Source organism: uncultured Bacteroides sp., assembly GCF_910578895.1.
Taxonomy (GTDB): Bacteria; Bacteroidota; Bacteroidia; order Bacteroidales; family Bacteroidaceae; genus Bacteroides.
This window is the reverse complement of sequence record NZ_CAJTSC010000001.1, coordinates 166,787-224,457: the sequence shown is the minus strand read 5'-3', so window position 1 is coordinate 224,457 and position 57,671 is coordinate 166,787. Positions and strand designations below refer to the sequence as shown.

29 protein-coding genes (2 of these 29 running past the window's edge) are annotated in these 57,671 nt (G+C 46.8%); 17 read left to right on the top strand and 12 right to left on the bottom strand.

Translation table 11 applies throughout. The annotated features are described in order from the left end of the window. The 8 genes from QZ327_RS00725 to QZ327_RS00690 form a co-directional block, all read left to right on the top strand. Window positions 1-644 carry the end of a SusC/RagA family TonB-linked outer membrane protein gene (locus QZ327_RS00725; RefSeq protein ID WP_294616266.1) on the top strand. The gene continues 2,221 nt to the left of window position 1, outside the view, so 644 of the gene's 2,865 nt are visible here — the last part of the coding sequence; its start codon lies beyond the left edge, outside the window; the stop codon is at window positions 642-644. An 18-nt stretch (window positions 645-662) separates the two neighbouring features. Continuing rightward, complete coding sequence (locus tag QZ327_RS00720; protein ID WP_294616264.1) at window positions 663-2,465, top strand: RagB/SusD family nutrient uptake outer membrane protein; 1,803 nt, start codon at window positions 663-665, stop codon at window positions 2,463-2,465. Window positions 2,466-2,494: 29 nt separating this feature from the next. After that, complete coding sequence (locus QZ327_RS00715; protein ID WP_294616263.1) at window positions 2,495-3,541, top strand: DUF5627 domain-containing protein; 1,047 nt, start codon at window positions 2,495-2,497, stop codon at window positions 3,539-3,541. Window positions 3,542-3,601: 60 nt separating this feature from the next. After that, window positions 3,602-4,009 (top strand): hypothetical protein, encoded by a 408-nt coding sequence (locus QZ327_RS00710; protein ID WP_294616262.1) that lies wholly within the window; start codon window positions 3,602-3,604, stop codon window positions 4,007-4,009. A gap of 49 nt (window positions 4,010-4,058) precedes the next feature. After that, the gene (locus QZ327_RS00705) at window positions 4,059-6,263 is read left to right on the top strand and encodes an endo-1,4-beta-xylanase (protein WP_294616261.1); all 2,205 of its coding nucleotides are present in this window, start codon (window positions 4,059-4,061) and stop codon (window positions 6,261-6,263) included. 77 nt (window positions 6,264-6,340) lie between these two features. Beyond that, a complete protein-coding gene (locus QZ327_RS00700) occupies window positions 6,341-7,090 on the top strand; it encodes a hypothetical protein (RefSeq protein ID WP_294616259.1) in 750 nt (249 codons plus the stop codon). 326 nt (window positions 7,091-7,416) lie between these two features. After that, complete coding sequence (locus QZ327_RS00695; RefSeq protein WP_294616258.1) at window positions 7,417-9,390, top strand: cellulase family glycosylhydrolase; 1,974 nt, start codon at window positions 7,417-7,419, stop codon at window positions 9,388-9,390. Between the two features lie 309 nt (window positions 9,391-9,699). Then, window positions 9,700-11,781 (top strand): hypothetical protein, encoded by a 2,082-nt coding sequence (locus QZ327_RS00690; RefSeq protein ID WP_294616257.1) that lies wholly within the window; start codon window positions 9,700-9,702, stop codon window positions 11,779-11,781. A 140-nt stretch (window positions 11,782-11,921) separates the two neighbouring features. Here the strand turns inward: QZ327_RS00690 and QZ327_RS00685 are convergent, their stop codons facing one another. The 4 genes from QZ327_RS00685 to QZ327_RS00670 form a co-directional block, all read right to left on the bottom strand. Further along, complete coding sequence (locus QZ327_RS00685; RefSeq protein WP_294616256.1) at window positions 11,922-14,375, bottom strand: TIM-barrel domain-containing protein; 2,454 nt, start codon at window positions 14,373-14,375, stop codon at window positions 11,922-11,924. 43 nt (window positions 14,376-14,418) lie between these two features. Further along, window positions 14,419-15,789, bottom strand: coding sequence for a glycoside hydrolase family 43 protein (locus tag QZ327_RS00680; protein WP_294616255.1), 1,371 nt, complete (start codon window positions 15,787-15,789; stop codon window positions 14,419-14,421). 107 nt (window positions 15,790-15,896) lie between these two features. After that, window positions 15,897-19,007, bottom strand: a complete 3,111-nt coding sequence (locus QZ327_RS00675) for a two-component regulator propeller domain-containing protein (protein WP_294616252.1) — start codon at window positions 19,005-19,007, stop codon at window positions 15,897-15,899. A 42-nt stretch (window positions 19,008-19,049) separates the two neighbouring features. Continuing rightward, the gene (locus QZ327_RS00670; protein WP_294616250.1) at window positions 19,050-19,268 is read right to left on the bottom strand and encodes a hypothetical protein; all 219 of its coding nucleotides are present in this window, start codon (window positions 19,266-19,268) and stop codon (window positions 19,050-19,052) included. Window positions 19,269-19,820: 552 nt separating this feature from the next. On the opposite strand from QZ327_RS00670, the gene QZ327_RS00665 reads away from it, so the two are divergent. From QZ327_RS00665 to QZ327_RS00640, 6 genes are read left to right on the top strand one after another with little or no spacing between them, the layout of a single operon-like run. Further along, window positions 19,821-21,779: a glycoside hydrolase family 97 protein gene (locus QZ327_RS00665; protein WP_294616249.1), complete on the top strand. Its 1,959-nt coding sequence runs from the start codon at window positions 19,821-19,823 to the stop codon at window positions 21,777-21,779. A 22-nt stretch (window positions 21,780-21,801) separates the two neighbouring features. Continuing rightward, a complete protein-coding gene (locus QZ327_RS00660) occupies window positions 21,802-24,297 on the top strand; it encodes a family 43 glycosylhydrolase (RefSeq protein WP_294616247.1) in 2,496 nt (831 codons plus the stop codon). Window positions 24,298-24,331: 34 nt separating this feature from the next. After that, window positions 24,332-25,609 carry a glycosyl hydrolase family 8 gene (locus QZ327_RS00655; protein WP_294616245.1) on the top strand — a complete coding sequence of 426 codons (1,278 nt, stop codon included), beginning with the start codon at window positions 24,332-24,334 and terminating at the stop codon, window positions 25,607-25,609. Between the two features lie 23 nt (window positions 25,610-25,632). Continuing rightward, window positions 25,633-28,884, top strand: a complete 3,252-nt coding sequence (locus QZ327_RS00650; protein ID WP_294616244.1) for a glycoside hydrolase N-terminal domain-containing protein — start codon at window positions 25,633-25,635, stop codon at window positions 28,882-28,884. 54 nt (window positions 28,885-28,938) lie between these two features. Further along, a complete protein-coding gene (locus tag QZ327_RS00645) occupies window positions 28,939-30,528 on the top strand; it encodes a glycoside hydrolase 43 family protein (protein ID WP_294616243.1) in 1,590 nt (529 codons plus the stop codon). Window positions 30,529-30,539: 11 nt separating this feature from the next. Further along, window positions 30,540-33,122, top strand: a complete 2,583-nt coding sequence (locus tag QZ327_RS00640; RefSeq protein WP_294616242.1) for a glycosyl hydrolase 115 family protein — start codon at window positions 30,540-30,542, stop codon at window positions 33,120-33,122. Between the two features lie 186 nt (window positions 33,123-33,308). Here QZ327_RS00640 and QZ327_RS00635 read toward each other — a convergent pair whose 3' ends face one another. From QZ327_RS00635 to QZ327_RS00615, 5 genes are all read right to left on the bottom strand, one after another. Then, a complete protein-coding gene (locus QZ327_RS00635; protein WP_294616241.1) occupies window positions 33,309-37,382 on the bottom strand; it encodes a two-component regulator propeller domain-containing protein in 4,074 nt (1,357 codons plus the stop codon). 482 nt (window positions 37,383-37,864) lie between these two features. After that, window positions 37,865-39,883: an alpha-glucuronidase gene (locus QZ327_RS00630; RefSeq protein WP_294616240.1), complete on the bottom strand. Its 2,019-nt coding sequence runs from the start codon at window positions 39,881-39,883 to the stop codon at window positions 37,865-37,867. Between the two features lie 11 nt (window positions 39,884-39,894). Next, window positions 39,895-40,866: a glycoside hydrolase family 43 protein gene (locus tag QZ327_RS00625; RefSeq protein ID WP_294616238.1), complete on the bottom strand. Its 972-nt coding sequence runs from the start codon at window positions 40,864-40,866 to the stop codon at window positions 39,895-39,897. A 51-nt stretch (window positions 40,867-40,917) separates the two neighbouring features. Further along, window positions 40,918-42,414: an MFS transporter gene (locus QZ327_RS00620; RefSeq protein WP_294616236.1), complete on the bottom strand. Its 1,497-nt coding sequence runs from the start codon at window positions 42,412-42,414 to the stop codon at window positions 40,918-40,920. Window positions 42,415-42,464: 50 nt separating this feature from the next. Then, window positions 42,465-44,093, bottom strand: coding sequence for a sialate O-acetylesterase (locus QZ327_RS00615; RefSeq protein ID WP_294616234.1), 1,629 nt, complete (start codon window positions 44,091-44,093; stop codon window positions 42,465-42,467). Window positions 44,094-44,556: 463 nt separating this feature from the next. Here QZ327_RS00615 and QZ327_RS00610 point away from each other — a divergent pair, with 463 nt between their 5' ends. Together QZ327_RS00610 and QZ327_RS00605 are read left to right on the top strand one after the other, a co-directional pair. Then, a complete protein-coding gene (locus QZ327_RS00610) occupies window positions 44,557-46,434 on the top strand; it encodes a sialate O-acetylesterase (RefSeq protein ID WP_294616232.1) in 1,878 nt (625 codons plus the stop codon). Between the two features lie 66 nt (window positions 46,435-46,500). Further along, window positions 46,501-47,610 carry an endo-1,4-beta-xylanase gene (locus tag QZ327_RS00605; protein WP_294616230.1) on the top strand — a complete coding sequence of 370 codons (1,110 nt, stop codon included), beginning with the start codon at window positions 46,501-46,503 and terminating at the stop codon, window positions 47,608-47,610. A gap of 188 nt (window positions 47,611-47,798) precedes the next feature. Here QZ327_RS00605 and QZ327_RS00600 read toward each other — a convergent pair whose 3' ends face one another. The 3 genes from QZ327_RS00600 to QZ327_RS00590 all read right to left on the bottom strand — a co-directional run bounded on the left by QZ327_RS00600 (window position 47,799) and on the right by QZ327_RS00590 (window position 54,997). Continuing rightward, the gene (locus QZ327_RS00600) at window positions 47,799-49,808 is read right to left on the bottom strand and encodes an alpha-glucuronidase (protein ID WP_294616228.1); all 2,010 of its coding nucleotides are present in this window, start codon (window positions 49,806-49,808) and stop codon (window positions 47,799-47,801) included. A gap of 153 nt (window positions 49,809-49,961) precedes the next feature. Then, window positions 49,962-51,917, bottom strand: coding sequence for a RagB/SusD family nutrient uptake outer membrane protein (locus QZ327_RS00595; RefSeq protein ID WP_294616226.1), 1,956 nt, complete (start codon window positions 51,915-51,917; stop codon window positions 49,962-49,964). 17 nt (window positions 51,918-51,934) lie between these two features. Further along, entirely contained in the window at window positions 51,935-54,997 is a 3,063-nt protein-coding gene (locus tag QZ327_RS00590) for a TonB-dependent receptor (protein WP_294616224.1), read from the bottom strand. A gap of 436 nt (window positions 54,998-55,433) precedes the next feature. On the opposite strand from QZ327_RS00590, the gene QZ327_RS00585 reads away from it, so the two are divergent. Further along, window positions 55,434-57,671 carry the 5' portion of a two-component regulator propeller domain-containing protein gene (locus QZ327_RS00585; RefSeq protein ID WP_294616223.1) on the top strand. Its footprint extends 1,848 nt past the window's final position, so only the first 2,238 of its 4,086 coding nucleotides appear in the window; its start codon is at window positions 55,434-55,436; its stop codon lies beyond the right edge, outside the window.

Below are 57,671 nucleotides of genomic sequence, written 5' to 3'. Positions count from 1 at the left end.
TTGATGGCGTTTGGGGACTTCAAAGTGCAGGACTTTTCCAGAGTGAAGAGGAGATAAAAGACAGTCCTGAACAAAAATTGGGCAGCACTGTTCGTCCCGGCGACATTAAATATGTAGACCAGAACAATGATGGTGTTATTGATGAGAAAGATGAAATCTATTTGGGTAAAGGAGGATGGTATGGTGCGCCTTTCACACTCGGCATTAATCTGACTGCTAAGTGGAGAAACTTTACATTCTTTGCTTTGGGTACAGGTGGTTTCGGTTCTTATGGCATGAAGAACAGTTCTTACTATTGGATAGATGGAGATGATAAGTATTCTGCCATAGTCCGCAATCGTTGGACGGAAGCAACTGCCGCTACTGCAACATATCCGCGTCTGTCTGCTACAAGCTCAAGCAATAACTTCCGCTCTTCAGACTACTGGCTGTATAAGGCAAACCGTTTCGATTTGGCGAAAGTACAGATTACTTACGATTTGCCCAAACGAGTATTACGCAATACCTTTATCAACGAGTTTTCTGCTTATGTAAGCGGGGCAAATCTGCTTACTATCTCGAAAGAGCGTAAACACATGGAAATGAACGTGGGCAGCGCACCGCAGACCCGGTTCTACAATATTGGTGTAAAAGCAGTATTTTAATTAAAAAAACTGGAACAAATGAAACTAAGAAATATCATATTATCTACAGTTCTGTTAGCCACTCTCTCCGCTTGTGAGGATCTTTTCGAACCTGCCAAGGAGAATAATCGTGGTGTTGAGGAGATGCTTACCGATCCCAATTATGCCGTCGGCTTGTTGGGATATGGTTATGCCATGTTGCCTTACGAAAACGTCAGTGTATCCGATGTTGCCACTGACGATGCTGTGACTAATGACAAGGAAAGCAGCTATTCCAAAATGGCTCTCGGTTCATGGGCTTCAAATAATAATCCTATGGAACAATGGCAAGCCCGCAAAGCTGCTATACAATACCTCAATACCTTTTTAGGCATTGTTGACCAGGTGAGTTGGGCAAATAACGAGGTTACGAATAAAATGTTTATAGACAAGCTCAGCGGAGAGGCTTATGCGCTTCGTGCCCTAAACTATTACTATTTGCTGATGGCTCATGGCGGTTGGACGGAAGACGGACAACTGTTGGGTGTGCCGATGCTTTTCGAGCCGGAAGGCAGTTCTTCCGATTTTAATCAGGCACGTGCTCCTTTCAGCGAGTGTGTAAAATCGATTTTTAAGGATTTGGAACTGGCATCCGAACTCTTGCCGTTGGAGTATGAAAATATCGGTAGTGACGCTGAGGTGCCTGCCAAGTATAAAGAAATCGGTGCTAAATTAGGAAACTATAACTTGGTTTTCGGTACCTACCAGCGCGGTCGTGTCACTGCCAAAATAGCTGAAGCTATCAAGGCACAAGTGGCATTACTTGCTGCCAGTCCTGCGTATAGAGACGGCTCGGAAGTTACTTCGGAAACTGCTGCGAAGTATGCGGCGACGGTATTGAACCGTATCGGTGGAACAGCAGGTCTTGACCAAAGAGGCAATACCTGGTACATGAATACGGACGAACTGGATAACTTAGGTTCGGGTGCGGTTACTGCCGAAATACTTTGGAGAGGTAACAAGAGCATCGGAACAGAAGACTGGGATATAGGTATCAAGCAGGAGAAAGATAATTTCCCGCCTACACTTTATGGTAGCGGACGTATTAATCCTACTCAGAATTTGGTGGATGCCTTCCCTATGGCAAATGGTTATCCTATTACCGATAAGGCTAATAGCGGTTATTCGGAAAACGATCCTTATACCGGACGCGATCCTCGTTTGGCTAAGTATATTCTGTTCAACGAAGCCAAATTCAAGGATAAAGTTATTGTTACCGGTCTCTATCCCGATGCGGATAAAAAGCAAGACAATGGTTTGAACCAATTGAATACTTCCACACGTACGGGTTATTATATGCGTAAATTGTTACGTGAGGATTGTAGCGTTAATCCCAATTCATTGAATGCCAAGTACCATATTCCGGTTCGTATCCGTTATACTGAGATATTCCTTGCTTATGCCGAAGCGGCAAATGATGCTTGGGGACCGACGAAGAAGGGCGGCAATGCTTACAGCGCTTATGATGTAATCAAGGCAATCCGTGTTCGTGGCGGAGTAGACCAAAACGATGCATACCTGGAGAGCATCAAGGAAGATAAGGATAAGATGGCACAACTTATTCGTAACGAGCGCCGTATAGAACTCTGTTTTGAGAACAAACGCTTCTGGGATATCCGCCGTTGGAAAATGCCTCTGGAAGAGAAAGCTAAGGGCATGCAGATAGAAAAAGTAGGTGACGACCTGAGTTACAAGGTAATTGATGTAGAAGATAGAAACTATAAAGATTATATGTATTATGGTCCTATTCCTTACGGTGAAATGTTGAAGTGGAGTAATCTGCAACAAAATAAGGGATGGTAATCTCATTATTATAAAATGCAAAAAAGAATATGGAAATGAAACTGAATAAATTAGTATCTATAATTGCCTTAGGTGGCTTGGCGTTTGCTTTTTCTTCATGTGAGAATGCGGATAAATCTTTTCCCGATTACGAAGGGGGTACTTCCGTGTACTTTGCCTACCAGTATCCGATACGTACGATAGTGCTTGGCAATGATGAGGTTGTGGACAATACTCCCGACCGTCAGCACAAATGTGCCATCTATTCCACTATGGGAGGGGCATACAGCGGTAAAAATATTACCGTAGATATTGCCGTAGACAATACGCTTTGCGACAACCTCTTTTTTGAGGACGGAACGCCTGTATTGCCTATGCCATCCGATTATTACACGTTGGGCGGCGATAAAATCAATTACAATGGCGCGCTTTGGGGAAATGTGGAGGTACAGCTCACCGATGCTTTCTTTGCTGATGAAAAGGCGTTGGGATGTAATTATGTCATTCCGGTGGTAATGAAAGGACAAACCGGTGCAAACCGCATCCTCACGGGTACTCCTTTGATTGAGGGTGATACACCTGTACGTACCAATTCCGATTATTGGAGCGTATTGCCTAAAGACTACGTCCTCTATTGTGTAAAATACATGAATCCGTGGCATGCTTTTTATCTGCGTCGCGGCGTAGACAAGATTACGGAAAACGGAACGGTTACAACTTCCGTACGCCATGCGCAGACTGTAGAAAAGGATGAAGTTTGCGGCATTACTACCCGTTCGCTGAATACGGCGGTTTTCCCTGTCAGCACAAATACTGCTGATGGTACAACCATGAAGTGCGATTTGTTGCTGACTTTCAATGACGACAACGAATGTACCATCACTTCGGGCACAACAGGAATTACCGCAACTGGTTCCGGTAAGTTTGTAGAAGACGGAGAGAAAAAAGCTTGGGGAAATAAAGATCGTGATGCTATTTATCTCGAATATAATGTAAATTTCGGAATCAAGGAAGTCGCAACGAAAGATACATTGGTACTGCAGACACGCGGAACTAATAAGATGGAGGTATTTACTCCTAAGTATAAAGCTAATTAAATGGAAACGTTTAAACGACCAATTGACATAATGTTAGATAATAACTAAAAACATTCAATCATGAAAAGATTTTTAATATTTATATTTTTATGTCTTCCTCTTCTGCTTTGTGCACAAAGCGGACCGACTGTCAATATCACGGGAAGTTATACCGCAGTGTTATACGACCCTTATACGCCTCCTATAACGGCTGAGTTGGATAACCGGATGTCACTGAATGCCTTGTCCGGATTCATCCATATTGTAATGGACGTGCCGGATAGTTCATTACATTACGAATGGGAAGCTTATTCTTCGGATGGTTCGGAGGTTTCTTTGCAATATTCCGGATTGCATAATGAGCGTTATCTGAACTTGAACGGTACGCCCAGAAGTGTAACCATACGTGTGTTGTTGAAGAAGGATACAGATCCGAATTATGTGGTGAATTATAGGAGTTTTACATTTACCACTTATCGTTACCCTTAATTGCATATTGATGAAAAGAATAAGAAATATGTTAATAAATGATTATACAATGAAAACAATTAAATACTCATTATCCTTGGGCTTATTGCTGTCGCTTGCCTCTTGTGCCGATGACCAAATCGTTGACTTCAAGACTGAGAAGCCGGAAAGTATAGCCCAATATGAATATCTCAATGCTTACGATGCATTGAAAACATATATAGACAGAAGTGCAAGTCCCGACTTTAAGTTGGGAATTGCACTGTCGGCGAGTGATTTTCTGAAAGGAGAAATGGTACATGCTATGGCCATCTCCAATTTCGATGAGATGACGGCAGGTAATGCCATGAAATACGCTTCGTGTGTAAACGATAAAGGTGATATGGATTTTGCGACTGTGGAAAAATTTGTTTCTGCAGCTCAAGCAGCCGGAATGACCATTTATGGACATACATTGGCTTGGCACGCACAGCAGAATAATAAGTATCTGAATTCATTGATTCAACCGATTATTATTCCTGGAGTACCTGATGTATCGGGGAATAAATATCTGCATATTGTTAATCCAACAGCGGCAAATAATTGGGATGGTCAGCTATATTGTAAACTGTTAAGTAATTTGCAGCAAGGTCAAAAATACAATTTATCTTTTCGTGCTAAAGCAGAAAATCCATTTAAGCTGAATCTTTGGGTGATGACTGCTGGCTCGGAAGACAAATATGGAATTCCTGAAGTAGGTATTTCTGATGAATGGGATGATTATTCTGTCTCTTTTACTCCCGATTATGAAAATGGTCAAAACCTTAAACTTGTTTTTGGACATTATGCCGGGTGGTGGGATATAGACAACATGGTTTTGACAGCCGATGGAGACACTGAAAATCTGATAGATAATGGTGACTTTGAGACTGGAGAAACTACAAATTGGGAAAAATATGCGTGGCATGCTTTTACCTATTCTGTTGAAACCGAAAGTTCGGGTGGTGGCAGTGGTGGTTATTGTTTGAAGATAACAAATACTGTGAAACAAACGGATAATTGGAGAGCTCAAGCATGGTATAAGTTGAGTGAACCTTTATCGGCGGGGGTTGAATACACTTTAACTGCTATGGGCAAGGCTTCTGATCCTTATTCTTCTGCTGTCTTTTTACAATGTGAGGCTACAGGTGCTCAAGAGTATAAGCCATCTTTGGTTTTTGGGCAAACATGGGAAGAGGTCAAGATTTCATTTACTTTAGACGGTAGTGATAAAGACAAAGTAACATTGAATTTTGGGGATTTTGTTGGAACATTATTTTTGGATAATGTTAAACTTGTAGAGTCAGGAAGTAATAAAAACCTGATTGATAATAGCGACTTTGAAGCTGGTAACGCAAATGGATGGAATAGTAACGGTTATCATTCTTTGTCTAGCGAGGGAGAAGGGTATGTTTCCGGTGGAACTCCTGATCAGATTATAGAGAAGACTCCCGAGGAAAAGAAAGAATATCTTACAGAGGCTATGAACAGTTGGGTAGAGGGTATGATGAAAGCTACAGCTGGTTATGTAACTACTTGGGATGTAGTGAACGAAGCTATTTCCGGTGCCGGTAAAGAAGAATTCTATCCTTTGCAGTCTGCCAGCAACGTTTCTGCTGAGGATGCTAAGAACAATTTCTATTGGCAAGACTACTTGGGTAGCGAAGATTACGTTCGTATTGTAGTGGCTGCTGCCCGTAAGTATTATGCAGAAAATGGCGGTACTGCTCCTTTGAAGCTCTTTGTCAATGACTACAATTTGGAATCATGGTGGGACGGTAACAAGAAAGCACAGAGCTTGGTACATTGGATTAAGACATGGGAAGCTGATGGTGTAACTAAGATTGATGGTATCGGTACACAGATGCACGTCAGCTATATATTGAAAGAAGAAGACCAAAAAGCTCAAGAAGATGCCATTGTCAAGATGTTTCAAATATTGGCAGAAAGTGGCAAGTTGATTAAGATTTCTGAACTGGATATGGGTGTTGTGGATAAAGCTTTCGGTACAGCTTTGAAGACGGAGGATGTTACTTTTGAGCAATACCTCAAAATGGCGGAATTCTATCGCTTCATTATTTCCAAGTACTTCGAGATTATTCCTGTTGCCCAGCAGTATGGTATCACGCAATGGTGTGCCACCGATAGCCCTACCGATTCTGGTTGGAGAGGTGGTGAACCTGTGGGACTTTGGGATCTGGATTATAATCGCAAGCCGACTTATGCAGGTTTTGCTGATGGTTTGGCTGGAAAATAATAGAGTTTTATAAGAAAAGGCAGCGGGGCATAATATGAAACCGCTGCCTTTATTGTTTCAATAAAAATCAGATAGCGATGAAAAACATATTATTTATTTTGAGTTTGGTCATAGGGTGTGGTTGTAGTAATGAAATACCTTTTGATACTAATAGGGCAGAAGATATGGTTGCTACAAGGGTTGCAAATTTAGATGAATATTCATTTGAAATTTATGGTGGAGCGCTGTCAGCTTACTACCAATATGATTGTAAGGGTAATTTGGAAAAAGTAATGCCTGCCATGGTTTCATTTCATAGGGGTGATAATAACAGTATTGAACCAATTATACCTCAGGTTTTAACTAAACCTGTTTGGATAGATAGTATTGCACATAAAGCTACTATGTATAATGGTATGTTTGCGGTGTATGTATATATGCAAAATAATATTTCTTCAAAAGAAAGAAGTGGGGATATTGTGTGGCAACAACCAGAATCTAATAAAATCTTATCTATCAAAATTGTACAAGAGGCAGGTAATAATCATATAATGATTGCTGTGAGAGAATCTTATAAGAATCATCCTGTCTTTACTGCCACCACAACTTATCCCGTAAAAAAAGATATAAGTTGTAGGATTCCGTACGAAGCATACAATGATGGGGGAAAGTATGACAGTAATGCATCAATCACTATTCCGAAAGGAGAAACGAAAGGAACTTACGAAATGGATTATAATGGTTCCCCGTTAGTTGATTATCATGGTGATATAAAAGGCTATAAACTATATGAAGGAACTACTACAGGAGATGATATTTATACCTATAGTTTTGTTCGCTATTGGTGATATTATAATAAACAGGTCTGTTGGGGCTTTCCATTTAGTATGTAACGTCAGCAGATAATGGTGTAATTTGGAATATTTGTTGTAATTTATCAAAAGGATGAGGGTGCTTCGTAATATCATGAATATCAATGCTTATAGGATATGCTGCATTCAGTATACGACTGAACCCTATTCAGTATACGAGTGAATGGTATTCAGTATACGACTGAATTAAGTTCGATATACGACTGTATCCTTCGTTTGTATTATTTGTAAAGAATGTAGATTGTTATCACTCTTTTGCTTTGGCTTACAACTTTCAAGTCCTTAAAACAATGAAGAACAATATGAGAAAAATAATTTATTTATTGACACTGCTCTTAGGAGTGTCTTTTGCGGCTTGCTCGGACGAGACTATTCCTGAGCAGCCGGAAAAGCAGGAACCGGAACAACCTGTTGAACCGAATCCTGACCCGGAACCCGAGCCTTCTGTCGAAGCCAAATTGCCGGTTCTGAACGTATCAGGGCGTTACCTTAAAAATGAAAAGGGAGAGATTGTCAATCTTCATGGATTTACGCAGACTTACAGCCCTTTCTTCAATAACAATGCCTGGGGTAATTATGACGTGCAGGCATGTCTCAGTTACAACAAGCGCATGGTAGACGGAATTGTGGCGGCGGGGTGGAAGTTCAATTTCGTGCGTATGCACCTCGACCCGTATTGGAGCGATGACCCTGCCATGCAGTCCGTGCGGTATGAAGGACATGAACGGTTCTCCGAAACTCGTTTTCGGAAGTATCTCGACGAACTGTTCGTGCCGATGGCGGAATACTTTATTTCCAAGGGAATGTACGTTGTGATGCGTCCGCCCGGAGTATGTCCGAACGATGAACCGTATCAAGGCATTGAACTGGGCGACTCCTACCAGCAGTTCCTGCTCAAAGTGTGGGACATTGTTTCGCAACATCCTAAACTGAAGAATAATACGGATATCATGTTCGAACTTGCCAATGAGCCGGTCAGGATAAAAGGCACGGACGGCACATACGGCAGCACCGGTGACGGTCATTTCTATAACCTGAAACTCTATTTTCAGGCCATAGTGGATAAGATACGTGCCAACTGCCGTAACATTGTCTGGGTGCCGGGGCTTTCCTACCAGTCCTCTTATGCCGGCTATGCCACTCACCGCATTGAGGGTGAGAATATCGGTTTTGCCGTCCATTGCTATCCGGGCTGGTATGGTAGCGATGCGGAAGAAGACAGTGGTGAGGGCATAGGTTCGTCTACTGGCGGAGGTTATGAAAGTTTCCGGCGCGGCTGGGATGCCCAAGTAGGACCGGTAGCCGCTTTCGCACCTATCATGGTGACCGAAATAGACTGGGCTCCGAAAAAGTATGATGCCACTTGGGGCAAAAGCATAACAGGTGAGGCAGGTGGCAAGGGCTTCGGTGCCAACTTCAAATACATAGCCGACAGTTCGGGCAATGTTTCCTGGCTCTTCTTTACTACGAGGTCGCACGAGTTGGCAGCCTTCGAAGACGTGCCGGGCACGCCCGGCAATTACACTTTCCTGAACGATCCCGAAGCATGTCCGTGGGCAATGTATCATTGGTTCAAGGAGTATGCCGAAGGCGTGACGGTGAACGGTACGCTTGAAAGATTGGAACTGATGGGACAGGAAGGCAACACGTTGGACCTGCCTATGGGCGGAGTAAACTACCTTAAACTGCGGGCGGTCTATTCGGACGGTTCTGTACGTATGGTGACGGCGGATGTGGAAATCACAAGTTCCAATCCGGACGTGGTGGTTGTAGGGCACGACGGCAAACTGACCGGCGCAGTTCCCGGAAATGCGGTTGTCACAATCAGCTATCGGCATCCCGCTACAGGAGTTGAAACGAAGCTGGCACTGGATGTGACGGTAATCCATCCTTTTACCTTGACGGAAGAATCGTTCGACCCCTCCATTTGGGAAAAAGGCAGTTTCGATGAAGCCACCCGTACGCTGATAACCGGAAAATACGGTTTTGGAGGTTGGCAGTTTGCTGCCGGACTGAATCTTTCCGCTTACCGGACCATCACCGTGGAGCTGGGCAATGAAAACACAAGCGGTGTCTCTTTCCGCCTTTTCGACAAGAATAATTATTGGTCGAAACCTGCCGCCTACGATTTCGGTTCTTCGCGCAAAGTGGTTGTGGATTTGCAGAACATGAAAGACGAACAGGGAGCCAAGATCGATCCCTCGCATTTATACATAGTAGGTTTCTGGTCGACGGGCGGTAAACCGATTGTAATAGATAAGATAGACCTGAAGTAATCCGTGGCAAAACGGCATGTCTCTAAAAGCACGCCGGGATGATTAGGACCGTATTTGAGTTAAAAGGCTTTTAATTTTATATTAAAAGCCTTTTCATCATATAATGAAAGCCATTTAGTATGACTTTATCGTAGGTATGAGTCCGACTGATGTCGTGAAAGGGAGTATTTGCGGAAAAACAGGATATTGCTCGGGATAAAAGGGAAAATGTAACGGTAGGAAATAAACATGTAACACGGTTATTAAACCGATGGGGTGGAATGGGGTATATTTGTACTGTAACATTGACACATAAATATTGGTTTAGTAATGAAAAGAAATCTGTTGTTTTTATTTTTGTCTTTTGTCGCTTCGGTGTTTGCCGTGACAAGAGCTACGGTTGTTTCGGACGGAGCAGGCGCTCCCGGTTTTAGCTATCATGGAGGCAATCCGTATTTGCCTTTGTGGGAACATCTGCCGGACGGAGAACCGCGTGTGTTTGAAGACCCGGATAATCCGGGGAAGTATCGTGCATATATCATCGGTTCGCACGATGTCCGTTTTGGCAGTTATTGCGGAGCCGACATAAGGATGTGGTCGGCGCCTGTGGAAAACTTGTCCGAATGGCGTGACGAAGGAGCCATTTTTACTTGGCAGGTAGATGGCAAGTGGGATATCATGTTCGCTCCCGACCTTGTTGAGGTAAAACGGAAAGATGGCAAGAAAGAATACTATCTGTATCCTCATAGCCGTGGCAGAAACAGGGAAGCGATGGTTGCCAAAGGAGACCGCCCGGACGGGCCTTTCACTCCCGTCAATCTGACTGCCGACGGAACAAAGACCTTGCCGGGAAGCATCATGGGTTTCGACCCTTCTGTCTATATCGAATATGTGACAGACCCTGCCGACCCTGACTATGAAATCGGATTCAGAGCCTACGGATATTGGGGCTTCCAGCGTTCGTTGGCTGCTCAGCTGGACCAGCGCACCATGTATTCCGTGCGCCCGGGAACGGAAGTCATCCCTTATTTTATGCCTGCCGGCATTCGCAGGGGAAACAATCATGCTTCGAAGAATATCTCTTATCCCTGTATCTATCCCGGAGAAGACCTTGAGGCGTTTAACTTCTTTGAGGCTTCGTCCATCCGTAAGATTGGAAATAAATATGTGACTATCTATAGCGGGCATTCGGGTCCCGATTACGGGTTGGACAGCTCCAATTCCACTTTGCGCTATGCTTATGGTGACTCTCCGCTGGGACCGTGGAAAAGCGGCGGTGTTCTGGTCGATTCGCGGGCACCGGTGTTGAATCAGGACGGTACCCGTCTGCAAACCACCAATGCAGGACACAACACCCATGGGAGCATAGAACTGATTAACGGACAGTGGTACGTGTTTTATCATCGTCCGCCCCGCGGATTCGGCAACGCACGGCAGGCAATGGTAGCCCCTATTCATGTGGAGTGCGACGAGAAGCCGGTTTCGGAAGGTGGAAAGGTATCTATCAGGGCTTACGACCCCTATGCGGAAGATGGTATCTGGACTGCAAGGGATAAGCAGGGAAATGAATACAAGGGGGCGGAAGTCACTTCGGAAGGTTTTCATATATTCGGGCTCGATCCTTATCAATATTATTCGGCGGGATTTGCTTGCTATCTTTCCGATATACGCATGCAGCAAGACTCGTGGGATATTTGGGACAATCATGCCCCTGTTTCCGATGTAAGGAATGGCAACATCATCGGTTATAAATATTTCGGTTTCGGCGGTCTGGATAAGGATAAGTTGGGATTGAAAGCTTTCAAGGGAACGCAAAAGGGGAATAAAACGGCTTTCAGTCTTTTCCTTACGCCGAAGACCCGGAAGGCGTTCAAGGTAAATGTATGGTTGGACGGTCCGTGGGATAATGATGCTTGGAAGGGTACTAAGATAGGTGAGATAGTAGTCCCCGCCAATTCGGCACAGGAAACCAAGCAGTTTACGATTGATGTAGCCAAGTTCGTCGACCATCTGGACAAGAAACATGCGATATATCTTGTGGCAGAGGGTGAGGGCAATGAAGGACTTTTTGATTTGATGGGTTTGGGATTCAGTTCGAAAAAGAAGAAACTTAGCTCTCCTGTAGTGCCGAAAGTCAATATAATGGTGGATGGTAAAGCGATTGAAGTGCCGGCAACTCCCGTACGCTCTACCGAAAGCAACGGTATTCTTGGTTACGACTTGTACGAAACGGTCTATAGATTGCCTGCGGGAAGCGCCGGATTTCCTGCCGTATCGGCATCGGCTACGGATAAGCATGTGAAAATCTCCGTTACCCAGGCCACTGCGGAGTCACGGATGGCTGTCGTAAAGTTTGACCATAAGGGCGTGGTCAAGACGTACAGGGTGCTGTTTGATGCCCCTGCGCTTTAATAGAGGCGATACCGTTCCCCCTTCTTGACAGCTGGTCGGGAATGGGGAACGTATCAAAAATAAAATCCTCCATCATCCTGTCTCTGCTTTCTCGAATGACAGGCGATGGAGGATTTTATTTTGGTATGACGGTTACAAACTTACAGTTTAATCTTTATTTTCTTCCCTGTATAAGTTACGGTTTTGCTGTTTCCGCCGGCTGTCTTTACGGTAAACTGCCGTTTTTGCAGCATGCCGTCGTATGCTCCTTTCCGTGCACCGATTGTAAGGGTGCGGTTGGCATTGTTCCAGCTCATCGGGATTTCCGTATAGGCACCTTTCTCATAGTTGTAATTATCTCCCTCGTCCTCATAAAGGGTAAAGCTTCCGTTGGCGCCGGGGTATACACATAGGGTCAGATTGTCCCACTTCTTTTCACCGGTATATTGCACACGCGGACCGAATGGAACGATGCTGCCGGCACGCACAAACAGAGGTATGCGGTTGAGGGTGGTGGAGACGGTGAGTTTCTGTCCGCCCTCTACGGCTTCGTTTGTCCAATAGTTATACCAGCGGGTGTCGGCAGGCAGGTATACCTCCATGCTTTTGGACTGGGTGAAGTCTGCAAGTACGGGCACTTCGGCAATGGCTTTGTTGTCGCGGTTCCAGCCTTCGTTCTCCTTTAAATCCTTTTGGCGTACCTCCGGCGTGTATTGGGCATGAAGCACCGGTGCTACGAGAAATGCCTTGCCGAACATGTATGCGTTGTTTACATCCCATGTCTGCTTGTCGTTGAGGAAGTCCATGAAGAGCGCGCGCATGAAGGTGGAGCGGTTGTGCGTCACGTCCCAGGCAGTGGAGTAGATGTATGGAAGCAGGGCATAGCGCAGGTTGACCGCATCGACCAAAGCATCGTAGACGGGTTCGCCTGCCTTGCCGTACCAATAAAATTCGCGGGGAACATCGGCACCGTGGCTGCGCATCATCGGGCAGAATACACCGAATTGCAACCAGCGGACATACAACTCCTGATACATCGGATTGCGGGTGGCGCTGTTGTCGTTCCAACTGGTATTGTATGAGCCGGCAAAGAAACCGCCGAGGTCGGAGTTCCAGTGAGGCATACCGGTCAGTGAAAAGTTGAGCCCTGCCGTTATCTGCTTGCGGAACATGTCCCAAGAGGATTGTACGTCGCCTGACCAGACATTGGAACCGTAACGTTGCTGTCCTAAGAAGCCGGAACGGGTGAGGATGAAGACACGCTTGTCCTGCGTCAAAGCACGTTGGTGGTCGGAAACGCCGCCTACGCTGACAAGGGGATAGGCATTGCGCACACTACGGTATGAACCGAGATAGGTCTGGCGGTCGAAATCACTTTCCTTATGGTTGAAGTGGTCCGGTTCCGTGGAGTCCATCCACCAGCCGTCCATGCCGAGTTGGAAGATGCCTTTATTAAGATGGTCCCAATAAATGTCACGGGCTTTCGGGCTGTAGGCATCGTATACACGCACTCCGGAAGGATATTCCATGTTGGGCGGCCATCCGTCGACACCGGATTGGGGCCAAGTCTCCATATCGAAAAGCAGTCCTTCTTTATCCAATGCCCTGTAGGGTTTGGTGGCAGGTCCGAATGACGACCAGATGGAAATCATCATGCGGGCATTCATGGCGTGTACTTCGTCAATCATGTCTTTGGGACGGCTGAATGCCGGATTTTGAAAATCCATGCCGTTCCAAAGGTAGTTATGCCCCCAGTATTGCCAGTCTTGGATGATGCAGTCCAACGGAATGCCCAGTTCGCGGTATTTTTTCACTACTCCCACCGTCTCTTCCTGGCTTTTGTAGCGCTCTTTGCTCTGCATAAATCCGTAGCCCCACAATGGCATCATGGGCACGTCGCCCGTCAGCGCCCGTACTTCGGCAATGACTCCGTCGGCAGATCCCCCGTACATGAAGTAGTAGTCTATGCAATCGCCCACTTCGGAGCGGAAAGAGGTCTCCTGCTTATTGTCTGTGTATGTGGTGCCTGAATAGTTATCCCAGAATACTCCATAACCTTTGGTGGATTGGAAGAAGGGGGATACATCCTCCAAATTTCCCTGAACCAGGTGTTTGGTCATGTTGCGTTGCATCATCTGTCCGTTCTGTAGCTGTCCGAGTCCGTAGAGACCTTCTTCCTTATCTGTTGCAAAGCCTTGATATACGGTGTAGGTCGGGCGTCCGGCATCGTTGAAGGGAGTAAACGCTTTCGGGTTCTCTTGCTCTTTCAGCAATGTGGTGCCATCGGGCTTGGCGTAAGTAAGGATACCGCTTCGGGTATCCAAGGTTACGGCAAGCGACGGGCTCTTCATGACAATCAGATGGCTCTCGGGAACCGTTATTTTTATGTTGCGGTTTTGAGGTTGGGCGATGACGGACAGGCTTTTCTTCTCCACATGCTTGTTTTGGGGAGTTTTAAGGATGCGGAGGGTGTTGTCGCCAAACCATTGGATTTCTATATCCGTCTGCTTGCCGGCAACCGTTGCCTTGATGCCCGATGCGGTTTTCTGATACTCCTGCGCGTATATCCAAGATGCGCATAACAAGAGTATTGTAATTGTAAAACTTCTTTTCATGTCAACGAATGTTTCTTTTGGTTAGATTCTATGTGAATTTTGTTCATTTCTCCGTGAATTTCCACCAATCCAGCATAAACAGGTTCTTTTTCTGCTGTTTACAGCCTTTGAATACAAAGTAGAGGTCGTGCACTCCTTTCACGCCTTGTATGGCGGTTTCAAACTCTTTCAGTTCGCTCTTGGTATGGGTGATGTGGACAGTGCCGATACATTTTCCATCCTCGGAACCGATGTGTATTTCAATGCTGCCTCCATAAAGATGGCACGAAGCGGATACCGTAAAGCGGGCGGCGCCCTTTTTGAAGTCCACGCCTTTCAGCATTAGATATTCACCATCGTCAATGTCGGTAACCAGCTGGTTCCAACGGTCATGGCTCCATGGATTTTTTGGAGTGGTCTTCAATCCGTATCCCCATGCCATAGTCTCTGCTTCTACCTTGCGGTAGGGGTTGAAACTTTCAATCTGCTCCAATTTGCAATCCTGGAAATAAGGAAGTTCGCGGATGGTGCCATCGGCATTGTATTCCATTTCGGCTGCTGAAACCGAACGGCGTTCTGCGTGACGGCTGGTTTCGAGGCGGAAGATGTCGTAGTTCTGACCGAAGCAGTAGGACTTACCCTTGTAGTCGATGATGCCCGGATGATTGCCACGGGTGCGCGGCGTGTGGTCCATGATGTGCCCTTTGTACTCCCAGGGACCAAGCGGCTTTTTGCTCATGGCATAACCGATGCCCTCGGGGCAGCAGGTAGAGGCAAACGCCAAATAGTAGTGTCCGTTGCGTTTATAGAACCAGGGACCTTCCTGATAATCTTCGATAGGGGGCAGTTGCATGATTTCGCCCGAATAGGAAATCATGTCCTCGTTCAGTTTCACACAATAGAGGTTCGGGTTGCCCCAGTACATATATGCCTGCCCGTCATCATCGATATACACTGTGGGGTCGATGTCATCCCAGTGCTCTTTTTGCCATACTAACGGTTTGCCTATAGGGTCTTTGAAAGGACCGTAAGGAGAGTCTGCCACCAACACGCCGATGCCGTTGCCGTGGATGGGGCAATACATGTACCACTTGCCGTTGCGGCGAACCACCTGTTGCGCCCAGGCGCCGTTTTCGCCTTTGTACCATTTGAAGTCTTTGAGCGATGCCACGGCGCCGCGGTCCTGCCAGTTCACCATATCGGTAGAGGTGTAGAGCAACCAGTCTTTCATGTGGAAATTCTCGCCGTCATCCTCATCGTGGCTGGTAAAGAGATAGACCGTGTCGTTGTACACGATAGGAGCCGGGTCGGCTGTGTACTTGGTTTGAATGATGGGCATGTTCAAGGCCGTTTTTGCACAGTCGGTATTCTGTGCCGTGAGCCAACCGGACATAAGAAGCGATATTCCGGCAATACCTACTTTTACATTTTTCATGATATAAATTTTAAAATTGAATGATGATGCAAAAGTAGTCCGTACGTAGCCAAGCGTGGGCTACAAATGTTGCAGAAAGTAGCACTCTCGTTGAAAAGTGCCCGGTTTCACGCTTGTTTCTGCCGGTTCAGGTATTGTGACGGGCGCATGCCGAACTCTTCCTGAAAACATTTGCTCAGATAGCTGGAAGTACTGAAACCTACGAGGTCAGCGACTTCCGCCACGGTATAGCCTTCTTTCAGCAGTTGGGATGCCCGTTTCAGACGGATGGACCGGATAAAGTTGGTAGGCGTTTTGCCTACTACCGAAATAAGTTTGCGGTATAGTCCGGTGCGGTCCATCCCCATGTCGCGGCTCAATACTTCTACCGAATATTTGGGATTGTCTATATTCTGTTCCACCAAATGAAGCACTTTACGGAGGAATGCCTCATCGGCACTCGATAGCAGCGACTTGTCTTGTCCGGATTTCCGGGTGGTTCTGATTTGCTCTTTTCGTTTCTCTTGTTGCTCCAGCAGTTGACGCATGTTCACCAGCAATTCCTTCTGTGTCCATTCGTTCTCATTGGAAGGGAGCGGCGACAGTATCCCTTCGGAAAGCTGGTCAACCAACTCTTTTAGCTCCGCAGCATTGTTCCGCACCTCTTCAATCTGTAGTTTGTTCTTTCCTTCGTCGATGTCCTTCAGTATGTTGTCCAACGGGGATATTATCCGGTTGACGGGTTCTTTCAGCTCTTCATTGATGTTGTGCAGGAAAGTGGTTTTCATTTCGTCCAGTTTCTCCTTTTGTTCGCGAATGATTTTCCGGCGTTTGTGGCGCATATATATAAAGGTGGAGAGTACGATACTTCCCGAGGCAAGGATAATGTAGAGAATATAAGCAAGTGTTGTCTTCCAGAAAGGGGCTTTTACGGTAATCTTCATTTCGGCATACTTGTTCTGCCACACTTCGTTATTGTCCGTAGCCCGTACCCTGAATGTATAAGTGCCGGACGGGATGCCGGTGTAGGTGGCATATCCCTTGCCGTCGGAAAGGTGTATCTCTCTTTCCGATGGGTCGATACCGGTCATCTGATAGCGGTAGTAGGTTTGTGTGGGGTTAATGAAGTTTAGGGCGGAAAACTCCAACGTAAGAAAATTCTGATTATGGTTGAGTGTGATTTCTTTTGTTTGGGTGATGGGTTGAGGCAATATCCGGTTGCCGTTGTAGGTTTTGCCATGTTCTATCTGTTCTCCCAACAGCTTGATTCCGGTGAACAGGGGGATGGAGTGTGTCTGGCTTGTTGCGGCAGGAGCACTTGTATATTTGTTGAAGCCGTTGATGCCGCCCCAATAAAGCGTTCCGTCGGGTGCCGTAAAGACGGAACGTTCGCAAAATTCGTCCGTAATCACACCGTCGTACCGGTTGAAGTTGGCAAATGAATAAGGCGAGGGCTCTTGCAGGATGTTTTCCGTGATGCGCGTTATTCCATACGCGGTAGATACCCAAATGGTGTTGTTTGCAGTCTGGACAATGGAGCGTATGGGGTTGTTGACCAGTCCGTCGGTGGTGTAGAATGTTTTTTGTTGTCCCGTATTCGGATTGCATAACAGTAATCCGTCTTCCAAGCCAATCCATAATTGTTTTTGACGGTCCGGCATAATGGCGTTGCAGGTGTGCGGGGTAGGATTGAACCGGAAATCCTTTGTTTGATGATTATAGATGAACCACCCTTTTGGGGTGATGCCTGCCAGGCACTCTTTCCCATAAGGAACCAGCTGGTGAACGGTTGAATGGCTAATCTCCGGTACTCCTGCTGTTTTTTCAAACGTTCCGGTTTCCGGAGCAAATGTACCGAATCCTTCATTGCCGGTACTTATATACAATGTCCCGTCCGGCAGTTCCATTATGGAATGGATGGTATGGCCGGATAATACATGCTGTCCGGTTTTTCCATCGGGCATGATGCAAAATAGGCCTTTCCCGGCAGTGCCCAGCCAGATACGTTGCCGTTTGTCCTTGAATAGGACATTGCAGTAAATATCGGACAACTCTTGCGAATAGGGAGATAACTTGTCGTTGGAAGGCGTATAACAGAACAATCCTTTCCTGGTGCCTACCAATATGTCCTCTTTTTCATCCGTAACAAAGCAGGTCACGGATATGTTGGTATTTGGAGTGACGGGAAACAGGCTGTTGCCGATATTCCGGAACCGGAAACGGTTGGGGTGGTAATATAATAATCCTTGGTTAAGGGTGCCCAGCCACATGCCGCCTTGATTGTCGTTGCAGAGCGTGCTTACTTCCGTATGTATGATGTCGCCGTCTACCAGCTTGAGTTCGGGGATGTACTGCTTTCGGGCTAATCCGGCATCGATGTTCCATAATCCTATGTGGCAACTGACCCATATACTGCCGTCTTTGTCTATGGAAAGGCTGTTTAGCCAATAGTCGGTTTGAAAGACAATGTCCCATTTCCTGTTTGCTATGTCATAGTTTAACATAACTCCGCCGTTGTATCCATTGCGTAGCTGATAGAAAGTGTTGTCACCGGGCACTACGTAAGAAGTGTTTTCGTATTTCCCGGCAGGAAGTTCGTTGGGCAGCTTCTGCCTGTATATTTCCCGGCGTGATGCGAGATTATGGCAGACCAACAAGCCTGAACGATAGAAAAGGTACAGGCGGTTGTCCAAAACGACGAGGTCGTAAAGTTGGTCGACGGCATTGCCTGCCGATGATACGTGATGCAGGAAAACTTCCGCTTTCCGGTTCTTTGGGTTTATACGGAGCAATTCGTCTTTATCGGTGACGACCCATAGGCTCTTGGTCTTGTCCATAAAGAAATCCTTTAAGGGAGTACCGGCGCCCCATGTGGCAAGCAGGCTGTCCGGTTGTTCCACAAAACGCTCGTGCGCTATGTCCACAACCATTAGTTGATACTGGTTTTTAATCCATACATATCCGTGGGCATCTATATATTCATGGTGAAAACCGGAATATTCGGACAACGGGCAGATATGTTTTTGGTTATAATGCAAATAACTGAAGTCGGTGCCGTCGTACAAGTTCAATAATCCTTCGGTGAGTATCATTATACGGCCGTCCGGCAGTTGGGCTATATTACGTACCCTGTTTCCCGCCAGGCCGTTTGTCCCGTTAATGGGAGTGAAGACACAATATTTCTCCGCGATGACAGGTAATGAAAGAAACAGAAATAACAAGTTGATCAGATATTTCATAGCGCATGTTTTTCGTGGCAGGCAAAATTATGGAAACTTTTGTTATGCCGGATGATTTCGGCAGGATTTTTGATGAAATATGGCGCGGCTCTTCCATTTTCTGACAATCTGTATTTTCCGGCGCCACATACCCAGCACGATAGCGAAATCCTTACAAACCAACCGGCGTGGAAAAGCGCCGGAAATGCCCTGTGCGGGCATCCCGTTTGCCGGATATCGGTGTTTGTGGCGAGGAACATTAATGCCGCTCGTGATGGACATTAGTGTCTATCGCCACAGACATTAGTGCTTATCACCACAGATATTAATGTTCCTCGCCACAGACACCGGCGGCTCTCGGCCGGAACACTTGTGTCCAACGGCAGGGAAAAACGGCTTTCCGCATAAACAGCGCATCTTTATCGAAAAAAAGGGGCATGTCCATCCGCTTTTTATGCATGCCGCTTCTGTTTCGGAAGCAAGGCGCAGGGGCGGGAGTAAGCAAAAAGGTGGTTTCGCCGCCTTTTTGCCATGAAAGCGTGGCTAAATGAAAAAAACGTGTGAAATACGGTTTTATGATGGCTGGGGAACATGTTTATGTGCAAAAAAGAACAATTTGTAACGTGGACGAAAGTTTCTGAAACATGGATTGAGCGTAATTTGATAAAGGTTGCTTTTCTTTGCAATATGTTGTCGGCTATAAAAAATGAAAACACACCTGCATTGGCAATCCGTCCTTTTTAAGCTGGCAGGGGATTCTTATGAGGAAGCAACAGAATGATTCTATAAAGAGTAATTGATTGTATAAACGTAAAAAAATAATCTGAAAAAGACATGGTGAGACGTATCTTATTTTTGTGGGTATTCTTATGGGTTGGTATTTTGGCTTTTGCCAAAGAGAGTAAATTGTATGGTCCGGATGGAAAATTGTGTGTCAGCATATCGGATGAAGGCGGAGTCCCTTCTTATAGTATAGTATATGACGGGGTTCTCTTTCTGGAGAAGTCTCCGCTGGGACTTGAGACTAATCTTGGAGATTTCAGCCGGCGCATGACGTTGAGTGAAATCGGTCCGTTGTCGTCTGTCAATGACGAATATCAACTTCTCACAATCAAGAATAGCCGCCCGCGGTATCGGGCAAATGTGCAGGCGTATACGTTTTCCCAAGAGGGAAAGGTGGTGTATGATGTCATTTTCCAGGTGAGTGATTGTGATGTGGCATTTAAGTATAAGGTCTATCCGCAAGGCAACACGCTCTGTTGTGTGGTAAAGAAAGAGGCTACCGGTTTTGTGCTGCCCGAGGGAAGCACCACTTTCCTTTGTCCGCAGTCGGCGCCTATGGGCGGGTTTGCAAGGACCTCTCCCAGCTATGAGACTGCTTACACGGTGGATGATGCGACAGGAAAGAACGGTTGGGGGCATGGGTATACTTTCCCTTGCCTGTTCAGGAACCGCGACAAGGGTTGGTTGCTGATTTCGGAGACGGGAGTAGGCAGTGCTTACTGCGGAAGCCGTCTGTTGGGTAAGGAAAAGGGTTTGTATACGATTGGTTTTCCGCAAGAAGGGGAATATAACGGAAACGGAACGGTCTCGCCCGGCATAGCTTTGCCCGGTGAAACTCCGTGGCGCACGGTTACGGTAGGCAGGACGTTGGCGCCGATTGTGGAGACCACCGTCGCATTCGATGTGGTGGAGCCGTTGTATGAGGCTTCACAACAGTTCCGGTATGGTTGCGGCACGTGGAGCTGGATTATCGGCGGTGATAATAGCATGAACTATGACGAGCAGAAACGCTATATCGACTTTAGTGCGGCTATGGGATACGGCTCCGTGCTGGTCGATGCGTTGTGGGATACCCAGGTCGGACGGGACAAAGTGGCGGAACTGGCTGCCTATGCGGCGTCCAAGGGAGTGGCGCTCTATCTTTGGTATAATTCCAACGGTTATTGGAATGATGCCCCGCAATCTCCCAGAGGGATTATGAACAATACAATCGCACGGCGGAAGGAGATGAAATGGATGCAGGGCATCGGCATTCGCGGTATAAAAGTCGATTTTATAGGCAGCGACAAGCAGGTGACCATGCAGCTGTATGAGGATATCCTTGCCGATGCCAATGATTACGGATTGATGGTTATCTTCCACGGTTGCACATTGCCCCGTGGATGGGAACGGATGTATCCTAATTTTGTAGCCTGTGAGGCGGTGCTTGCCAGTGAAAACCTGCATTTCTCTCAAGGCAGTTGTGACGCTGAGGCTTTTAATGCCTGTCTGCATCCTTTCATACGCAATACGGTAGGCAGTATGGATTTTGGAGGCAGTGCCCTGAATAAATACTACAATGCGAAAAATGCGCCGGGCGGAAGCCGCCGCGTAACTTCCGATGTGTTTGCATTGGCCACGGCTGTCTTGTTCCAAAGTCCTGTGCAGCATTTTGCATTGGCTCCCAATAATTTGACGGATGCTCCTGCCTGGGCTGTGGATTTTATGAAGTCGGTTCCTACGCTTTGGGACGAAGTAAGGTTCATCGACGGCTATCCGGGAAAATATGTGGTACTTGCCCGCCGCCATGCGGATACCTGGTATGTTGCCGGGGTGAATGCGCAGAAAGAACCGTTGAAACTGAAAATAAAGCTTCCTATGGTTGAGGCGGGAAAAGAACTGGCGGTTTATCAGGATAATAAAGACCTGGAAGGCAGCCTGCATACCGTAAAACTCAGTAAGAAGCAGGAAATGCAACTCGATATTCCTTGCAATGGTGGAATTGTACTGATCAGTCGTAATACTAAATAATCAATCTTATATTCAGAATAATATGAAATCTACATTGAAACTAAATGTCGGAAAATGTATAATAAGCGGAATGCTTTTGTTGTCGGCAGGAGGTATGTACGGGCAGAATCCGATAGTGCAAACTTGCTATACCAGCGACCCGGCGCCTATGGTGCATGATGGCACGCTATATGTTTATACTGGACATGATGAAGATAAGGCGGACTTCTTTTGGATGCAGGAGTGGCGTGTCTATTCCACAAAAGATATGGTGAACTGGACAGACCATGGTTCTCCACTCGCCATCGAGTCTTTTGAATGGGCGGACGACCGTGCCTGGGCAGCCCAATGTATTGAGCGCAACGGCAAGTTTTATTGGTACGTCTGTCTGCATTCCAAGCTGTCCAATGCAATGGCTATCGGGGTGGCAGTCGGAGATTCTCCGGTCGGTCCTTTTAAGGATGCCATCGGTAAGCCGCTTTATGACGGCAGTTGGGATTTTATAGACCCTACGGTCTTTATTGATGATGACGGTCAGGCATATTTGTATTGGGGAAATCCGAATATTTATTATGCAAAGTTGAATGATGATATGGTTTCGCTGAAAGGCGAAGTGCGTAAAGTGGAACAAACCGTTGAAAGTTTCGGCGCTCCCAATCCGGACAAACGTGTGAAGGGCAAAAAGTATAAGGATGTATATACGGAAGGACCGTGGCTTCATAAACATGGCAAGAAGTACTATCTGCTTTATGCGGCAGGTGGGGTGCCCGAACATATTGCATATTCAATGAGTGACACTCCCGTAGGTCCTTGGAAATATGCGGGTGAAATCATGCCGCTGCAAGATACGGGTTCGTTTACAAACCATTGCGGGGTAACGGACTACAAGGGAAATTCCTACTTCTTCTATCATACCGGGAAGTTGCCCGGTGGAGGCGGTTTTGGGCGCAGTGCGGCTGTAGAGCAGTTTACGTATAATGCGGACGGTACTTTCCCTATAATCAATGCGACGCGTGAGGGAGTGAAACCCGTGGGACGGCTTAACCCTTATGAAAGGGTGGAAGCGGAAACGATTGCTTTTTCGGAAGGGGTGAAGTCCGAACCTAATGCCAATACCGGCGTATACATATCCGATATTCACAATGGCGACTATATTAAAGTACGTGAGGTAGATTTTGGCAGCCACTCTCCGAAGAAGTTCTTGGCATCGGTTGCCAGTGCGCTTCGCGGCGGACGGATAGAAGTGCGCACAGACAGCATCAGCGGAACTTTACTTGCGGAAATCGCGGTGTCTCATACCGGCGGTTGGGAATGCTGGAAAACCGTGCAGGCGGCTGTAACGACTCCTGTGACGGGTGTACACGATGTCTATTTTGTATTCAAGGGAAGAAAAGGATGTAGATTGTTTAATTTTGATTGGTGGAAGTTTGACAAGCAAGATGCGGTGGCAGATGTGAAAAACACCACGCTGGCTGCTTTAACCAATATACCCGGTTATGAATATCCCCGTTTGGATGCCGAGCGTTGCGCTTATTTCCGCTTTTATGCTCCGCAAGCCAACAGGCTCCAGGTAGATTGCGGCGGCAAGAAATATGATATGCAAAAAGATGCGGAAGGCTTTTGGACGGTAAAGACCGACCCGCTTGTTGTAGGATTCCATTATTACTTTCTGATAGCGGATGGCGTGTCGGTAGTCGATCCGTCCAGCTATACGTTCTTCGGATGTTGCCGTATGGCAAGTGGAATAGAGGTTCCTGAGGGGAAAGAAGGCGATTATTATCGTCCGCAGCAAGGAGTGGCTCACGGGCAAGTGCGCTCTTGTACCTATTATTCGGAAGCGAAAAAAGAGTTTCGCCGTTGCATGGTTTATACACCGGCTGAATACGAGACCAATGTAAAGAAACGCTATCCAGTACTCTATTTGCAACATGGTATGGGAGAGGATGAGACCGGATGGTCCACCCAAGGATGCATGCAGCATATAATGGATAACCTGATAGCTTCCGGACAGTGTGTGCCGATGATTGTGGTAATGGATAGCGGTGATGTGGAAGCTCCTTTCATTCCTCGCAAAGGTAAGGATGTGAATGAGGAAAGGGCTTTGTATGGTGCATCTTTCTATAAAGTGATATTGGAGGATTTGATACCGATGATTGATAAGACATTCCGGACGTATACGGACCGTGAACACCGTGCCATGGCAGGATTGTCATGGGGCGGACACCAGACTTTCAGCACCGCTCTGCCCAATCTGGATAAGTTTTCCTACATAGGTGCTTTCAGTGGCGCTATCTTCGGGCTTGACGTGAAAACATGCCATAACGGGGTGTTTGCCGATGCGGGCAAGTTCAATAAAAAGGTACACTATTTATTCTTAGGGTGCGGAACGGAAGAACAGTTCGGTACGAAACAATTGGTGGACTCCTTGCACGAAATCGGTATTAATGCCGAATATTATGAATCGAAGGGTACAGGGCACGAATGGCTGACGTGGCGGCGTTGTTTGCGTGAGTTTGTTCCTCATTTGTTCAGGAAGTAAACGAGTATGTAATTATTTTATAAGTTTATATATCATGAAAAACACGAAGATTGTAAGAACTATTTTGATTGTTTTATCATTGGCGCAAGCGGTTGTTTACGGACAACCCGCTTGCGGGCAACCTTATGACAAAGGCGCTTTTGAGACAGGACGTTACCGTAATCTCTTTGCTGAATTAGGCTATAGCCGGAAAGATATTGATGAAAAGCTGGCATCGGTATTCGAGAGTGTTTTCTACGGACCGGACAAAGTCTATTTTGAGGTAGGCGATTCGATGGCTTATATCAGCGATATAAAAAATCATGATGTACGTACGGAGGGAATGTCCTATGGGCTGATGATTGCGGTCCAGTTCGACAGGAAAGACATATTCGACCGTTTATGGCGGTGGGGCAAGAGGTATATGCAACACCAGGAAGGTCCTTTGAAAGGTTACTTTGCATGGAGTTGTAAGACGGACGGTACGCGTAACGCTCAAGGACCGGCTTCCGACGGAGAACTTTATTACGTCACGGCACTGATTTTCGCTTCTAACCGTTGGGGGGATACGACGGGTATCGATTACCTTGCGGAAGCCCGGAATATCCTGGATTGTTCGATGCAGAAAGCCGGAATGGATCGTGTCGCCCCCTTGATTAATCTGGAGCATCAGTTGATAACGTTCACGCCCGATCCTTTTGGCGGGCGGTTTACAGACCCTTCTTACCATGTCCCTGCTTTTTATGAGGTATGGGCGCGGTGGGCACAGGACGGAAGAAGCAAGTTCTGGCGCGAATGTGCCCGCAAAAGCCGCGAATACCTGCATAAAAGCATTCATCCCGTAACGGGACTTAATCCTGATTATAATAATTATGACGGTACGCTGCTTGGCAGCAAACGGATTATAGGTGATGCTTTTCGTTTTGACTCATGGCGTGTGCCTATGAATATTGCGTTGGATTATTCGTGGGCGTGTGCGGATATAAAGTGGCAGCAGGAATATGGCAATAAGATACAAAACTTCTTTTATGCCCAAGGCATAGACAGCTTCGTAGACCAGTATAACGTGGACGGTACACCCGTGACGGAACTGCTGGGAGCCGGCGGCTATAAAAAACTGAGACATTCCTTGGGACTGGTTGCCACTACGGCTGCGGTTTCGTTGGTTTGCACACACGACAAGAGCCGCGAGTTTGTGGACCGTTTATGGAACGCAAAACACGTACCTTATGATGACGGCTATTTTGACGCTTATTATGACGGGCTGCTTCGTTTGTTTGCTTTTATGCATCTGAGCGGAAACTATCGGATTATATTTCCCAAAGAACATTAACACTGTAAATTTGAAAAGTAGAAATGAAAAATAGAGTAATAAACGCATTGCTGGCATGCCTTTTCTTGGGAATAAGCTCGGCAATATATGCGCAAGATAAGAATTTCCATATCTATTTGGCTTTCGGTCAATCCAATATGGAGGGTAATGCACGTGTGGAACCACAAGACAGCATCGGAATAAGTGAACGTTTCCTGATGATGTCTGCTGTGGATTGTCCCGAACGCGGGAGGGTGAAAGGAGAGTGGTATAGAGCTGTTCCGCCGTTGTCGCGTTGCAATACGGGACTGACTCCGTGCGACTACTTCGGACGTACTATGGTAGATAATTTGCCGCCGGAAATAAAGGTGGGTGTTATCAATGTGGCTATCGGCGGTTGCCGTATCGAACTGTTCGACAAAGAGATTTATGCCGGGCACATCGCTTCCCAACCGGACTGGTTGAAAAACATTGTGAAGGCTTACGACAATAACCCTTATGCCTGGTTGGTGGATTTGGCGAAGAGGGCGCAGAAAGACGGAGTAATAAAAGGTATTCTGGTGCATCAGGGAGAATCGAATACGGGTGACAAGGAATGGCCGCGGAAACTGAAAGGGGTTTACGAGAATTTATTGGCGGACTTGAACCTGAAAGCCGAGGAAGTGCCTTTGTTGGCGGGAGAGGTGGTACATGCCGATCAAAAGGGTATTTGTGCAAGCATGAATGAGATTATAGATGCGTTGCCGCAGACCATTCCTACGGCACACGTCATTTCATCTGCAGGCTGTCCGGCGGCAGGTGATAATCTGCATTTTACCGCTTACGGATACCGTATGCTGGGCGCCCGTTATGCTGAAACGATGTTGCGCTTGCTGGGATACAAGGCGTTGGTAAACAAGCAGGAAGCAACCCGGATGAAACTATGGTACGCTGCGCCGGCACAGCGTTGGGTAGAAGCATTGCCTGTGGGCAATTCCCGTTTAGGAGCCATGGTTTACGGCGGTACGGACAAGGAAGAAATCCAACTTAATGAAGAGACCTTTTGGGCAGGCGGACCTTACAGCAATGATAATCCGAAAGGGAAAGAGACTTTAGCCAAAGTACGTGAGCTTGTATTTGCCAATCGCTTGTCGGAAGCACAGAAACTGATAGACGGGAATTTCTTTACCGGACAACATGGCATGCGCTTTCTTACAATGGGCAGCTTGTTCATTAATCAACCGGAACATAAGAGTGCAGCAGGCTATTATCGCGAACTGGACATAGAAAATGCGATGGCTGTTACCCGTTATATAGTGGACGGGGTGACGTATACGCGTACGGTCTTTTCATCATTTGCCGATGATGTGATTGTAGTCAGGATGGAAGCCGATAAACCGAAAGCGCTGAACTTCGAACTGGGTTATAACTCTCCTTTAAAGCATGAGGTGACGGCCAAGGGAAACGAGCTGATTGTGAAATGCGAAGGTGCGGAGCAGGAGGGTATTCCTGCGGCACTGAATGCCGAATGCCGGGTATGGGTAAGACATGATGGAAAGTCCGGTAAATCGAAAGAGGCAGTGGTGGTGAACCAAGCTACCGTAGCCACCCTTTATATATCCGCCGCAACAAACTTTGTGAATTACCGCGATGTGAGTGGCAATGCCTCGAAACGTGTCTCTGCCGGTTTGAAGCGTGCCGTAAAGGTTCCATACGAGCAGGCTCTTGCCAACCATATAGCTGCATATAGAAAACAGTTCGACCGTGTGAAATTCTCCATACCTTCCACTGCGGCGTCTGCGCTGGCTACAGACAAACGTGTCGCCGCTTTCGGAGAGGGAAAAGACCAGAACCTTATGGCGCTGATGTTTCAGTATGGCCGTTATTTGCTGATTTCCTCTTCGCAGCCCGGCGGGCAACCCGCCAATCTGCAAGGGTTGTGGTGCAATAGTGTGAATGCTCCGTGGGATAGTAAATATACGATTAACATTAATACGGAGATGAATTATTGGCCCGCCGAGGTGACGAATCTGTCGGAAAATCACCAACCGCTCTTTGACATGGTGAGTGAACTGAGCACGACCGGTAAGAAAACAGCCGAGACCCTTTATGGCGCACGTGGCTGGGTGGCTCATCACAACACCGATTTGTGGCGTGCCTGCGGTCCGGTGGATGCTGCCTATTACGGCATGTGGCCCAACGGCGGAGCCTGGTTGGCACAACACTTGTGGCAGCACTATCTGTTCACCGGAGATAAAGAGTTCCTGCGCCGGTATTATCCGGTAATGAAAGGTACTGCCGATTTCTATCTGAGCCATTTGGTAAAACATCCCCAAAACGGTTGGCTCGTAACGGCTCCTTCCGTATCGCCCGAACATGGGTATGCCGGTTCTTCCATTACGGCCGGATGTACTATGGATAATCAGATAGCTTTTGATGCGCTCTACAACACCATGCTTGCCGCTCGCGTATTAGGCGAACCGAAGGAGTACCAAGATTCGTTGGCAACCGCTTTCAGGCAATTGCCGCCTATGCAGATCGGACGTCATAACCAACTTCAGGAATGGTTGATAGATGTTGATAATCCTCGTGACGAACATCGCCATATTTCACATCTATACGGGTTGTATCCCGGTAATCAGATTTCACCACGGCTTCATCCTGAACTGTTTCAGGCTGCCCGGAATACCCTTTTGCAACGGGGCGATGCTGCAACGGGCTGGAGTATCGGCTGGAAAATAAATTTCTGGGCGCGTATGCTCGACGGTAATCATGCTTATGAAATTATAAAGAATATGCTTCGTATTCTTCCGGGTGACGACAAGCAACGTGAATTTCCCGAAGGCCGTACGTACCCCAATCTCTTCGATGCACATCCGCCTTTCCAGATAGACGGTAATTTCGGGTATACGGCAGGCGTGGCAGAAATGCTGTTGCAAAGCCATGATGGAGCGGTGCAGCTGCTTCCCGCCTTACCGGAGGAGTGGAATAAAGGAAGTATCAGCGGTTTGGTTGCTCGTGGCGGTTTTGTAGTTGATATGCAATGGGAAGGAGCACAGTTGCTTAAGGCGAAGATACATTCGCGTATCGGCGGAGTGTTGCGTATTCGCAGTTATGTGCCTTTGAAAGGCGAAGGGCTAAAACCGGCAGAAGGCGATTGCCCGAATATGTTGTATGCGCCGGCAGAAGTTGCGGCACCATTGATATCGAAGAAGTTGGGCGCACTTCAGTTGCCTATACTCTATAAGGTATATGAATATGATGTGGAGACCGAACCCGGTAAAGAATACCTGTTTGAGAGAACGACATTGAATTGATAAATTGCAATACCTGTTATGCAGATTTCAACATTTACTTAAATATAAATACTTATGAATTTAAAGAAAACAGCAGTTTCCGTAGCCCTATTGCTTCTTTCATTGGGAGCCGTTGCGCAACAGCAGGAGACTTTTACTAATCCGGTGATTAATGCGGATGTACCCGACCCGTCGATGATAAGGGTTGGCGATTATTACTATTTGGTGAGTACTACCATGCATTTGATGCCGGGTTGCCCCATAATGCGTTCCAAAGATCTGGTACATTGGGAAACAATCAGTTATGTGTTTCAGAAACTGACAGATTTGCCCCGTTATGATTTGCAGGAAGGTACCGCGTATGGACGAGGACAGTGGGCATCGAGCATCCGCTACCATAACGGGCAGTTCTATGTGTGGTTCTCGCCCAATGACGAACCACATCGCGGTTATATCTATACGGCAAAAGACCCGGCGGGAGAGTGGACTTTGGTTTCCCGCCCGCCTCATCATCACGATGCTTCTTTGCTTTTTGACGATGACGGTAAGGTCTATCTGTTTTATGGTACGGGAGAGTTGCGTCAATTGAAGAGCGATCTTAGTGATGTGGAACCCGGCGGCATAGATATGAAGATATTTGAGCGGGATGCCGATGAACAGGGGTTATTGGAAGGAAGCCAGGCGTTCAAGTATAACGGTAAATATTACCTGATGATGATTTCTATGGATTGGAGCATACCCGGAAGATTGCGTCGTGAGGTATGTTACCGCGCCGATAAAATAACCGGTCCGTACGAGAAGAAAGTAATTCTTGAATCGGAATTTCAAGGTTACGGCGGTGTGGGGCAAGGCTGTATTGTAGACTCACCGGATGGAAATTGGTATGGATTTATTTTTCAAGACCGGGGTGGCATAGGACGTGTACCGACTTTGATGCCTTGCCGCTGGGTAGATGGCTGGCCCATGTTGGGTGATAGCGAAGGACGTGTGCCTGAGTCTATGGTTATGAAAACTTTCCCGGAAGATTGCAAGGGGGGGATCATGGGAAGTGATGATTTTAGCAGCACCCGTTTAAGCCTTAACTGGCAGTGGAACCACAATCCGCTGGACGATTGTTGGTCGCTGACGGAACGCCCGGGCTTTTTGCGTTTAAAGACCGGACGTGTGGTAGACAATCTGTTTTTGGCTCCTAACACATTGACACAGCGTATGAGCGCTCCGAAGTGCAGTGGTGTGGTGGCAATGGATGTGTCGAAGATGAAAGACGGTGATGTGGCGGGCTTCAGTGCTTTCAACGGGCTGTCCGGAGTACTTGCCATACAGATGAAAGATGGGAAAAAGCAATTGGTGATGTCTCACCAGTCTGTCAGCTTGTCGGACAAGGAGAAGCGGGTGACTAATGTGGAGATTGTGGAGAAAGAAACCGTAGCTTGTAAGAAGAATCTTGTTTATCTTCGTATAGACGGTGATTTTGCAAATAAAAAAGATGTGGCTACTTTCTATTATAGTTATGACAATAAGGAATGGAAACAGATTGGAGAGCCTTGTAAGATGGTTTTCGATTGGACCAAATTCTTTATGGGAAGTAAGTTTGCAATCTTCAATTATGCCACAAAATCTTTGGGAGGCTATGTGGACATAGATTTCTTTGAATATAATAAATAATGAAGCGTACCATGAAAATGAAAAAGTCTTTTTGGATATTGTTACTCTCAATCTTGTGTTTGGATGCGGGAGCCATAGATAATAAAGGCATAACTTTTAATCAGTTGGCATCCGACCGTTTTACACTTGTTGAGAACGGTATTCCCAATGCCATATTGATAGACGGGCAAGAAGATACGGGAGTAATGATAGCCGCAAAAAATCTTCAGAACGACTTCAAACGGGTAACCGGCAAGGCTGCCGGTTTGCAGTTCGAGGCGGGGGCGAAGCGCATGATTATAGTGGGCACCCTTAAAAGCCGTTATATAAAAGAGTTGGTGCAAGCGAAGAAACTGGATGCTTCATTACTGGATGGCAAGAACGAAAAGTACCTGATGACGGTAGTGTCCGCCCCTTTGAAAGGAGTGGATGAAGCACTGGTCATTGCAGGTAGCGATAAGCGCGGAACGATTTATGGAATATATGAACTGTCGGAACAGATAGGTGTCTCTCCGTGGTATGATTGGGCCGATGTGCCGGTAATGCCCCGGCAGAATTTATCCATTGCCCGCGGAAGCTATACGGCAGGCGAACCGGCAGTGAAGTATCGCGGTATTTTCCTGAACGATGAGGCTCCTTGCCTGACCGGTTGGGTGAAACATACGTATGGTACAAACTATGGAGACCACCGTTTCTATGCGCGTGTGTTCGAACTTATTCTGCGCCTGCGTGGAAACTTTATGTGGCCCGCCATGTGGGGTTGGAGCTTTTATGCGGATGATCCAGAAAACAGCAAGACTGCCAATGAAATGGGGGTCATCATGGGAACATCACATCATGAACCCATGGCACGCAATCATCAGGAGTGGGCGAGAAAGCGTAAGGAATACGGGGTATGGGATTATACATCCAATCAGAAAGTAATCGACCGTTTCTTTCGCGAAGGCATTGAGCGCGCCGTTGATACGGAAGACCTGATAACTATCGGCATGCGAGGTGATGGCGACACACCTATGGGTGGAAAGGAAGGAGAGGATGATAAATATGTATCGCGCGATAAAGAGAATATGCGTTTAATGGAGAAGATCTTCAAGAACCAACGGCGCATCATTAAAGAAGTGACGGGAAAAGCTCCGGAAAAACGTCCGCAAGTGTGGGCTTTGTATAAGGAAGTGCAACGTTTTTATGATATGGGGCTCAGAGTGCCGGACGATGTCATCATGCTGTTGAGTGATGATAATTGGGGAAATGTGCGTCGTTTGCCGAATTTGGAAGAGAGAAAACATCCCGGCGGCTGGGGAATCTATTATCATGTAGACTATGTGGGAGCACCCCGTAATACAAAATGGCTCAATGTGACTCCTATTCAGAATATGTGGGAACAGTTGCAGCTGACTTACGATTATGGAGTTGACAAACTGTGGGTGCTTAATGTCGGTGACTTGAAACCGATGGAATATCCCATCACTTTGTTTCTTGACATGGCATGGAATCCTAAACGTTATACGGTTGATAACCTGCTGGAACATCCGCGTGAGTTCTGTGCCCAACAGTTTGGCAGAAACCAGGCAGACGAGGCTATGCGTATCTTGAACTTATACAGTAAATATGCCGGTAGGGTTACTCCCGAAATGCTTGATAGGAAGACCTATAACTTGGAAACGGGAGAGTGGAAGCAGGTCTCTGACGAGTTTATAAAGCTCGAGGCGGAAGCGTTGCGCCAATATATGACACTTATGCCGGAATACAAGGACGCATACAAGCAACTGATTCTTTTTCCTGTGCAGGCAATGGCAAACCTGTATGAGATGTATTATGCGCAGGCGATGAACCATAAACTTTATAAAGAGCGTAATCCGCAGGCAAATTATTGGGCGGATAAGGTTGAACAGACCTTTAAACGTGACAAGTACCTGTGTGACGACTACAACAATGTGATGTCGGGTGGCAAATGGAAGAACATGATGATACAGAAACACATCGGTTATACTTCCTGGCATGATAATTTCCCGGCAGACAAGCAACCGGAAGTGTATCGCATCGAGGAGCCGGAAAAAGCTGTAGGAGGATATGTCTTTAAAGCCCGGAACAACGTAGTGGCGATAGAAGCCGAACATTATTTTGAGAAGAAGGACGCTGCCGAGGCACAATGGACGGCTATCCCTTATATGGGACGTACATTGAGTGGCATGGCGCTGATGCCTTATTCTAAAGATGTTGCGGGTGCTTTCCTCTCTTATAAGATGGAGATTCCAAAAGACGTTACGGAAGTGACTGTACGTGTTGTGGTGAAATCGACATTGGCATTTCACGATGCCAAAGGGCACAAATATGAAGTAGGGTTCAGTGGCGGTGATGTGGAGACTGTCAATTTCAATGCAAACCTGAATGAAGAACCGGAGAATGTGTATACGACTTTGTATCCGACTGTTGCCCGAAGAGTGGTTGAAAGCAAGGTGAAATTGGAATTGCCGGTATCGCAGAACGGTTTGCAGACTCTTGTCTTGAAGCCTTTAGACCCGGGAATCGTATTCGAAAAGATTATTGTAGACTGGGGTGGATACCGGAATACGTACTTGTTTATGGATGAGTCTCCTTGTCAAAGAGGAAAATAAGGACGATTTTTAGACACATATTTTTGTATATAAAGAGGCAATATTAAAGACTGCCATTTATTTTATCATTCGGAGCGGCGCGAAGGCTATACCTTAATGAAACAATCAAAAAAAGGTATAGTTTTCGCGCCGCTTTGCATGGCAGAATGATGCTGACTGTCGGAGTTGTGACACACTTGCTGTTAATCATTCCGCATGTTGTTCCATATAAGCGGTAGGGGTCATGCCATATAACTCTTTAAAAGCAGTTGCAAAATAAGCCACATTGCTGAATCCCGTCAAGGCGGCGACTTCATTGACATTTTGCCGTTTGCTTGCCAGCAGGCTTGCGGCCTGTTTCAGCCGGATGTTGCGTATCAAGTCGCGGGTAGACTGGTTGGTCAGTTCTTTCAATTTACGGTGCAGATGCACGCGGCTGATACCTACGGTTTCGGCTACCATTTCGACATTCAGTTCAGGATTGGCTATATTGTCATTGATTACTTTCATGATGCGGTCCAGCAAACGTTCGTCCGGTGAGTCCGTTTCTAATTTCTGTGTCCGTTCCTCCTGTATCTGGTTGCCTTGGAATTTATTTCTCAATCTCTCCCGGCTCTTAATCAGATTAAAGACATTTTGCCTGAGTATCTCAATGTTGAAAGGTTTTGTTATATAGGCGTCTGCTCCTATGCTGAGTCCTTCCAGGTTATCTTCCTCACGGCTTTTGGCGGTAAGCAGTATAATGGGAATATGATTGATATTGATGTTCTGCTTTATCTTTGAACAAAGAGCTATGCCATCCATTTCGGGCATCATGATGTCGCTGATAATTAAATCCGGAGTCTTTTTGAGAATGTGTGCAAGGGCTTCTTTTCCATTGTTGCATTCCTGCATGTGAAAGTCGTTGCTTAACTCCTGGCAGATATAACGGCGTATTTCTTCATCATCTTCTACGACCAAGATACGATATTTGGATTTGGAGCGTACCTTCTGAGGAGATTCGGCAAGTGGTGGAACCGGCAATGCCGTCATGACGTGTACCGGGCTTTTCTTTGTTGCCTGAGTATCTATCTCTTCCGGACTGAGGTGCTCTTTGCCCAATGGCAGACGGATGATGAAGCGGCACCCCGAAGTATCGTTATTGTTTTCGACGGTAATGCTGCCATGATGCAATTCTACCAGTGAACGGGTGAGATGCAATCCGATGCCCGTACCCGTATTTGAGCTGTTTTGGCTGTTACGTATCTGATAGAAGCGGTCGAAGATACGTTCCAGCTCGGTTTCGTCGATACCGATGCCGTTATCTTCTATACATATTTCAAAATAGTGCTTCAACGTTTTCCGAGCAGCATCGGGATGATGGCAGGTGCGCAGATGAATCTGTATGTTCCCATTCTCCGGGGTGAATTTGAAGGCATTGGAGAGTATGTTCAAGATAACCTTGTCGAAGTTCTTCGGGTCTATCCATACTTTCAGCTCTTTTATTTCGGGATGGTGAAAATCCAGTTTGATATGTTTGGCATTTGCCTGATAAGTAAACGTATAAGATAAGTCTTGTATGAAACTGACAATTTCCGTCTCTTGGAACTTGAGTTGCATCTGTCCCTTGTCTATTTTGCGGATGTCCATAAGCTGATTGACAAGCCGCAGGAGCCGTTCGGCATTGCGGTAAATGATATTGTAGTTTTGTTGGCGTCCGGCATCGGAATCTGTTGCTATCAATTTTTGCAACGGGCTTATGATAAGTGACATCGGAGTCCGTATTTCATGAGAAATGTTAATGAAAAATTGCAGTTTGGCTTCATTCAACTCCTCGGCGTGCATGTGCTCCAACATCTGTTGGCGTGCGCGATACCGTTGCCGTATCTGTATTATGACGAAGCTGATGATACCGATTGCAACCAGACAATAGATAATCTTTGCCCACCACGATACATACCAGGCTGGAGAAATGACAACGGTCAGCTCCTTGATTTCGGAATAGGAATTATAATCTCTGGCTTTTACCCGGAAGTGATAGGTGCCCGGTGCCAGTCCGCTGAATGATACTCTGTTGACTCCGGGTTGCAGGTCTATCCACGTGCTGTTGTTGAACATGTAAGAATAACTGATGCGTTCCGGACTGTAAAACTCCATGGCGGAGAATTCGATGCTGAATGAATTGTCTTTGTGTGACAAGTGAAACCTGTCGGCATTCATTACGGAGGTAGTGACGATATTCTGACTGCCCGATTTCATGCCTGACTTTACACTTTTGTCGTGGATATAGAAGTCGGTGATACGTATTTCCGGTTTCTTGTTGGGGCTTGTTATTTTTTGGGGAGTAAAGTAGGTGATACCGTTGGTTCCGCCGAAAATCAGTTCTTCTCCGGGTGCTGCGAATGATACTCCTTTGCTGAACTCATTTCCCTGCAGGCCGTCGCTTGCATAGAAGTTGACGAATGTTTGTGTGTCGGGCTTGAACCGGGATATGCCGTAGTTGGTGCTTATCCACAAATAGCCGTCCGAGTCTCCTTCGATGGCAGAGATAGAGTTGCTGGGAAGCCCGTCGGATGTGGTGTATCGGGTAATCTCGTGCGTCTTATGGTTCAACAGGTTCAACCCTTGCGAGGTCCCTATCCAGATATTGTGATAAGCATCCTCGTGGAGTGCATAGATGACGCTTCCTTGCATCAGGCGGTTTACGTTATAGGTGGATGTGAAATTCATGGTCGGGATATCGAGACAGCTCAAGCCATCGTAAGTACCGATATAAAGTTTGTCGTTTGTACTGTACAGCAGGCAGTTGATCCACGAATTATGCAGCATGTTGCTTTCGGGGTGATATTCCAAGCCGTTTTCGGGCGGAGGGCAGAGAAACACCTCTTTGGTATCCAGGTCGAGACGATATACTCCTGCCCCCATGGCTGCCACCCAAAGTTGCCTGTGGCGGTCTTCAACGATACTGTATACGCTTTGCACAGGTTTGTGTTGCTTGCTGAGCAGAGGGATATATTCGCAATGCCCCGTTTGGGGATTTAATTTGGCAAGCCCGTCACGGTATGAGCCTATCCAGAGATTGTTGTCGGAGTCTTCGTAAATACTCATGATGGTGGACGATACGGAATGCTCCGTGTTGGGGATATGCTCGAAATGTGCCTTTTGTTTTCCGTCCGGAGTGATGCAATAGATGCCGTCATTGTCTGTCCCTATCCAGTACGAGCCGTTATGAGCTTTGCATACGGACATGATGCAGGAAGAACCGATAATGTTGTGGGTAGAGGATTTATATCCCATGTACTTGAATTTGTTGATGACGGGTGGAATCACCATTGCCCCTTTCTGGAAGAACCCCAGCCAGATATTACCTTGCCTGTCTTTGAGGATGGAGTGTATCTTGGATTTGTTGAAGTTGAAACTGGTGATGTTTATAGGCAAGTCCGTTATCGTCTCTTCCCGGATGTTGTACACTTTCATCCCGTTTCCGTCGGTTCCTACGTATATCTCATCCTGATTCATGCAATACAGGGCTTTCACGGGCAGTTGCGGCTGTGCGGGATAACTGATGTGTGCGAAGCTGTATGTCAGGGGATTGTATTTGAACAGCCCGTTTTTCAGGCATCCGGCATAAATGTTTCCGGATTCGTCTTCGCAGATGGAAGAAGGCCATACTATGCCTTTTTCGCTCTGATGGCGTATTATTTTTTTGTCTTTATCTATGCTGTATATTCCTTTGTTATTGGTAATGACCCATAATGTTCCTTTGCGGTCTTCATAGAGTTGGCTGATGAAGTAGCTTGGAACATATTCAGGCATTTGTAAAGCCTCCAAGCATTCTTGCTTGATGTTCAGGGAGAATATGCCGTGTCCGGACGTGCCGATTAATATTTCGCCGTTGCTGCGTTCGATGATGGTAGCTATGTTCGCTTCCAGTTTCTGCCCTGTCTTCGAAATCATGGGAACGTTGGAGAAGATACCTGTGGCATGGTCGTATGTCTGCAAGCCGTTCAACGTACCTATGAAGAAAGTTCCTTTCGTGTCTTGAAAAAGTGTGCGGACATAGTTATTGTGCAGGGAGTGCTCTTCATGGAAACTGTGTTTGTATACGCTGAACTTGGCTCCGTCGTACCGGTTCAGCCCGTCTTCGGTAGCTATCCATATAATATCTTCTTTATCTTGATAGATGCAGTTGGTCATGCTACTGGACAATTCGTTGTCCACAGTGAAAAGCTTGCCCGTTTGCCCGTAACATAAAGCGGATAAAAGCAGATATAGAAAGCAACTTATTAGTTTCCGTTTCATTATTGGTTTAGGATATTGTTTGCTAATACAAAATTACGTAAAAAAGTTCAATAATGGGATGTATGTCCGCCTTATTCCCTATGGCTCTTTACTGCTTTTTCATTTACAGGAGTTAAAGAGAGTTGTAAAGAGTTATCTCCCTTTGGGATAGGAGTGAAAAGCCGACAGCTATACCTGGGGACATGACCGGAGAGTCTGTGCGAACAGACAGGCGGAAGCGGACAGACGGAAACGGACCGGTGAAGAATAAACGGATAAGAATAGACCGGTGAAATATTCCCGCCAGGCGCTTATTATCAGTGATATACGAGTGCCACTCGTTTTCTGCGTGGTGGAACTTTATTCCCAGCTTACTGGGAACGCGTTCCCACCAAATTGGGAATACGTTCCCAACGTGCAGGGAATACGTTCCCAATTAAGTGGGAACATCGGAAGAAAAAGAAGCTGTCAGCCACGGGGCTTTTATTTACGGATAATGTTCCTTATCTGTTTTTATTCAGCAACTCTTTCGTAGGACATTCGTAGTTACTGATGGGAAGATGTACTTTCTGCAACTCTTTCAGTTCGTGTACGGGGCGCTCAATGTCGTAGGGTATGGGCATGCCGGAAAACTTCTGAAAGTAAAGCAGGCATGCGTCTTTCCACCAGACGGCATCGCGGACCTGCGTCTTCAGGTGCGACTGCACTTCGTGGAAACGCTCCGCATCGATGTGTTTTTCGGCGGCATCCCATGTTTTCTGAAAGTCTCTTACCTGTCGGACACCGTTGTCGTAATGGTAACAAAGCTCGTCCCACAGCGTACGTCCGCTTTTCATGCGGTATGTCCAGGGGACATGATGGAACCACAGAAGAAATTCTTCCGGACAGGTGCCGATGTTGTCATATTGTTTAGCCAGCGCTTCGGGGTATTGTGCTACGGCATTGCTGCCTTTGCTGCTGCGGTCGAAACCTATTCCTTGTTTGTCGGCTTTGTGATAGTAAGACGGAAGCCAGTCGGGACGGGCACCGGGGATGCTGCACCAGGGTTCGGGTCCATAGTGGTGGCCCCATGCGAAAATATGATGCAACCCGAGCGGCATCATGTAGTTTACAACCGCTTCGTGGCTGTCGAGCATCATCTTCGCCAATTGCTCGTAGCGGGGTGAGGGGAGCGGACCGAACGTCTGTTTCAGCCATTCGCCGGCAATGTTTTTTGCCGATAGACCGGGTTGCCATGCCAAACGTCCGAAAGCATACCAATTGGCTTGTGCGAAGGTATGTCCGCACCAGTTCACATCCGTGCCTATGTTGGCAACGCCGGCTATGGCTTTCAGGGAGGCGGGTGCAACAAACTCGAAGAACTCTTTCCACATCGGAGCCAGGTAGGCAAGGTGGTTGGAATGCCCCAGATATTCCTGTGTCACTTGAAACTCTGCCATCAAAGGGGTATGCCGCATAGCGCCGAACAACGGGCTGTATGGTTCGCGGGGCTGGAAGTCTATCGGACCGTTCTTTACCTGGACAATTACATTCTCCCGGAACTGTCCGTCCAAAGGCTTGAACTCCAGATAAGCCTGTTTGGCACGGTCCGCATCGGAAGGACTGTAAACGAATGCGCGCCACATCACGATACCTTTATAAGGCTTCAACGCATCTGCCAGCATATTGGCACCTTCGGCATGAGTGCGTCCGAAGTCGCAGGGACCGGGTTGGCCTTCGGAATTTGCCTTTACAAGGAAACCGCCGAAGTCGGGGATGGTGCGGTAGATTTCTTTCACCTTGTCTTTCCACCAACGGATGACCTCTTTGTCAAGGGGATCGGCGGTGCTTAAACCGCCGAGCGCCATGGGAGAGGCGAAGTTGACGGAAAGGTAGACACGTAGTCCGTACGGACGGAATACATCTGCCAATGCCTTTATCTTTTGCAGGTATTCGGCGGAAAGAATCCGGGGTGAAGCATTTACGTTGTTCAGCACCGTGCCGTTGATGCCGATAGAGGCATTTGCCCGTGCATACGCCTTGTATCTGTCGGAAAGGGTACCGGGCAGTTTTTCCCACTCCCAAAGCGACTGTCCGGCATAGCCGCGCTCGATGGTGCGGTCCATGTTGTCCCAATGGTTGAGGATACGCAAGCCGTAGGCGGGATTTTCCGTGAGTTGGGAACCGCACTCCGTGAGTTGGAAACCGGCGGTTTGTTGCAAGCGGAGTAAATGATAGGCGGCATAGAGCAATCCTTGTTCAGTAGGAGAGGTCAGGATAACCTTACCATCCTTGCACAGGATACGGAAACCTTCGGGCTGCAACTGCTTGTCTTTTTGTATCGTGAGTTGTACGGGAGTCCCCTTCCATGCTTGCCGTAACTCTTCGGCTGCAATGTTCAGCGTAGGTGATTGTCGGGGAACCGCGATTTGTGCCCGTGCATCGGCAGGCAACCGAAGCCACAAATGGCTACCGTCTTCGGCAGCCATTTGGGTCACGAATACCATTGCAATATAAAAAAGCGAGAATATTCTGTATTTCATGTCATATCAGGTTATTGTCCGTCAATAGTGATTATCTTTCCGTCGGCATCGTATTCCAGCTCGCAGACTTTCAGGCTGCGGAGCCATGTCTTTCCGTCGGAAGGAACACAATCGTGGTGGAACAGGTACCATTTTCCTTTATACTCTACAATGGCGTGGTGTGTCGTCCAGCCTACAACGGGAGTGAGGATGACACCCTGGTAAGTGAAAGGTCCGTAGGGATTATCGCCGACAGCATAGCACAGGCGGTGCGTATCGCCGGTAGAGTAGGAGAAATAATACTTGCCGTTATACTTGTGCATCCAGCTGGCTTCGAAGAAACGGCGTTCGTTGTCACCTGCCGTCAGAGGTTTGCCCTCTTCGTCCAATATGATGACAGCCTTCGGTTCTTCTGCAAATTCCAGCATGTCTTTGCCGAGTTTGGCTACACGGGCAGGCAGGGCTTGTTCCTCGCCCTCGGGCAGAACGGCGCTTTCCAAAGCCTTGTTGTCGCGGTAGCGTTGAAGCTGTCCGCCCCAAAGGCCGCCGAAATACATGTAGTAGTCGCCGTCGCCGTTGTCAAGGATGGCAGGGTCGATGCTGTAACTGCCTTTCATCGGATTGGCTTGCGGAATGAACGGACCTTCGGGCTTGTCACTGACAGCCACGCCGATACGGAAGATATCGTTTTGGTCCTTCAACGGGAAATACATGTAGTATTTACCATCTTTAAAGGCAACGTCGCAGTCCCATAACTGACGTCCTGCCCAAGGTATGTCTTCTACTTGAAGCACTACTCCGTGGTCTTTGATTTCACCGTTCATAATGTCATCGGTGGAGAACACGTGGTAGTCTTTCATATTGAAGTGGTCGCCGTTGTCGTTTTCTTCGATGCCGCTTTCCCAATCGTGGCTGGGATAGATATAAACTCTGTCATTGAAGACATGTACGGCGGGATCTGCCATATAATCTCCCGGCACCAAGTATCTCATTTCTTTTTTCATGATAAAGCAAATTTAGTTATGAATTATTGAATTGTTTGTAGGAATTGGCTTTTAATAGTCGGCTTTGCTTCTCCGTTCTTTCAGCTCCGCCTGCATGTGTTCGTTGTATTCTTTGGTAATGGGGTAGAAGTAAAGTGCGATGACTCCGACAAAGAATGTTGCAGCAGGAATTAAGCTGGATGAAAGTACGATACCATGTATGGCGGAAGTTGTCTGTTCCGTACCTGCTCCCGACACATATCCGAAACCGGAAAGAAGGAAACCCAACAGTGCGCCTCCGATGCCCAAACCTGCTTTCAATGCGAAAACGACACCGGCAAATACGAAGCCTGTGGCACGTCGGTAGTTGACATATTCCGAGTGGTCGGCTACATCGGCAATCATCGCCCAAAGCAAAGGTACTGTCGGGGCGTAGGCAAGGCTCTTGAGAAAGTTCAGTACGAACATCGTTTCTATATCCGTTTCGTTAGGGAAATAGAAGAATGCGGTAAACAAAGCTGTCAGTGCCAGGCATACAATGAATACACGCTTCTTTCCGTAGCGGTTTGCGAGGAAATTGGAGAGCAGGATCACACCGAAGAATTGCACCAATGCCCCTAACATGTTGAATACGCCGAAACCTACTTCGTATGCCTTGTCCGGCGTGCTGACTATCAGTCCGAAGGCATTCAATAGGGTGTATCCCATTCCCTCTCCGGCTTCGGTTGCCACCAGTCCTATTTGGTCAAGGAAAGCATAAAGCGCACCGGCATCCACATAGTTCTCGAAGTAGTAGTTCATGGCGCTTCCCCACATGGCAAGGGTGGTGAAAATGAATAATGTCAGGATGAACATGGCTCGCCAAGGTATGCTCTTGAATACATCTTTGATATCTTGTTTGGTGTCTGTCTTTTGGCTGGCAGGCGGCGTAATCCGCTCGCGTGCGGAAAAGAAAGTGATGAAAAAGAATACCAGACCGATGGCTGCGAACAGCGAAACGGTGCAAAGCCATCCGTGTCCTTTGTCGCCCGATTCGCCGGAAAACTTGCTTACCAGTGGCAACGTCAAGCCTTGTATGACGAATTGTGCAATGGTAGCTGCCACAAAACGGATACTGGTGATGCTGTTACGCTCTTTTATATCACCGGTCATCACACCGCCCAATGAAGCATACGGGGTGTTATTGAATGAGTACAAGGTCATCAGCAAAGTATAAGAGATGGTGGCATACAGGGCTACGAGTCCTTTGTCCTCGATGCCCGGATTGTAGAACGCCAGGATATAGAATATCATGAACGGCAGGGCTGTCCAGAGTACCCACGGACGGTATTTGCCCCATTTCGATTTTGTACGGTCGGACAGGAGACCTACCGTAGGATCCACGAAAGCGTCTACAATACGCGCTAACAACATTACGCTACCTGCAACGGCTCCTTCCAGACCGAATACGTCTGTGTAGAACTTGGTTTGGTAAATCATCATCATCTGGAACACGAAGTTCGCAGAACAATCTCCAAGACTGTAGCCGATTTTTTCGGCCATAGACACTTTTTGGCTGAGTGTATTCATTCTTATTATATCTTTATAGGTTTAATCATGTCGAAAGTCGGTGTGTACAGTTATTGCATGCCATTCAATACACTGTCAGCCACACGTTTTCCCAAAGTCTTTTTGTCCAACGGATGAATGTCGTTCCATTCTCCCAAATCACTGTTTTGTATGAGGTAGGTATTGGTATTGGCAGAAGCGGCTTTGGCTTGCTCCTGACGCATTTCCGCCCATTCCCTTCGACCGCGGATGTCCTCTTTGGGCAGGAAATCCGCCAACTCTACAATGTAGAATGGCAATTGGGGCTGATTGAACGTACGTCGCCAGTCGGCAATCATTGCCGTTAGGAGTGCCGTATATTCATTCCGGCGTGCTACGTTGGATTCGCCCTGATACCATATCGCGCCTTTGACGGAATAGTTCTGCAACGGAGCTATCATGGCATTGTACAGGCATATCGGCTTGTAACAGAAGAACATCATGTCCGGAGCAGGGGGCATGGGAGCTCCCAAACGGTATTTCCATTCTTCTTTCAGGTTGACTTCTTCGTTGCCGCAGATAATCTTGTACGGCTTTTCCTGTACGAAACTCGGTTGTCCGCCGTTGCTGATGATGCGTACGGTGATATTGTTTTTCCCGGATTTCAGCACACCGGCAGGTATCCGGTAGATGCGGGGCGGGTATTGATAACCGGTGGTCCCGACAAACACTCCATTCACATATACGGAGTCGGCATCGACAATACATCCCAAACGGAGCGTGGCTTCCTTGCCGGTCCATGTCTGCGGTATCTCTATGTTTTGGCGCAACCAATGCGAACCGCCGATAGGGTTCAGACCGTTGTTTCCCCACGATTGCGAAAACATATTTACGGTTTGCCAACTGTTGTCATCATAACCGGCGGCATACCAGGGAGTCGGTTCGTGCAGTCCCGCATCGCCCAGATAAAGTGCCCGGTTCCAGCGATGGAAGTTTTCGCCCTCTAATTTCTTGATGTGCCTGCAATAGGCATCGTCCTCATACAGGCGTTTGGCATTGATATATAAAGGAAACTCCTTTAGTCCCTCCTCGCTTATCCATGCCTCTACGGGCGTACCTCCCCAACTGGAGTTGATAAGTCCTACCGGAACACCGGTTTTCTCGTACATTTCTTTAGCGAAGAAATAGGCAAGGGCGGAGAACTCCATTACATTCTCCTGCGTCAGAGGTTTCCAACTTGCTGACGACAGGTCCGCTTGCGGCGCATGAAAATTATATTCTTTAGGGACAATGATGTGGCGGATTTTTTCATTGTCGTAGTTGCGTATTTCCCGGGCGAACATGTCCGTTACCCGTCTTACCGGCAGTTCCATGTTCGATTGTCCCGAACAGAGCCATACATCTCCTATTAATATATTGTCCAGCTCGATGTCGTTGATTTGCATCCGATAAGGACCGCCCGCCTTCTGCGGCGGCAACAGGATGCTCCAACGTCCGTCGGCATCGGCAGTGGCGTGGTAAGTCTTTTTCTGTAATTTTACGGTGACGGCTTCACCTGCATCCGCGGTGCCCCATATTTTTACGGGTTGTTCACGTTGCAACACCATTCCGTCCGAAAGTAAAGCAGGTAACTTTACCTTTGCATCTGTCCATGAGGAAGCGCAAAGGCAAAGTAACACTGCTACTCCTAACCTAACTTTATCATAAACCAAACTTTTCATGTTTCTTTTTGTCGGTCTTTATGCGACTTCACAAAGGTAGGCAACCACTTTTTAATTTGCTTTAGAATACGTATCACAAAACTTGTTGTATGTTACATCTTTTATCTTATATGTTACATTCCTTGTCGGAGCGTGCGATATCCCTTGTTTTTCAGCGTTGTTACCCGGTTATTGGGTGCTGTTGTTTGGGTGTATGTCTCCTACGGATTGCTTTTTCTGCCGTATTGATATATGTTGCGGCTCTTTTGTCCAACTCCTGTTCCGGGATATATGGATGTATTTTTTATGTGGGTCGGGGCCCTTTTATGGCGCTTTGTATACCCTTTGTTACGCGGAAAAAAGAAAAGGTAACGTGCATGGCAATGCTGTAATCCGAGCGAAGAAAAGTGTAACATGGTTTGTGTCCGGTGTTGGGCGGATTGCGTAATTTTGGGACAATGAATAATTTTGCTGTATACGAGTTATGAAAAGAATCTTTTTTATTGTTAGCCTTGTTTGTTTGTCCTGTACGGTTTTATTGCCGCTGTCGGCTAAAGTCCGGCTTCCTCGCTTGATAAGCGACAGGATGGTGTTGCAACGTGATGTGGAATTGAAGATATGGGGATGGGCTTCTCCGGAAGAGAAAGTAACCGTACGTTTTCAAGGAAAGCATTATGATACGGAGGCGGACGAACAGGGGAAATGGCAAGTTATGTTGCCGCCACAACAAGCCGGCGGTCCTTTCCTGTTGGAAGTAAACGAGCTTATGGTCCGTGATGTCTTGGTGGGCGATGTCTGGCTTTGTTCCGGCCAGTCCAATCAGGAAAATCCGATAGTACGTCTGACGGATATGTTTCCTGAAATCAATGTGTCCAACAATCACATGATACGCTATTACAAAGTGCCTACCCAGCACTCGGTGGAAGAACTGAAAGAAGAGATAGCCGGCAACGCGGGTTGGCATTCCGCCACGGCATCCGATGTGTTGAATTGGACATCGCTGGCATATTTCTTTGCTCAGGAGGCATATAATAAATATAAGGTGCCTGTAGGAATGTTGGTTTCCAGCTTAGGTGGCTCTGCCATCGAAAGTTGGGTGAGCCAAGAACATTTGAAGATGTTTCCGGAACTGGTTGTCGACAAAGCCGCTTTGGACAGCATGAAGCTGGCGAAGCAGGATAAGGGTACCGGCAAGTGGCAACGGAAAAACCTGGACGATGCGGATTGGCAGACCATGGAAGTCCCGGGATATTGGTGGGAAAACGGCATTCATGCAAAGGGCACGGTGTGGTATAGAAAAGCCTTCCGGGTGCCTGCCTCTATGGTGGGAAGGCACGCGCGCCTATACATGGGAACATTGGTGGACAGCGATTCTATTTTCGTGAACGGTACCTTCGTAGGTTTTACTTCTTATACTTATCCTCCCCGTAAATATGATATTCCGGCAGGAGTCCTGACGCAGGGCGAGAATGTGATTACCGTAAGGCTTACTGCCAATTCGTCTCATGGCGGTTTTGTCAAAGGCAAGAAATATCAGATTGTAGGAGATGATGCGGTAATCGACCTTACCGGTACGTGGAAATACAAAATGGGTATTAACCGGGATGAAGTTGCCGGATATGCCGACCGGCTGAAGAACCTGAAAAGGGCAGGTTCCGGACTCTATAACGGGATGATTTATCCCGTGAGGGACTATCAGGTGAAAGGGGCTATATGGTATCAGGGCGAAAGCAATGCCGACCGTCCGCAAGCGTATGCTTCTTTACTGGAGGCGTTGATTAAGAACTGGAGAGAACTTTGGAAAAAGCCTGATATGCCTTTCCTGTTGGTACAGTTGCCTAATTTTATGGAGAAGAGCGACATCCCTACGGACAGCGGCTGGGCAAGAATACGTGAGGCACAGTTTAAGACGGCGCTGGATGTTCCTTATACTTCTTTGGCAGTGACCTATGATGTGGGCGAATGGAACGACATACATCCGTTGAATAAGAAAGCGGTGGCGCAGCGGCTCTTTCTGGGTGCCCGCAAACTCGTATATGGAGAAAAAATCACGGCTTCCGGACCTTTATATAAAGATATGAAGGTAGATGGGGATAAGATAATCCTGACTTTTACCGAAACCGGTCGCGGGCTGGCTTGTAAGGATGGAAAAGAGTTGAAGCATTTTGCCATTGCAGGAGAAGACCGGAAATTTGTATGGGCAAATGCCGTGATACGGGGGAATAAGGTCGTTGTAAGCAGCAATGACGTAAAGCATCCGGTAGCCGTGCGCTATGCCTGGAGCAATAATCCGGAGGACGCCAACCTGTGCAACAAGGAAGGGTTGCTCGCTTCGCCTTTTCGTACTGACGATTGGCAGTAGTTTATTTAAAAGTATAAACAGATTCTTATATTCAATTAATAATTTAATAATTAAACAAGAAGAGACATGAAAAACAAAAAAACGTTATTGGCATTGTTGGCAGGTCTGGCGTTGGGTTCTTGCGCTACGCGTGTTACAACGGAAAACGAGGCTTCGTTGAAAGATGTGCTGGGTGATAAATTCTTAATAGGTGTCGCCTTGAATACCAGCCAGTCTTCCGGTGTGGATACTGCCGCTGTCAAGATTGTAAAGCGCCATTTCAATTCGGTTGTTGCAGAGAATTGCATGAAGTGCCAGACAATTCATCCGGAGGAAGACCGTTATGATTTTAGCCAGGCGGACGAGTTCGTAAAGTTCGGCGAAGAGAACGGTATGTACATTATAGGCCATTGCCTGGTTTGGCATTCTCAGCTTGCTCCCTGGTTCTGTGTCGACAAGGAAGGTGAGAATGTGGCTCCGGAAGTCTTGAAGCAACGGCTTAAAGACCATATTACGACTATTGTGAGCCGTTATAAAGGACGTGTAAAGGGTTGGGACGTTGTGAATGAAGCGATTCTTGAAGATGGTTCTTACCGTAAAAGTAAATTCTACGAAATCTTAGGCGAAGAGTTCATACCCCTTGCTTTCCAATACGCCCATGAGGCAGATCCTGAGGCAGAATTATATTATAATGACTATAATATGCACGAGGCCGGAAAGCGTGCAACTGTTGTAAAACTTGTAAATGACATGAAATCCAAGGGAATCCGTGTCGATGCCATTGGCATGCAGGGGCATATAGGTCTCGACTATCCTTCTTTGAAAGATTTCGAAGAGAGTATGGTTGCCTATGCTTCTACCGGCGCTAAAGTGATGATAACGGAATGGGACATGAGTGCGCTACCTACTTTGAAGCGTACTGCCAATGTTTCTGATACGGTGGCATATAAGAAGATGTTGAACCCTTATCCCGAATCGTTGCCCGATAGCGTTTCCCGGCAATGGAATGACCGTATGGCTGAATTTCTGAATCTCTTTATCAAACATTCCGATGTAGTGAGCCGCGTGACGGCTTGGGGAGTGACTGACGGTGATTCCTGGAAGAACGGTTTCCCGGTGAGAGGACGTAAGGACTATGCGTTGCTCTTCGACCGCGATTATCAACCGAAAGAGTTTATAAAGAAATTACTGGAATAGGCATAAGAATGCTTGCAGGAAATATAGAGGAGCATTATACAGTTGTTGCCAAATAGGTTGGCAAGACTCTGCCACTCTATTGGCAACAACTTTTTCTTTCAACTCCGTCCGGACGAAGCCGGTTTCTGTTTCCCTCACCCTTTCATACCCTTGCCTAAGGGGCTATGAAAAGGTGGGGGAAACTTTTTTCAGCGGCGTTTGATAATGACAGGCTTATGGTTTTCGTCGTGGTAAGGCATGCCGTAGCGATTGGATTTTACCCTGCTGCCCATTAACGAGTCGATAGGGGCTTTCAGCGGTCTCACGCCTGCGGGAAGCTCTTTGCCGGAGAAGGTCTGGAAATAACCTACACAAGCGTCTCTCCACCATTCCGCATCATTCTTTTGAATGTCTAATTTTTGTGCCACTTCGTCAAATATGGTTTCACTGATATATGGTTTCAGGCTCGCCCATGTTGCCTGATATTTCTCAACTTGCGAGATTCCTTTGTCATAATGCAGGCAAATCTCGTCCCAAAGTTCCCTTCCGGAAGAGAGTTTGTAGTCCCATGGAAGATGGTGGAACCAGAGCAGCAGCTCCTCGGGGCAAGTTTCAAGAGCGTTGAATTGGGAGGCAAGCGGTTCATGATATTGGTCTACGTTGGCAGAGCCGTTGCGGGTACGGTCGAAGCCTACGCCGTCTTTACCTGCTTTGTGATAGAATATGGGCGACCAGTCGGGTCTTATGCTGCTTTCCCACGGACCCGGTCCGTAGTGCGACCCGCCGAATATATGGTGGAAACCAAGCGGCATCATATAATTTACGGCGGTTTCGCGGGAACTCATCATGATGTCCTTGACGGGGATGAGGAATTTCCGCTCATAGGCTTGCGGGGTCATCCCTTTGGGGCGGATGAAAGTCTGGCGTACCCATTCGTCTGCAATCTGTCCGGCGCTTAACGTAGGGTCCCATGCCAGGCGGCCGAAGGCGTACCAATTGGATTGGGCAAAGATATATCCGCAAAAGTTAGGGTCCTGCCCCGTATTCGCCACCCCTGCGATGGCTTTCACCATTTTTGCCACGGTAGAGCCTTTTCCGTCTCTATAGGTGTCGCTGTCAAGGCACTCTTCGTACGTGGTACCGTGATAGACCAGGTGGTTGGAGAAACCGAGGTATTCCTGAGTGATTTGAAATTCCATCATCATGGGAGTGTTGTATAGCTGCCCGAATAGCGGGCTGAAAGGTTCGCGCGGCTGAAAATCGATAGGACCGTTCTTGATTTGAATAATGACATTGTCTGCAAACTGTCCGTCAAGAGACTTGAACTCTTCTACCGCCTGGTTGGCGCGGTCATTGCTGGTGGGGCTGTATACGAAAGCTCTCCACATGATGATTCCGCCATAGGGTGCCACTGCTTCGGCAAGCATATTGGCGCCATCGGCATGGGTACGGCCGTAATCCTGCGGACCGGCTTGTCCTTCGGAGTTCGCCTTTACGAGGAAACCGCCGAAATCGGGAATGGCAGCGTAAATTTCTGCCGCCTTATCTTTCCACCATTGGCGGACGGTGGGGTCAAGGGGATCGCCGGATTTCAATCCGCTGAGTGCCATGGGGCTTGTCCATTTTATGGACAAATAAGTGGTAATGCCATACTCCCTGAGTATGCCGGCTATTTGAGCCACTCTGTCGATGTGTTCCTTGTCGAGGATAAGCGGATTGGAATTTACGTTGTTGAGCACGGCTCCGTTTAGTCCTACCGAGGAGCAGAGCTCGCCATAGTGGCGAATTCTTTCTACGGGGATTTCGCGGGCTGTCCATTCCCACATGGACAATCCGGCATAGCCTCTTTCTACGGTGTCGTCCAGGTTGTCCCAATGGTTGAGAATGCGGTATTCGTAATATGGTTTTTCGCGGACGTCCATACCTGCGTCGGCTTTGCCGAGAACTTCCGCCCTTTGCAAGGCATATACTCCGTAGCGGATGGCAGACCGGGAACCGCCGTCGATGCGGCGTGTGCCATCGGCATCGTAGATATGATATTCCTCTTTGGCAAGCGTGCTGTCTATTTTGGTTACGACGGAATTAAGCACGTCGTTGTAGCTGCGCCCGTTGGCAAGCCAAAGCATTGTCCCATCCTGGGCTATGGGTTCGGGAGCTGTGCATGCCGAAAGTGCCAGTATGGAGAAAAGGATGATACTGAATGTTTTAAAGTTTTTCATGGGATATTTTTTTTATTGGTAAAAAGCCGCTTGCAGACACTTTGAAACATCTACAAGCGGCCTTGATAAATACCTATTGAGAACTTGGAGCCGATTTAAATTTTATTGAAAAAAACGTAGGGTAAAATTTAAGCAGGCTCTTAATGAGATTGATTATCTGTATTCAGGATTTTGATAAAATCTTTTCTCATCAGCGCTCATTTCCATACCGTCAAGTTGTCCTTGCGGGATAGGACGGAGATAATGTCCCGGTTTGATGGTACGGGTGTAAGTCTTGACTTCACGATCGCCTTTGTTTTCACCGCATATTTGATAAGTGTCGGCATATTCGTTCCACTTCTGCGTACGTACGAGGTCGAACCAACGATAGCCTTCACCGAAGAATTCGCGTGAGCGTTCGTCAAGGATATAGTTGATAGTGATTTCTGCCGGAGTTGCAGCCACCATATCGGCACTCTTGTCAATGTTTACTTCTCTATTCTCGGCATTGCTGAATGTCCACTTGCCGGCACGGCTGCGGAGTACATTGACTAATTCGCGGGCGTTCATACCTGCTTTAACCGTTGCACCTTTTACGGCTGCTTCGGCAGCTACCAAGTAAAGTTCCGAGAACTTGGCAATGTTGTAAGGACGGGTGCTACCTGCATTCGGCTGACCGGGACCATTTCCATTGTCCGTACGGTAGGGACCGAGTTTCCAAAGACCGGGGAATACGCGGCGGCTGACAGCATTAAAACCTATGACATAGTCGGCACGTCCTTCTATGGTTCCCGCACCTACATTACTGATGCCGGCTCCTTCCGGATAGTCAATGTCAGTATCATCCTCTATAAAAGACAATAAAGGTTCTCTTTCTTTTACTGCTATTCCGGTAGGTCCTGTTACAGTCTGCCAAGTTGCTCCGTTTGTGGACCAGTTGGTGTAGTAAACAGTTGTAAATGTTCCGTCAAAACGGGAATCGTTTGTCTTATCGTAAAAAGTCTTTTTAAATACATGGTGAGGAGGTGCCATACGAGTCCAAGGACGTCCGTAAGCCTGTTCGGCGATACGAATGATTGGATTGATGGGCTTGTCTAATGTTTTGCCGTCTGCAATTTTTACTTGGGTGTCTGTGTAGTTCCAGTTCATCATCCAACCCGCAAAGTTGTCAGGGGCTCCACCGCCACCGTATGATAAGCTACCGCCATTGTAGTATTCATCTTCTTGAGTATGGTCGGCATACAACAGGATTTCCTTGTTACGGTCGTACTGACCTGCATTAGTCTGATAGAAACTCTCCATTAAACCGTAAGGACCGGGGTGCTCGATAGCTTCGATAGCTATGTCGTATGCCTGTTGGTAATACCACTTGGAATCGTGTCCGTCCGGATCAATACGGTCGCATTCCGGATAGGTCGGAATATTATTGGGGTTTTCCAACCACCAGCCATACGTCAAGTATGCTTTAGACAGATACAGACGGGCTACGGTTTTGGTTACTCCACCGGTTACGCGGGGATTCTCCGGCAAATCGGCGACAGCTGTTTTCAAATCGGGGAAAATGGCTTTGGTATATACTTCGGGCACAGTGTTACGCACTGAAGTGCGCGAGGTTGAAGTATTGAACTTTAATTCGCCTGCACCCAAATCCAATGGAACACCGCCGAATGTCTGTACCAGCATGAAATAGTCCATGCCACGGAAGAAATGTGCTTCGGCAAGCAGGGATGCTGAAACACCTACTGCCGATCCGTTCTCTATAATGCCGTTAGCGGTATTGATGTTAGGAAAAGTTGTTCCCCATAAGGCATCCGAACGGCTGCTGCTTGCTGTAAGATTACCTACACCGGACAAGTCGGCATCTTTGAAGTTGCCGTCAGCCGATTGTCCCCAGGTAGCTTCGTCCGTACCCGTCAGACAGGCATTGTAGTAGTAAGCCTGTCCGTAGAGGTTACGCAGGTTTGAATACATCGCGGTTATACCACCTTCTACACCTCTTTCCGATTGAAAGAAAGTAGGTTCGTAAATACTACGTGGCTGTTCGTCCAGAATGTCTGAGCAGGAAGTTGCAAAGAGCAATGCCATTGCCGTAGTTCCCAGAACTCTTATGTTAGTAAATATTGGTTTCATAGTTTTTCAAAGCTTAATTAGAATGTCAAGTTAATACCGAATAAATAATTACGTGTAGTCGGAGAGTTCGTACCTATCGTCAGGAATCGTCTTTGGAAAGCCGGAGTTGCCGAGTTTTCGTTTCCATAAGAGTTGGTTTCCGGATCCAGACCTGTTTCCTTGTGGAAAGGAGAGCAGATAACGAACGGATTCTGTATTGTCACGTAAGCGCGCAAACTTTGGATACCGAAGTTTTTCAGCCAGGCATGTTTGTCGAAATTATATCCTAAAGAGATGTTGCGGACTTTCCAGTAGGAAGCGTTAAAGAGACCCAAAGTGCTACCGTATTTCGGGTTGTCACCGCTCTGGATACCACCCGGTTTCGGATACTTGGCATCGGTGTTCTCTTCTGTCCAGTAGTCTACATCTACGTTTCCGCGACGACCTGTCAACATATTCAGATAACCGCCGGCGTGATGCAACGTACTAATCAGCTTGCCACCATATCTGAATGCGGTAATGATGTTCAGGTCGAAACCTTTGTATGCTACGCGGGTGCTGAAACCACCTGTAAACTTAGGCTCTAAGCTGATGATTTGGCGGTCGTCCGGACCGATTGCACGTACAGGCGTACCGTCTTCGTTGTATTCACCGGTATATTTTACTTTAATCATACCTACGTTTCCACCCGGTTCCAGTATGTTAAGATAGGGATCGCCTTCTTGCCACAAACCTATCTTCTCATAGTCGTAGATTGCATCGATAGGATGATTTACGAACCAGCTGTTTGCTTCATCGCGTTCTGCTCCCGAAGCAAGTTCCGTCAGCTTGTTGCGATTAGCGGCGAGGTTGATGCTGGCATCCCAAGTCCAACCGTTATGGTTGTCGAGGATTGTTCCGTTCAATGTCAACTCGAAACCTTTGTTCTCTGTCTTTCCTACGTTACCCATGTAACTGCTTACACCGGATGTTGAAGGAAGGTTGACATTTTGCAGCAAGTCGGATGTCTTTTGTGTGTAGTACTCTACCGTACCGGACAGGCGACCGCCGAATAATGTAAAGTCAAGACCGAAGTTCCATGTGGAAGAGTATTCCCAACCTAACTCATAGTTGGGTAATGCCGAAACATAATATCCGGTGGCATAACCGGTAGGACCGAAGTTGTAGGGACGGGTGGACAATTTACCCCAAGTAGAATACGGGTTTACTGCCTGATTGGATGTCTGTCCGTAACCTACGCGTACTTTCAGGATATCCAGCCATTCGATGTCATCCATGAATGATTCCTGACCGATGTTCCAACCTGCGGATACGGCAGGATAAGTGTGCCATTGATGTCCTTTTGCCAAACGTGAGGAGGCATCGGAACGTACGGTTGCCATGAACATATAACGGTTATCGTATGTATACATGACACGTCCCATGTAGGACATCAAACCGCTCTTTTGGTAATCCCAATTGTTCGGATTGACAGTGATGGTGCTTTCTGCGCGTCCTAAATTGTAATACTGCAAATATTCGGCAGGGATATCACGTGCGGCGATGTCGGATTTTGTGTAGACAGTTTCTTCGGCAGAATACATACCTATTACATTCAACTGATGTTTGCCGAATGTGCGGTCATAGGTTATCATGTTTTCTATCGCCCAGTTGGTCGTTTCGGTGTGCGTTAAAGAGGCAGTGGACGGAGTGTCGATTGTCGTACTGTTTACGCCTTCTCCCGTGAATGTTCCACCTTTGGTAGAACGGTAGTTCAAACCTAAATTCACACGATATTTCAACCCCTTGACCCACGGGCATTGTACTTCGGCAAAAAGATTGTTATAAGTACCGAAACCTTTTTGTTCGTTCAGCCATGTATCTTCCAGACTTTCTACAACATCGCGTGTCATCACAAAGTGTTCGTCCTGGCTGTTCAGCTTCACCGTTCTCTTTAGGCTTCCGTCTTCGTTGTATGGATTTGCAATCGGAGAAGTAGCCAATGTGTTATACAGCCCGATGTTTTGACCTTTTGTTACGTTATAGTTGGTGTTTGTAGTTAATCCGAAACGGAAGTATTTACCTACACCCTGGTCAAATGAACCACGCAATGAATAGCGTGTGTAGTTCTGGGTAGGAACTACGCCCTGGTCTTTATAATAAGCTGCACCAAAACTGTAGTTGCCGTTGTTTGTGCCACCGGCTACGCTTACGTCATGGCTGGTCACCATACCGGTTTGGTACATCAGGTCTTGCCAGTCTGTATTGACATCATCCGACTCGTCGGGAGAGTTTTCAAATTTGCCGGCATATTTACGCATTTCGGCAAACTTCTTTCCGTCCATCATCGGGTATTTGGAGAATACGGTTTTGGCACCTACGTAACCGTTATAGGTAAATTTGGCAGGTGTGCCTTGTGCTCCTTTATTGGTGGTGATGATGATAACACCGTTGGCACCGCGCGAACCGTAAATGGCTGTAGAGGAAGCATCTTTCAGGATGTCCATGCTTTTGATGTCACCGGGGTTGATATCGGAAAGATTTCCCATGAAAGGAATCCCATCCAATACTACTAACGGGTCGTTGGAAGCCGTCAGAGAACGGGTACCGCGGATACGGATTTGCATGCTGGCACCCGGTTGTGAAGAAGTCTGTGCCATATCCACACCGGCAATACGGTTTTGCAAAGCGTATGTGATGTTCGTTGCCGGGATTTCACGCAGTTTGTCGCCTCCCACTGATGCGATAGAACCTGTTACGTCCGATTTTCTTGCCGTACCGTAACCGATAACCACTACTTCTTCCAATGCTTTGGAGTCTTCCTTTAATGTAATGTTGAGATTTGCATTTCCTTTAACGGCAATTTCTTGGGTTATATATCCGATATAAGAAATTACCATGGTGGCGTTTTTCTGTACTGTTAACGAGAACTTTCCATCCAAATCGGTAATCATACCGTTGGTCGTTCCTTTTTCTGTTACATTGGCACCGATAACCGGTTCGCCTGAATTATCTTTCACAATACCTTTTACTGTGATATTCTGGGCAATACTCCACAGAGGTATCAGGCAAAGTAACAATAATAGCCCCAAGGGCCTAAAATAATAAGTTGTGCGTTTCATAAAAAACAAGGTTTTAATTGAATAAAAATGTTAAATAAAAGCGTGGTGTCATTCTGGTTTCAGGTTTTCATACTACTGTTTTTTTAAGGTTGGACATTCATTTTATTTTCTACAATGAAAAACGAAGAAAAGGGGATGTGCTCTCATTTTCTCGACAGGGACAAAGATACTGGGTATGCTTGATTTAGTAGTATATAGATGATACTTATATTTTTTATAACGTTACATGGGTTTTTAATTATGTTACATTCTTTTTTGTATATGTTACATTGACCGGGAAGGAGGCGGTAAATGGCGTCTGATATTATAAAAAACGTTTAAAATCGGTTCTTCTTGCCTTTGCCGGATAGATGAAGTTTTTTCTATCACAAAAGTGGCATATTTATCTTTTTGCTTATCTTTGTCAAACTTTTGTATCTAACTAAGAAGAAAGACTATGAAAAGATGCGTTTGGAAGATACTTGTAGTATGTTTGTGCTGCGTTGTTCAGAATATCAGTGCCCAAATCGGAAAAGTATATACAACGGATGCCGGCTTGTCCAGTAGCTTGATTAATCAAATGTTTTTGGATAAGCAAGGCTATATATGGATAGCGACGGAATATGGTTTAAACAGATTTGACGGTTTGCGCTTTGCCGATTACCGGCATGTCTCCGCAGACTCCTCCTCAATCCGGAATAACTATGTGCGCGCCTTGTTCGAGGATAGTGGGAATGATTTGTTGGTGGGATGTATCGACGGGCTGATGAAATATGACCGTGAGACAAACACTTTCTCCGAAATTCCTATGATACGTGCCGGTAAGCGGGTTTTTCCACATGTGACACAGATGCTGGAGTTGCATAACGGAGAAATATGGATGACTACTACCGGGCAAGGTATGTTCCGTTTGGACGAAGAGCAGAAACAGGCTGTATCCGTGGATAACCTTTTAAAGCAATCTAACTATAATTTTCAGTCTTGTTTTTATGAAGATTCCTATTATAACATCTGGATAGGAACTTACGGAAACGGATTGATTTGTTACATGCCTGCTACGAAAGAGGTGCGTGTATTCAAATCTCCGGTGCTCAATGATAATAATATAGCCGCCATTATAGAAGACAAGCAGGGTAATCTGTTTGTCGGGACGCAAAAGAGGGGGCTGTCATGTTATAATAGGAAAGACAACAGCTTTACTCCTGTTCCTTATACGGGAAACAGTGCGCTTTCCGTTTATTGCATGTCGTTGGTAGACGGGCAACTGCTGGTAGGTACCGACGGGCAGGGATTGAAAATGTACAATCCTGTAAAGAAGCAGTTGGAGGATTATATCATCAACGCTGCTCCGATAGACTTCTCGGAAGGAAAGATACATACGATTTTAGAAGATAAGGATAAAAATCTATGGTTGGGGTTGTTTCAAAAAGGACTTGTCCTGATTCCGAAACATAGCAATCCTTTTGAATATTATGGCAGTAAATCTATCTATTATAATCCTATAGGGCAGGGATGTGTTATGTCTATCTTTCAGGATAGCAACCAACACCTGTGGGTAGGTGCTGATAATGAGGGTATATACGAACTGAACGCGGAGGGAAAGAGGTTAAGGCATTATCAGCCGGGAAGTTCCGCTCGTTCCGTTGCCAATACGATCATGTGCGTCTACGAGGATTCGGAAAAGAACCTATGGCTTGGCTCCTATACACGAGGCGTGGCAAAATTGAACCGCAAGACCGGAGAGTGTGACTACTCCCTGCCTGTCGACAATGAAAAGATACTTTCTATTGCCGAAGATAAACAGAAAAACCTGTATATCGGGACATTGGGTTCCGGCTTTTATCAGTATAACTTACAGACCGGCAACTTGAGACATTACGAATCTTCTAAAGATGAAACGGGCGATTTAAGAAGAAATGAACTTGCCAACGATTGGATAAACTATATATTCTGCGACAGCGAAGGACTTGTCTGGTTGGGACATTATAAAGGGATAAGCTGTTTCGACCCTCTGAGAGGGAGTTTCATAAACTACCGGCAGGTGAATACGTTGATTTCCGGTTGCGTGGGTTATGCCATTCAAGAGGATTATTCCGGTAATATTTGGGCAGGTACTACGGACGGACTTTATTGTTTCAACAAAAAGACGGGGGAACTTAAAAGATTTACAACGGCAGACGGGTTGCCCAATAACGTTATTTGCGGTCTTTGTGAGGATTTCCGTCACGATATATGGATCAGTACCTATATGGGAATCAGCAGGTATGATGTGAAGAATAACCGTTTTGTCAATTACTATTCGGGAGACGGATTGCAGGGCACCGAATTTACCCACGGGGCTTTTTATAAAGACAAGCAAGGAAAAATCTATTTCGGCGGCATCAACGGTATCACATGTTTTTCTCCGGAAAGAATCGGAAACGTTTCCAAAGAAACCAATGTATGGATTACGGACTTTTACGTATTTAATCAGCCGATACATAAGAACAGCCTTTCGGGCGGAGACCCCATCATCCATACATCGGTACAGGATGCCGAACTGTTTCGGTTGTCGCACGAGGACAATACATTCAGTATCGTTTTTTCCACATTGCAGTACAATAATCCCGGGCAAATCTCTTATCAGTATAAGATTAACGAGTTAAGTTCTCAATGGCTTAGTACCGAACCGGGTGTGAATCGTGTGACTTACAAC

What these genes read in the sequence shown, in the direction of transcription:
- QZ327_RS00720 (WP_294616264.1), top strand. Translation starts at nt 663, where the DNA reads ATGAAACTAAGAAATATCATATTATCTACAGTTCTGTTAGCCACTCTC.
- QZ327_RS00715 (WP_294616263.1), top strand. Translation starts at nt 2,495, where the DNA reads ATGGAAATGAAACTGAATAAATTAGTATCTATAATTGCCTTAGGTGGC.
- QZ327_RS00710 (WP_294616262.1), top strand. Translation starts at nt 3,602, where the DNA reads ATGAAAAGATTTTTAATATTTATATTTTTATGTCTTCCTCTTCTGCTT.
- QZ327_RS00705 (WP_294616261.1), top strand. Translation starts at nt 4,059, where the DNA reads ATGAAAACAATTAAATACTCATTATCCTTGGGCTTATTGCTGTCGCTT.
- QZ327_RS00700 (WP_294616259.1), top strand. Translation starts at nt 6,341, where the DNA reads ATGAAAAACATATTATTTATTTTGAGTTTGGTCATAGGGTGTGGTTGT.
- QZ327_RS00695 (WP_294616258.1), top strand. Translation starts at nt 7,417, where the DNA reads ATGAGAAAAATAATTTATTTATTGACACTGCTCTTAGGAGTGTCTTTT.
- QZ327_RS00690 (WP_294616257.1), top strand. Translation starts at nt 9,700, where the DNA reads ATGAAAAGAAATCTGTTGTTTTTATTTTTGTCTTTTGTCGCTTCGGTG.
- QZ327_RS00685 (WP_294616256.1), bottom strand. Translation starts at nt 14,375, where the DNA reads ATGAAAAGAAGTTTTACAATTACAATACTCTTGTTATGCGCATCTTGG.
- QZ327_RS00680 (WP_294616255.1), bottom strand. Translation starts at nt 15,789, where the DNA reads ATGAAAAATGTAAAAGTAGGTATTGCCGGAATATCGCTTCTTATGTCC.
- QZ327_RS00675 (WP_294616252.1), bottom strand. Translation starts at nt 19,007, where the DNA reads ATGAAATATCTGATCAACTTGTTATTTCTGTTTCTTTCATTACCTGTC.
- QZ327_RS00670 (WP_294616250.1), bottom strand. Translation starts at nt 19,268, where the DNA reads ATGTCCATCACGAGCGGCATTAATGTTCCTCGCCACAAACACCGATAT.
- QZ327_RS00665 (WP_294616249.1), top strand. Translation starts at nt 19,821, where the DNA reads ATGGTGAGACGTATCTTATTTTTGTGGGTATTCTTATGGGTTGGTATT.
- QZ327_RS00660 (WP_294616247.1), top strand. Translation starts at nt 21,802, where the DNA reads ATGAAATCTACATTGAAACTAAATGTCGGAAAATGTATAATAAGCGGA.
- QZ327_RS00655 (WP_294616245.1), top strand. Translation starts at nt 24,332, where the DNA reads ATGAAAAACACGAAGATTGTAAGAACTATTTTGATTGTTTTATCATTG.
- QZ327_RS00650 (WP_294616244.1), top strand. Translation starts at nt 25,633, where the DNA reads ATGAAAAATAGAGTAATAAACGCATTGCTGGCATGCCTTTTCTTGGGA.
- QZ327_RS00645 (WP_294616243.1), top strand. Translation starts at nt 28,939, where the DNA reads ATGAATTTAAAGAAAACAGCAGTTTCCGTAGCCCTATTGCTTCTTTCA.
- QZ327_RS00640 (WP_294616242.1), top strand. Translation starts at nt 30,540, where the DNA reads ATGAAAATGAAAAAGTCTTTTTGGATATTGTTACTCTCAATCTTGTGT.
- QZ327_RS00635 (WP_294616241.1), bottom strand. Translation starts at nt 37,382, where the DNA reads ATGAAACGGAAACTAATAAGTTGCTTTCTATATCTGCTTTTATCCGCT.
- QZ327_RS00630 (WP_294616240.1), bottom strand. Translation starts at nt 39,883, where the DNA reads ATGAAATACAGAATATTCTCGCTTTTTTATATTGCAATGGTATTCGTG.
- QZ327_RS00625 (WP_294616238.1), bottom strand. Translation starts at nt 40,866, where the DNA reads ATGAAAAAAGAAATGAGATACTTGGTGCCGGGAGATTATATGGCAGAT.
- QZ327_RS00620 (WP_294616236.1), bottom strand. Translation starts at nt 42,414, where the DNA reads ATGAATACACTCAGCCAAAAAGTGTCTATGGCCGAAAAAATCGGCTAC.
- QZ327_RS00615 (WP_294616234.1), bottom strand. Translation starts at nt 44,093, where the DNA reads ATGAAAAGTTTGGTTTATGATAAAGTTAGGTTAGGAGTAGCAGTGTTA.
- QZ327_RS00610 (WP_294616232.1), top strand. Translation starts at nt 44,557, where the DNA reads ATGAAAAGAATCTTTTTTATTGTTAGCCTTGTTTGTTTGTCCTGTACG.
- QZ327_RS00605 (WP_294616230.1), top strand. Translation starts at nt 46,501, where the DNA reads ATGAAAAACAAAAAAACGTTATTGGCATTGTTGGCAGGTCTGGCGTTG.
- QZ327_RS00600 (WP_294616228.1), bottom strand. Translation starts at nt 49,808, where the DNA reads ATGAAAAACTTTAAAACATTCAGTATCATCCTTTTCTCCATACTGGCA.
- QZ327_RS00595 (WP_294616226.1), bottom strand. Translation starts at nt 51,917, where the DNA reads ATGAAACCAATATTTACTAACATAAGAGTTCTGGGAACTACGGCAATG.
- QZ327_RS00590 (WP_294616224.1), bottom strand. Translation starts at nt 54,997, where the DNA reads ATGAAACGCACAACTTATTATTTTAGGCCCTTGGGGCTATTATTGTTA.